This is a genomic window from Terrabacter sp. 2YAF2 (genome assembly GCF_052114705.1).
Classification (GTDB): Bacteria; Actinomycetota; Actinomycetes; order Actinomycetales; family Dermatophilaceae; genus Terrabacter.
Map to the genome: position 1 here is coordinate 395,245 of NZ_JBFRFG010000005.1, position 56,599 is coordinate 451,843.

The 56,599-nt window shown below is 70.6% G+C and carries 54 protein-coding genes and 1 pseudogene (2 of these 55 running past the window's edge); 17 read left to right on the forward strand and 38 right to left on the reverse strand.

Going from position 1 to position 56,599, the window contains the following annotated elements:
• The 6 genes in view from AB4030_RS08475 to AB4030_RS08500 are tightly spaced (at most 29 nt apart) and all read right to left on the reverse strand, a layout consistent with a single transcriptional unit that may run on beyond the window.
• Positions 1–72, reverse strand: the start of a protein-coding gene (locus AB4030_RS08475) for an alpha/beta fold hydrolase (protein WP_442278772.1). 780 nt of this gene lie to the left of the window's left edge; the window shows 72 of its 852 coding nt (coding positions 1–72); its start codon is at positions 70–72; its stop codon lies off the left edge, out of view.
• A gap of 26 nt (positions 73–98) precedes the next feature.
• A complete protein-coding gene (locus AB4030_RS08480) occupies positions 99–1,274 on the reverse strand; it encodes a M24 family metallopeptidase (protein ID WP_442278773.1) in 1,176 nt (391 codons plus the stop codon).
• A gap of 1 nt (position 1,275) precedes the next feature.
• The gene (locus AB4030_RS08485) at positions 1,276–2,175 is read right to left on the reverse strand and encodes an ABC transporter permease (RefSeq protein WP_442278774.1); all 900 of its coding nucleotides are present in this window, start codon (positions 2,173–2,175) and stop codon (positions 1,276–1,278) included.
• Entirely contained in the window at positions 2,172–3,137 is a 966-nt protein-coding gene (locus tag AB4030_RS08490; protein ID WP_442278775.1) for an ABC transporter permease, read from the reverse strand. The genes AB4030_RS08485 and AB4030_RS08490 overlap by 4 nt, the downstream gene beginning before the upstream one ends.
• 29 nt (positions 3,138–3,166) lie before the next feature.
• Complete coding sequence (locus tag AB4030_RS08495) at positions 3,167–4,759, reverse strand: ABC transporter substrate-binding protein (RefSeq protein WP_442278776.1); 1,593 nt, start codon at positions 4,757–4,759, stop codon at positions 3,167–3,169.
• A 17-nt stretch (positions 4,760–4,776) separates the two neighbouring features.
• Complete coding sequence (locus AB4030_RS08500; RefSeq protein ID WP_442278777.1) at positions 4,777–5,988, reverse strand: dipeptidase; 1,212 nt, start codon at positions 5,986–5,988, stop codon at positions 4,777–4,779.
• Positions 5,989–6,159: 171 nt separating this feature from the next.
• Here AB4030_RS08500 and AB4030_RS08505 point away from each other — a divergent pair, with 171 nt between their 5' ends.
• Together AB4030_RS08505 and AB4030_RS08510 are read left to right on the forward strand one after the other, a co-directional pair.
• Positions 6,160–7,191: an ABC transporter ATP-binding protein gene (locus tag AB4030_RS08505; RefSeq protein ID WP_442278778.1), complete on the forward strand. Its 1,032-nt coding sequence runs from the start codon at positions 6,160–6,162 to the stop codon at positions 7,189–7,191.
• Entirely contained in the window at positions 7,178–8,194 is a 1,017-nt protein-coding gene (locus AB4030_RS08510) for an ABC transporter ATP-binding protein (RefSeq protein WP_442278779.1), read from the forward strand. The genes AB4030_RS08505 and AB4030_RS08510 overlap by 14 nt, the downstream gene beginning before the upstream one ends.
• 569 nt (positions 8,195–8,763) lie before the next feature.
• Here the strand turns inward: AB4030_RS08510 and AB4030_RS08515 are convergent.
• Positions 8,764–10,374: a hypothetical protein gene (locus tag AB4030_RS08515; protein ID WP_442278780.1), complete on the reverse strand. Its 1,611-nt coding sequence runs from the start codon at positions 10,372–10,374 to the stop codon at positions 8,764–8,766.
• A 58-nt stretch (positions 10,375–10,432) separates the two neighbouring features.
• Positions 10,433–10,684, reverse strand: a complete 252-nt coding sequence (locus AB4030_RS08520) for a hypothetical protein (protein ID WP_442278781.1) — start codon at positions 10,682–10,684, stop codon at positions 10,433–10,435.
• Positions 10,685–11,106: 422 nt separating this feature from the next.
• On the opposite strand from AB4030_RS08520, the gene AB4030_RS08525 reads away from it, so the two are divergent.
• Entirely contained in the window at positions 11,107–11,469 is a 363-nt protein-coding gene (locus AB4030_RS08525; protein ID WP_442278782.1) for a bleomycin resistance protein, read from the forward strand.
• Positions 11,470–11,694: 225 nt separating this feature from the next.
• Here the strand turns inward: AB4030_RS08525 and AB4030_RS08530 are convergent, their stop codons facing one another.
• From AB4030_RS08530 to AB4030_RS08570, 9 genes are all read right to left on the reverse strand, one after another.
• Entirely contained in the window at positions 11,695–13,062 is a 1,368-nt protein-coding gene (locus tag AB4030_RS08530; RefSeq protein ID WP_442278783.1) for a ferredoxin reductase family protein, read from the reverse strand.
• Between the two features lie 200 nt (positions 13,063–13,262).
• Complete coding sequence (locus AB4030_RS08535; RefSeq protein ID WP_442278784.1) at positions 13,263–14,465, reverse strand: AGE family epimerase/isomerase; 1,203 nt, start codon at positions 14,463–14,465, stop codon at positions 13,263–13,265.
• A complete protein-coding gene (locus AB4030_RS08540; RefSeq protein ID WP_442278785.1) occupies positions 14,462–16,480 on the reverse strand; it encodes a hypothetical protein in 2,019 nt (672 codons plus the stop codon). Before AB4030_RS08540 ends, AB4030_RS08535 begins: the two co-directional genes overlap by 4 nt.
• A 22-nt stretch (positions 16,481–16,502) precedes the next feature.
• Positions 16,503–17,474, reverse strand: a complete 972-nt coding sequence (locus tag AB4030_RS08545; RefSeq protein ID WP_442278786.1) for a glycoside hydrolase family 130 protein — start codon at positions 17,472–17,474, stop codon at positions 16,503–16,505.
• Complete coding sequence (locus AB4030_RS08550) at positions 17,474–18,724, reverse strand: Gfo/Idh/MocA family protein (protein ID WP_442278787.1); 1,251 nt, start codon at positions 18,722–18,724, stop codon at positions 17,474–17,476. The genes AB4030_RS08545 and AB4030_RS08550 overlap by 1 nt, the downstream gene beginning before the upstream one ends.
• A gap of 7 nt (positions 18,725–18,731) precedes the next feature.
• On the reverse strand, positions 18,732–19,625 hold the full coding sequence (locus tag AB4030_RS08555; protein WP_442278788.1) for a carbohydrate ABC transporter permease: 894 nt from the start codon (positions 19,623–19,625) through the stop codon (positions 18,732–18,734).
• Positions 19,622–20,536, reverse strand: coding sequence for a carbohydrate ABC transporter permease (locus tag AB4030_RS08560; RefSeq protein ID WP_442278789.1), 915 nt, complete (start codon positions 20,534–20,536; stop codon positions 19,622–19,624). The genes AB4030_RS08555 and AB4030_RS08560 overlap by 4 nt, the downstream gene beginning before the upstream one ends.
• Before the next feature lie 132 nt (positions 20,537–20,668).
• The gene (locus tag AB4030_RS08565) at positions 20,669–21,964 is read right to left on the reverse strand and encodes an ABC transporter substrate-binding protein (RefSeq protein ID WP_442278790.1); all 1,296 of its coding nucleotides are present in this window, start codon (positions 21,962–21,964) and stop codon (positions 20,669–20,671) included.
• A gap of 168 nt (positions 21,965–22,132) precedes the next feature.
• On the reverse strand, positions 22,133–23,155 hold the full coding sequence (locus tag AB4030_RS08570) for a LacI family DNA-binding transcriptional regulator (RefSeq protein ID WP_442278791.1): 1,023 nt from the start codon (positions 23,153–23,155) through the stop codon (positions 22,133–22,135).
• Between the two features lie 176 nt (positions 23,156–23,331).
• On the opposite strand from AB4030_RS08570, the gene AB4030_RS08575 reads away from it, so the two are divergent.
• From AB4030_RS08575 to AB4030_RS08585, 3 genes are all read left to right on the forward strand, one after another.
• A complete protein-coding gene (locus AB4030_RS08575; RefSeq protein WP_442278792.1) occupies positions 23,332–25,356 on the forward strand; it encodes a phosphocholine-specific phospholipase C in 2,025 nt (674 codons plus the stop codon).
• 145 nt (positions 25,357–25,501) lie between these two features.
• Positions 25,502–27,097, forward strand: a complete 1,596-nt coding sequence (locus AB4030_RS08580; RefSeq protein ID WP_442278793.1) for an alkaline phosphatase PhoX — start codon at positions 25,502–25,504, stop codon at positions 27,095–27,097.
• 190 nt (positions 27,098–27,287) lie between these two features.
• Positions 27,288–27,947 carry a VOC family protein gene (locus AB4030_RS08585; protein WP_442278794.1) on the forward strand — a complete coding sequence of 220 codons (660 nt, stop codon included), beginning with the start codon at positions 27,288–27,290 and terminating at the stop codon, positions 27,945–27,947.
• Between the two features lie 19 nt (positions 27,948–27,966).
• On the opposite strand, the gene AB4030_RS08590 is transcribed toward AB4030_RS08585, so the two are convergent.
• From AB4030_RS08590 to AB4030_RS08600, 3 genes are read right to left on the reverse strand one after another with little or no spacing between them, the layout of a single operon-like run.
• Complete coding sequence (locus tag AB4030_RS08590) at positions 27,967–28,803, reverse strand: alpha/beta fold hydrolase (protein WP_442278795.1); 837 nt, start codon at positions 28,801–28,803, stop codon at positions 27,967–27,969.
• Between the two features lie 51 nt (positions 28,804–28,854).
• On the reverse strand, positions 28,855–29,646 hold the full coding sequence (locus AB4030_RS08595) for an alpha/beta fold hydrolase (protein WP_442278796.1): 792 nt from the start codon (positions 29,644–29,646) through the stop codon (positions 28,855–28,857).
• Positions 29,643–30,701, reverse strand: coding sequence for a LacI family DNA-binding transcriptional regulator (locus AB4030_RS08600; RefSeq protein ID WP_442278797.1), 1,059 nt, complete (start codon positions 30,699–30,701; stop codon positions 29,643–29,645). Before AB4030_RS08600 ends, AB4030_RS08595 begins: the two co-directional genes overlap by 4 nt.
• Before the next feature lie 117 nt (positions 30,702–30,818).
• Between AB4030_RS08600 and AB4030_RS08605 the strand changes: the two genes are divergently transcribed.
• Together AB4030_RS08605 and AB4030_RS08610 are read left to right on the forward strand one after the other, a co-directional pair.
• Entirely contained in the window at positions 30,819–31,847 is a 1,029-nt protein-coding gene (locus tag AB4030_RS08605) for a Gfo/Idh/MocA family oxidoreductase (protein ID WP_442278798.1), read from the forward strand.
• Positions 31,847–32,641 (forward strand): TIM barrel protein, encoded by a 795-nt coding sequence (locus tag AB4030_RS08610; RefSeq protein ID WP_442278799.1) that lies wholly within the window; start codon positions 31,847–31,849, stop codon positions 32,639–32,641. Before AB4030_RS08605 ends, AB4030_RS08610 begins: the two co-directional genes overlap by 1 nt.
• Before the next feature lie 36 nt (positions 32,642–32,677).
• Here AB4030_RS08610 and AB4030_RS08615 read toward each other — a convergent pair whose 3' ends face one another.
• The 3 genes from AB4030_RS08615 to AB4030_RS08625 all read right to left on the reverse strand — a co-directional run bounded on the left by AB4030_RS08615 (position 32,678) and on the right by AB4030_RS08625 (position 34,857).
• Positions 32,678–33,529, reverse strand: a complete 852-nt coding sequence (locus AB4030_RS08615; protein ID WP_442278800.1) for an SCO6745 family protein — start codon at positions 33,527–33,529, stop codon at positions 32,678–32,680.
• Positions 33,530–33,560: 31 nt separating this feature from the next.
• Positions 33,561–34,295, reverse strand: a complete 735-nt coding sequence (locus tag AB4030_RS08620) for a sulfite exporter TauE/SafE family protein (RefSeq protein ID WP_442278801.1) — start codon at positions 34,293–34,295, stop codon at positions 33,561–33,563.
• Positions 34,296–34,359: 64 nt separating this feature from the next.
• Entirely contained in the window at positions 34,360–34,857 is a 498-nt protein-coding gene (locus AB4030_RS08625; RefSeq protein WP_442278802.1) for a MarR family winged helix-turn-helix transcriptional regulator, read from the reverse strand.
• Between the two features lie 39 nt (positions 34,858–34,896).
• Here AB4030_RS08625 and AB4030_RS08630 point away from each other — a divergent pair, with 39 nt between their 5' ends.
• From AB4030_RS08630 to AB4030_RS08655, 6 genes and pseudogenes are all read left to right on the forward strand, one after another.
• A complete protein-coding gene (locus tag AB4030_RS08630) occupies positions 34,897–35,958 on the forward strand; it encodes a DMT family transporter (protein ID WP_442278803.1) in 1,062 nt (353 codons plus the stop codon).
• Positions 35,874–37,157, forward strand: a pseudogene (locus tag AB4030_RS08635) (dihydrolipoyl dehydrogenase family protein); the annotation flags it as partial. The gene AB4030_RS08630 and the pseudogene AB4030_RS08635, both read left to right, overlap by 85 nt.
• Before the next feature lie 181 nt (positions 37,158–37,338).
• The gene (locus AB4030_RS08640) at positions 37,339–38,196 is read left to right on the forward strand and encodes an HAD family hydrolase (RefSeq protein WP_442278804.1); all 858 of its coding nucleotides are present in this window, start codon (positions 37,339–37,341) and stop codon (positions 38,194–38,196) included.
• An 82-nt stretch (positions 38,197–38,278) separates the two neighbouring features.
• Complete coding sequence (locus AB4030_RS08645) at positions 38,279–38,719, forward strand: YciI family protein (RefSeq protein WP_442278805.1); 441 nt, start codon at positions 38,279–38,281, stop codon at positions 38,717–38,719.
• Between the two features lie 67 nt (positions 38,720–38,786).
• The gene (locus AB4030_RS08650; RefSeq protein ID WP_442278830.1) at positions 38,787–40,064 is read left to right on the forward strand and encodes an RNA polymerase sigma factor; all 1,278 of its coding nucleotides are present in this window, start codon (positions 38,787–38,789) and stop codon (positions 40,062–40,064) included.
• A 208-nt stretch (positions 40,065–40,272) separates the two neighbouring features.
• Positions 40,273–40,896 (forward strand): hypothetical protein, encoded by a 624-nt coding sequence (locus AB4030_RS08655; protein ID WP_442278806.1) that lies wholly within the window; start codon positions 40,273–40,275, stop codon positions 40,894–40,896.
• A 90-nt stretch (positions 40,897–40,986) separates the two neighbouring features.
• Here AB4030_RS08655 and AB4030_RS08660 read toward each other — a convergent pair whose 3' ends face one another.
• From AB4030_RS08660 to AB4030_RS08685, 6 genes are all read right to left on the reverse strand, one after another.
• A complete protein-coding gene (locus AB4030_RS08660; protein WP_442278807.1) occupies positions 40,987–42,039 on the reverse strand; it encodes a TerC family protein in 1,053 nt (350 codons plus the stop codon).
• A 169-nt stretch (positions 42,040–42,208) separates the two neighbouring features.
• A complete protein-coding gene (locus tag AB4030_RS08665; RefSeq protein WP_442278808.1) occupies positions 42,209–42,901 on the reverse strand; it encodes an NADPH-dependent F420 reductase in 693 nt (230 codons plus the stop codon).
• Between the two features lie 28 nt (positions 42,902–42,929).
• Positions 42,930–44,321, reverse strand: a complete 1,392-nt coding sequence (locus AB4030_RS08670; RefSeq protein WP_442278809.1) for a HAMP domain-containing sensor histidine kinase — start codon at positions 44,319–44,321, stop codon at positions 42,930–42,932.
• On the reverse strand, positions 44,318–45,088 hold the full coding sequence (locus tag AB4030_RS08675) for a response regulator transcription factor (RefSeq protein ID WP_442278810.1): 771 nt from the start codon (positions 45,086–45,088) through the stop codon (positions 44,318–44,320). The genes AB4030_RS08670 and AB4030_RS08675 overlap by 4 nt, the downstream gene beginning before the upstream one ends.
• Before the next feature lie 101 nt (positions 45,089–45,189).
• A complete protein-coding gene (locus tag AB4030_RS08680) occupies positions 45,190–45,750 on the reverse strand; it encodes a cysteine hydrolase family protein (protein ID WP_442278811.1) in 561 nt (186 codons plus the stop codon).
• A 66-nt stretch (positions 45,751–45,816) separates the two neighbouring features.
• On the reverse strand, positions 45,817–46,230 hold the full coding sequence (locus AB4030_RS08685; protein WP_442278812.1) for a VOC family protein: 414 nt from the start codon (positions 46,228–46,230) through the stop codon (positions 45,817–45,819).
• Positions 46,231–46,336: 106 nt separating this feature from the next.
• Between AB4030_RS08685 and AB4030_RS08690 the strand changes: the two genes are divergently transcribed.
• Together AB4030_RS08690 and AB4030_RS08695 are read left to right on the forward strand one after the other, a co-directional pair.
• Positions 46,337–47,194: a TrmH family RNA methyltransferase gene (locus AB4030_RS08690; protein ID WP_442278831.1), complete on the forward strand. Its 858-nt coding sequence runs from the start codon at positions 46,337–46,339 to the stop codon at positions 47,192–47,194.
• A gap of 140 nt (positions 47,195–47,334) precedes the next feature.
• Positions 47,335–47,970, forward strand: coding sequence for a VOC family protein (locus AB4030_RS08695; protein WP_442278813.1), 636 nt, complete (start codon positions 47,335–47,337; stop codon positions 47,968–47,970).
• A gap of 109 nt (positions 47,971–48,079) precedes the next feature.
• On the opposite strand, the gene AB4030_RS08700 is transcribed toward AB4030_RS08695, so the two are convergent.
• From AB4030_RS08700 to AB4030_RS08740, 9 genes are all read right to left on the reverse strand, one after another.
• Entirely contained in the window at positions 48,080–49,069 is a 990-nt protein-coding gene (locus AB4030_RS08700; protein ID WP_442278814.1) for a hypothetical protein, read from the reverse strand.
• 72 nt (positions 49,070–49,141) lie between these two features.
• Positions 49,142–51,460 carry a heavy metal translocating P-type ATPase gene (locus AB4030_RS08705; RefSeq protein ID WP_442278815.1) on the reverse strand — a complete coding sequence of 773 codons (2,319 nt, stop codon included), beginning with the start codon at positions 51,458–51,460 and terminating at the stop codon, positions 49,142–49,144.
• On the reverse strand, positions 51,457–51,765 hold the full coding sequence (locus AB4030_RS08710; RefSeq protein WP_442278816.1) for a heavy-metal-associated domain-containing protein: 309 nt from the start codon (positions 51,763–51,765) through the stop codon (positions 51,457–51,459). The genes AB4030_RS08705 and AB4030_RS08710 overlap by 4 nt, the downstream gene beginning before the upstream one ends.
• A 2-nt stretch (positions 51,766–51,767) precedes the next feature.
• Complete coding sequence (locus AB4030_RS08715; protein ID WP_442278817.1) at positions 51,768–52,049, reverse strand: metal-sensitive transcriptional regulator; 282 nt, start codon at positions 52,047–52,049, stop codon at positions 51,768–51,770.
• Positions 52,050–52,100: 51 nt separating this feature from the next.
• Positions 52,101–52,526 (reverse strand): MmcQ/YjbR family DNA-binding protein, encoded by a 426-nt coding sequence (locus tag AB4030_RS08720; protein WP_442278818.1) that lies wholly within the window; start codon positions 52,524–52,526, stop codon positions 52,101–52,103.
• Between the two features lie 142 nt (positions 52,527–52,668).
• The gene (gene purB, locus AB4030_RS08725) at positions 52,669–54,081 is read right to left on the reverse strand and encodes an adenylosuccinate lyase (protein WP_442278819.1); all 1,413 of its coding nucleotides are present in this window, start codon (positions 54,079–54,081) and stop codon (positions 52,669–52,671) included.
• Positions 54,082–54,177: 96 nt separating this feature from the next.
• The gene (locus AB4030_RS08730; RefSeq protein WP_442278820.1) at positions 54,178–54,972 is read right to left on the reverse strand and encodes a VOC family protein; all 795 of its coding nucleotides are present in this window, start codon (positions 54,970–54,972) and stop codon (positions 54,178–54,180) included.
• A gap of 37 nt (positions 54,973–55,009) precedes the next feature.
• A complete protein-coding gene (locus AB4030_RS08735) occupies positions 55,010–55,801 on the reverse strand; it encodes a VOC family protein (RefSeq protein WP_442278821.1) in 792 nt (263 codons plus the stop codon).
• A 4-nt stretch (positions 55,802–55,805) separates the two neighbouring features.
• The gene (locus AB4030_RS08740; RefSeq protein ID WP_442278822.1) at positions 55,806–56,351 is read right to left on the reverse strand and encodes a low molecular weight protein-tyrosine-phosphatase; all 546 of its coding nucleotides are present in this window, start codon (positions 56,349–56,351) and stop codon (positions 55,806–55,808) included.
• A gap of 129 nt (positions 56,352–56,480) precedes the next feature.
• Here AB4030_RS08740 and AB4030_RS08745 point away from each other — a divergent pair, with 129 nt between their 5' ends.
• Positions 56,481–56,599 carry the beginning of a YybH family protein gene (locus AB4030_RS08745; protein WP_442278823.1) on the forward strand. 301 nt of this gene lie beyond the right edge of the window, so 119 of the gene's 420 nt are visible here — the first part of the coding sequence; the start codon lies at positions 56,481–56,483; its stop codon lies beyond the right edge, outside the window.

Here is a 56,599-nt window from a genome sequence, read left to right on the forward strand (position 1 = left end):
GATGAGCAGTGGCGCGTCGTCGCGGCCCATCACCTCGACATTGAGCCGGTTGCCGTTGATGTCGAGAAACACATGACCTCCCTGGGTGGGTGACCGCCTCAGGCGGCCACGACGATGTCGTCGAGCGAACGGGGGAACGCCGTGAGCGGTTCGGCGCCCTCGGCGGTGATCTGCATGGAGTCGGAGATCCGGTATCCGGCGTGCCCAGGGATGTAGATGCCAGGCTCGTTGGACACGACGAAGCCCGCCTGCAGCACGGTGCGGTCCCCGTCCTCGAGCCATGGCGACTCGTGCATCCCGACCCCGATGCCGTGCCCCATCCGGTGCTGCAGGTGCTGGCTGAGACCGCTGTCGCGGATGACCTGGAGGCAGGCGTCGTTGGCCTCGGCGCACGTGCGTCCCGGTCGCAGGGCCGCCGCGCCCGCGGCCTGGGCGGCCCGGACGGCCTCGTAGTACCGCTGCTGGTCGGCCGACGGCTCGCCCAGGATGAAGGTGCGCTCGCCTTCGATGTAGCGGCCGCCGACCGCGCAGCCGAGCGACAGCATGAAGGTCTCTCCCGGTCGCAGCCGATGGGTTGAGGGCAGGCCGTGCGGCCGGGCGCTGTTGGGCCCGGAGTAGACGAGGCCACCGGCGCGGAAGCCGATGACGACCACGTCCTCGTGCTCGGCGTCCATGATGCCGGACCCTACCGACCCGACGAACGCCGCGAGCTCCGCCTCGGTGGGCAGCGAGCCCCCGCTGACCAGGGCCGTGGACACGAGCTCGACGCCACGGCGCAGCATGACGTCGGTGATCCGTCCGGCCTCTCGATGCAGGGCGAGCTCCTCGGGCTCCTTGACCCACCGCGCCCACGTGACGGCATACGACGGCGTGACTTGCGCAGCCGGGAAGCAGGACTCGATGAGCGCCAGCCGCTCAATCGAGGTGGAGGGCGTGATCCCGAGCCGGACAGGCGCCGCGGCGGTGCGGGCGAGGTGACTGATCGGCTCGACCGTGCCCGGGAACTCGGGATAGTCCACGACGGTCGCCTGGACCCGTTGCCACTCGGCGTGGTCGCGCTCGAGGCGGGGGACGAGCAGCAGCACGTCGCCGTCCAGGGGCAGGTAGGCGATGACGGGGCGCTCGCACGGGTGGTGGAAGAAGCCGGTGAGGTAGGCGACGTCCTCCGGGTCGTCGGTGAGCAGGGCGTCGAGCCCGTCGGCTGCGAGCGAACGGCGGACGCGCTCCTGGATGCGGACGAGGACGTCTGCGGGGAGGCGCTGGCGGAAGGTCATCTCAAGCCTCCCGGCCGCGCAGGTTGCGCGCGTCGTTGTAGGCGATGGCGATGAGCGTGGCCGCGACGACGAGCAGCAGGATGGCGACGGACGGGAAGAACGTCGTCCACCATGCCGAGGTCATCGACCCCGACTGCTGCGACTCGTAGAGGATGCGCCCCCACGACCAGCTGCTCGGGTCGCCGAGCCCGAGGAAGGACAGGCCGGCCTCGGACAGCACGGCCCGGGACGCGGTCAGCACGACCGTGACGGTGATGACCGGCGCGACGGCGGGCAGCAGGTGACGCCGCACGATCCAACCGTGCCGCCCGCCGAGGACGCGGGCGGCGTCCATGTAGGGGAGGTTGACGACGGAAAGGGCCTGGGAGCGAACCACCCGGGCCACCTCGGGCCAGGAGAAAAAGGAGATGATGAGGATGATCGTGCCGAGCGAGGGGCCGGCCAGCGCGGCGACGAGGATCATGAGCGGGAGTACCGGCAGCGACAGTGAGAGGTCGACGATCATGCGCAGCACGGTGTCCACCCGCGGCACGTAGGCCCCGATCAGGCCGACCGCGACCCCGATTGCGATGGCGAGGAATGACGCGCAGAACCCGACGGTGAGCGACACCCGCGTGCCCCACACCACTTCAGCGAAGAGGTCCCGTCCTAGGTTGTCCGTACCGAACCAGTGGTCGCCAGAGGGAGGTGCCAAGACGTCGCTGCTGAACCCGTCCGGGTACGACGCGATGAGCGGGGCACAGACCGCGACGAGCACCAGGAACGCCATAATGGCGGCGGCAGCCAGACCCATGGGGTTGTGGCGGAAGGCCCGCCATGTCGCCGCCGCAGCCCGCTCGTCCTCACCGACCGGCTCGTTGACGGTGTCCGAGTCTAGGCCCGGGATGATGACAGTGGTCATGAGGTACGCACCCGTGGGTCGAGGAGGCTGTAGGCCAGGTCGGTGAGGAGGTTGGCCAGGACCACCGTCGCAGCTAGGAGGACGAAGGCCCCCTGCAGGACAGGGAAGTCCAGCCGGATGACCGACTCGTAGATGGCCCGGCCAACGCCGGGATAGGCGAAGATCGTCTCGGTCAGGACCGCCCCGCCCACCATGAAGCCGAGCTGCAAACCGAGCAGCGTCGTAGTGGGCAGCAGGGCGTTCCGCAAACCGTGCTTCCAGACGACCTGCCGTTCTGGAGTGCCCTTGGCCCGGGCCAGCTCGCAGTAGTCTTCGCCCAGCGCGTCGATGAGGGTCGAGCGCAGGGTCAGGACGTAGGAGCCCAACGAGACCAGGACGAGACTCAGACACGGCAGCGCCAGGTGCTGCAGGACGCTGACGTACCAGGCGGCCCCGTATGCGTTCTCGTCGTAGGCGCCCCCGATGGGGAGCCACTCCAGCTTGAGACCGAAGACGAAGAGCAGGAAGATGCCGACGCTCGGGACGAAGAGCGACTGTCCCGTGACGCCGAGCACCTGCACTGCCCGGTCGGTGAATCGTCCCGCGTGGGTGGCGGCCAGGACGCCGAGGGGCACCCCGACCGCCACCGTGAGGACCAGGGCAGAACCGGTCAGCAGCAGCGTCCACGGCAGCCGGGCCATCAGGACGTCACCCACGGGCTCGGACTGGCTGAACGACGTGCCCAGGTTGCCGTGCAGCAGCTCTCCGAGGTACTTGAGGTACTGCAGCGGAAGTGGCTCGGTCAGCCCGTACTTCTCCAGCAGCTCCTGCCGCATCTGCGCGTCCATGTTCGTGCTGGCGATCGCCGAGGCAGGGTCGCCCGGCAGCAGACGCAACAGCAGGAACGTGATGGTGATGGCGAACAACACCGTGACGACGCCGTGGAAGATCCGGCGGGCCACGAACCAGGCCAGTGGTGGCATCCTGATCCTCTCCGATCTCGGGTTCGGTCCTACTTGCGCGTGACCTTCGCCAGTGACTGCGGGTCGATGATCGACAGCAGCTCGCTCGGCTTGGTCTCGAACCCGGTCCACTGGGCGCTGTGCGCGACCTTGAGGTTCTGCACGTACATGATGTTGTCGATCATGTTGTCGTGGACGTAGCGGGCTGCCTGCTGCACGAGGGTCTTCTGCTGCGCGACGTCAACGGTGCCCTGGGCCTGCTCGATGATCGAGGTGAGCTTCGGGTCGTTGACCTGCGAGTAGTTGATCGCGCCCTCGGGCAGGTACTGGAGGGCCATGTTGGAGATGGGCTCGTCCATGATGGCGAAGGATCCGGCGTAGATGTCGTAGTCACCCTCGACGGTCTTGGCGAGATACGTGTTGCGGTCCAGGCCGCGGAGGTCGATCGTGATGCCGGCCTTGGCTGCGCTCTCCTTGACCATGGTCGCCCAGGCTGAGACGACGGGGTCCTGGAGGGAATAGATCATCGACAGCTTGAGGTTGGTGACCCCGGCCTCGGCGAGCAGCGACTTCGACTTCTCGGGGTCGAACGCATACTCCTTGAGTGCAGGGTCGGCCCACTCCTTGAGTGAGTCGGTGATCGGGCTGCTGTTGGCGGTGACCGCCTGCCCCTGGACCGCGACCTGACGGATCGCCTCGTAGTCCACGGCGTGGGCCAGGGCCTGTCGGACGCGGACGTCGTTCATGGGCGTCCGCTTCATGTTGTAGGTCATGTGCGTAAACCCGAGGCCGGGGACGGCGGCGACGTCGAGGCCCTCGGTGTTCGACATTCCTTTGACCTGCGCCGGCGGGAGCGCGTTGGCGATGACGTCGACGTCTCCCTTCTGCAGGGCGAGGATCTCGGTGTTGACGTCGGGGTAGACCTTGAACACCACCTTCGAGAGGGTGGGCTTGCCGCCAGGCGCCATCGGGTAGGAGGCCACCCGCTCGAGCGTGTAGCTCTGGCCCTTGGCCACGCTCGAGAGACGGTACGGCCCGGCGCTGACCCAGTCGGAGTTGTTGGCAAAGTCGTCGACCTTGGCCCGCTTGCTAAAGACGTGCTCCGGCACGACTGTCATCCAGAAGCCGATCTCGGGTATCACGACACTGTCGGGCTGGGACATCTGGATTTCGACCCGGGTGTCGGACACCGCGGTGGCCTTCACGAGGTTGGTCATGAAGCCGGAGACGACGTTGCCCTTGGGCTTCTGGGTCTTGATCGTGTTGATCGAGTAGGCGACGTCAGCGGCGGTGAGTTTCTTACCGTCGCTCCAGGTGAAGTCGTCGCGCAGCTCGTAGAAGCCGGTCTTGCCGTCGGCGCTGTACCCCCACTTCGTCGCGAGGTAGGGCTGCTTGGAGCCGTCCGCGTTGATGGTGAGCAGTCGTGGATACATCAGGTCGGTGACCCAGCTGTCCGTGCGCGAGTTGCCGAGCATCGGGTTGAGGTTCACCACGTCGGTGGTTGTGGCGATGTTTAGGACGTCCGCCCCGGAGCCACCATCCGAGCCGCCCGAGGCGCTGCTCCCGGTGGGTGCGCTGGGGGCGCAGGCGGCTAGTGCCACGGTCGTGGCGCCGACGGCCAGCGCGACCATTCCACGCTTCACAAGGTGTGCACGACGCATCAGAACCAGACCTCCTCGAGGACGCGGATGATGTTGCCGCTGATGACCGCGGCGATCTCGTCATCGGAGTATCCGTGGGACACAAGCCATCCGATGATGTTGTAGAAGCATTCGGCCGGGTTCTCCAGGCCGTCGACGTAGGGCTGCTTCTCGTACTCGACGTGGCCGTGCGCCTGGCCGATGGACAGATTCTTGCTGAACGTGTCGTGCAGGCCGACGTGGTCGCCGAAGAGCGTGTCCGGGCCGAAGGCCACGTGCTCGATGCCGACGACGTCCACGAGGTGGGTGAAGTGGTCCATCACCGACTCGAGCGAGTGCTTGGGATGCTCTGGCGACAGCGTCGTGTGCGGCGCGGCCTCGAGGCCGATCACGCCGCCCCGCTCTGCCATCGCCTTGATGACGGCGTCCGGCTTCATCCGGTTGGTGGGCCAGACCTCGCGCGAGCCGCAGTGGGTCATGAAGACGGGTTTCTTCGAGTGCTTGATGACGTCGAGGGAGGTCTGGTCGCCGGAGTGCGAGAGGTCGATCGCGAAGCCCAGCTTGTTCATCCGAGTCACAGCGCGCTCGCCGAAGTAAGTCAGGCCGCCGTCGCCACGCTCCTTGAGGCCGCTGCCGAGGTAGTTGGCCTCGGAGTAGGCGATGCCGATCTGGCGGACGCCGAATCCATAGAGAATGTCGAGCCGGTCCACCTCGTTCTCGATCATGGTGGCGGCCTCGAGGGCGAAGACCAGCGCCATGGTGCCGTCCGCGTGGGCGTTGCGGATGTCGTCGAGCGACTCGCCCTTGACGAGGTAGTCCTGGTGGGCCAGGTCCGACATGCGCATTCCGAGGTCGTGCAGAACGTCGTTCCACTTCCAGCCGCCGTCGCTGCTGATGCAGCACGTGCCGTCCATGACGTTGTCGAAGACCGCGGTCATGCCGGAGCGGGCGAGGCCCTCGTAGCCGGTCAGCTCGCGGCCGCTGCGGATGTACTCGCGGAGGTCGCCCTCAAGGTTCTCGGGGAACACCGACGGGTGGTCGTGCAGGGAGATGACGACGTTGTCGGTGAGCAGGCGCTCGGTGCGGGCGCGCTGCTCGTCGCTGAGGTCGAGTCCGGCATACGCGGGGACGCGGCCGATCTCCTTGGCCATGGGGATGTCGGGGTAGTCAACACCCGCTTCGAGATAGCTGTAGGAGCGGTACTGCTTGTACTGCTCGGACGGTTCGAGCACGGTGGGCCTCCTGGGCGCTTTGTCGGTGGGGCGTCCCTGCGTTGCTGCTCCGGACCCTCGGAAGTGTCACTACTTTGCGGCACCAAAGTCAATGCTTTCGACGAAATTCGGCAGCCTCTAGCCACCGGTGAAATTTTCCGGCACACTCGACGCATCCCGTCTGGAGGTCCCATGTCTGTCGCACCCGCTGTCTCGGCCCGCGCCCGGGACGCCTCGTCCACGGCCGCCCTGCGCCTTCGTGGGCTCGATGTCAACTTCCGCACCCGCCAGGGACTGGTCCCTGCGGTGCGTGACGTCAGCCTCGACGTGCGACGCGGCGAGTTTCTCGCCCTGCTCGGGGAGTCGGGCTCAGGCAAGTCGGTGACGGCCCGCGCCATCATGGGCCTGACCTCCGGCGGCGGGGCGGACGTCACGGCCGACGAGCTCGTGGTCGCGGGCACCGACGTGCTCCGCTGCTCGCCGGAGGAGCTGCGCCGCCTGCGCGGTAGCACGGTCAGCCTCGTGTTCCAGGACGCCCTCTCCGCGCTAAACCCCGTCCTGACGATCGGTGAGCAGATCGGCGACATGTACCGCCAGCACCGCGGCGCCTCGCGCAAGGAGGCCCGCAAGCAGGCCGGCGAAATGCTGTCGCTCGTCGGCATCCCAGGCGCCAGCTCTCGGATCGACGACTACCCCCACCAGTTCTCCGGCGGGATGCGCCAGCGCCTGCTCATCGCGATGGCCATCGCCCTCCAACCGGAGCTGCTCATCGCCGACGAGCCCACGACCGCCCTCGACGTCACGGTCCAGGCGCAGATCCTCGAGCTGCTCGACCGACTCCGCACCGAACTCGACATGGGCGTCCTGCTCATCACGCACGACCTCGGGGTCGTCTGCCAAGTGGCCGACAGCGTCGCGGTCATGTATGCCGGCCGCATCGTCGAGCATGCCAGCGCGGACGCGCTCTTCGACCGCCCGGCACATCCCTACACCGAGGCCCTGCTCAACTCGGTGCCCCAGGCCAGACGAATCGGCAGCAGCCTGCCGGTCATCCCAGGCAGTCCGCCCCGGCCGGCGGCTAAGCCGTCCGGCTGTCCGTTCCACCCGCGGTGCACCTGGGCGGTCGACACCTGCCGCTCCATACGACCACCGCTCGAGGCCATCGCCCCGGCGCGAGAGTCGGCCTGCTTCCGATCCCTGGAGGTGCTCGATGCCAACGCCTGAGCCGGTCCTGCGCGCGACGGGGGTCAGCAAGACGTTCACGACAGGGTCCGCCGGGCGCGGCCGCCACCAGGTCAAGGCCGTCCGGGACATCAGCCTCGTCGTCCACCGCGGCGAGTCGCTCGGCATCGTCGGTGAGTCCGGGTGCGGCAAGACCACCTTGGCGCGGATGCTCGTCGGGCTGGAGCAGCCGGACAGCGGGACCATCGAGATCGCCGGGCAGGACGTCACCCACGCAACCGGCAGCCGGCGCCGCGCCCTCACACGTGACATCCAGATGGTCTTCCAAGACCCTTACACCTCCCTAAACCCACGGATGAGCGTCCTCGACCTCGTTGCCGAGCCGCTTCGCGTGCACCGCACCCATCCGAGCGGTGATGAGAGACGCGAGCGGGTCGCGGAGCTGCTGCAGATGGTCAACCTGTCGCCCGACATGATGAGCCGCTACCCCCACCAGTTCTCCGGCGGGCAGCGCCAGCGCATCGGCATCGCCCGAGCCATCGCGCTCGAGCCGAAGGTGCTGGTCTGCGACGAACCCGTCTCCGCGCTGGACGTCTCGGTGCAGGCCCAGGTGGTGAACCTCCTGCGGGATCTGCAAGGCAGACTCGGCATCGCGGTGGTCTTCATCGCGCACGACCTCGGCGTCGTCCGACACATCAGCGACCGCACAGCCGTCATGTATCTCGGCAGCAACGTCGAGACCGCCAGCACCGCGGACCTCTTCGCCACCCCTGCGCACCCGTACAGCCAGGCTCTGCTCTCGGCCTCGCCCACGATCGACCGCGAGCGGTCGGCCCGTCGGGCGAAACGAATCGTCCTGCAAGGCGATCCGCCGTCGCCTATCGACCCTCCATCCGGATGCAGCTTCCACACTCGCTGCAGGTTCGCCACGTCGGTCTGCAAGGTCGATGCGCCGCCCAGCGTCACCGTCTCGCCGGCTCACGAGGCGGTGTGCCACCACACGAGCGAGACGTTGGCGCTCAGCGCTTCGGTGACGGGCGGCTGAGCCGACTGTCGCGTGACGACTAAATGGACGACGCCTGCGGCGCGATGAACCGGACCACCCGTCGGAGTATGCCGGGATTGCCTGAGACGTCGATGCCCGCGCGTTGAGTCAGGTCGGGGCAGGAGACCACGCTGGAGTGGCCTGGCAGGCAGCAGAGAAAGCAGTCTCGGGCGAGTAGTGCGAACGCGGCGCATAGACGCGCCTTCAGCAACACCCGCATGCCACCAGTTCCAGGCATTGCAGTGGGCAGTCGGGCAGGATCGCGCGCCGACGAATTCCTCAGTCCACCGGTCCTCGCCCGCGTGCAGCCGTCGATCGTGAAGCACTCTGGTTCGTCTCTGAATCCGAGCCGGAGCCGGGCCCGAGCGACGGAACGGCCTGGGCGGCCGGGTTCATCGGGGTGGGCACCAATGATCTTCAGACGATCAAAGTCCTCATCGAAGCCAGTGTCCCATCGGGGTCGCCGTTGTCCGTTGGCGAGCCATCCGCGTGGCGAGCATGTCGCAAATGCCACATGAGGAACACGTCCGTGAGCGGACTGTAGCGTCGCCTGCTGTTGCTGTCCGAGGCTATGGCTTCGCCACGACCGGGGGCTCTTCCCACCATACGTTGAGCCAGCCATAGATCGGGAATGGTTGGGTGTCGTCCTCGGACAAGCCTGCGCCCGCGGGTAGCTCGTCGATCTGGACGGGCTGGGCGATGTTCTCGTTGTCGAGGGGGCTGGTGGCGCTGGGCGCGTCATAGATGTCGGTGAGGATGCCTCGGTTTAGGACGACGGCCGAGGCGATGTCTAAGGTGAGGATATCCGCTATCTGCAAGGCGTCGATCACGTAGGAATACGTGTCTCCGAGTTCACTCCACTGAATCGTGCGGTCGTGCTTCGGTGGGAGCGTCGCGGGATTCAGGTCCCCAAGCACGATAGCTATTCCTACGGTGTCGTTTCCGGCATTGAAGACCTGGACTGCGACTCGAGCTCGGTGCGTGAAGTGGAAGTTCACCTTTAGTAGCGCCGGTTGGGCGAGGGGTCCGGGGTGGTGCGTCCGGGGTGGGGTTTGGACGAGTAGTTTGATGAAGGGGCGACCGTCATAGGGGGTGGTGAAGATGGTCGGGTGCGCCTCAACACGCCAGGAGAAGGGGACGCCGAAGAATGTGGTCTCGACCTTCGCTACCTCGGCTAGCAGGTGGTCGATGAAGTTGCCCTCTGGCCATTTCTGGCTCACGGTGTAGGGCCGCGAGATGATCTGAACCGAGGTCATCTGGGAGACGGCTTTGACTCCGGCCGGGGCGGGCCCCGGTGTCGCGACCGCCATGAGCAGTGGCGCGTGTATCTCGGTATGGAAGTCGTCGTGACCGCAATCAACGATCCATCTCCCAAACGCCGCAATTCGGGAACCCGTCTTCACGATGTTCCGGAAGGACTCCGGCAAGAGGCGCTGGTCGGTCTCGACTCCCAGGACGCCGGTGGGCACCTCGAGACCGATGGCGTGTGCTTGGCTATTGGCGTTGTGAAAGTCGGCGTCGATATTGCCGGTGCTAGGGTTGACGCCAGTGTTTGATGCTGAAAGCAGGCTTTGGAATTGAGGGTCGGGCGCGATGTAGAACTCGAAGTCGTTGTCGAAGGGGTGCACGAACCAGACGTCCGCGCCGGAGATCTGGGGGTTGACAACCCAGCCTGTTAGGCCAACGACGGGGTTGTTCAGCGAACCCTCCTTCTCGAAAGTTTGGTCATATACCGACACCCATTCCCAAGGAGGTGGCGACGTGATGCCTATGGTCGATCCTCCGCTGATCTTTTGGGCCCAGTCGGGATCGTTCTCCGCGGGAGGGTACTGAACATTCTCGAACGTGGTCTCCATGATCGAAGCCGGTGGGCCGCCCGTCGGGGCGGGCGCTGGAGGTGGCGGTGTCGCGGGAGCAAGCACGCGACTTGGTGTCGTCGCCAAAACTGAGGCGATCTGGTCAGCCGGGACGCCAGAGAAGAGCAGATGCTTCTGTGCGGGCGATGCTTGCGTCAGGGCCGCCTTCAGCTCGTCTGGTGACGCTTCGTTCAGATACTGCAGCACGATCTCGTGATCGGACGTCGAATCCGCCTTGGCTCTCAACGCCTCCAAGAACGCGGTGTCGTTGGCGTCAATCGCCCGATTCTTCCCTGGTATCTGAGGGTCGGGAACGCCCTTCATTAAAGTCAATGTCCTTCTCCTTGCGCTTGCAGGCGTCGTGAGGAGCGGTCCCGTGCGTTCAGGCCGCGGACCTCGCGAGCCTGCTTGGGCGGTGCCATTCCACCCGTGCCACGGCCGACACTGCGAGGCACAGGATCAGAAGCCCTGCCACGATCATCCACTCGACCGAGCCGCCGTGCTGGTCGGGATCGAAACCGGTGGTTGCCTCGATCCAATCTCGCCAGAAGACTGTGAGAAGACTTAGGAAGCCGAACAGGCCAGCGAGGCAAGCCTCAAGCCAAAAGCGTGTCCGAATCGTCTGAGACTTCATGCCAACTCCACCCGTCGCTGAGTCCGGATTGGCTCTGATGATCAGATCAGTCTGTACCTATCGCCTTAGGGCGTCAACGGGCCGGTTGACCTGTGGTCCTCGGAATCTCGACGGGATCTCCCCTCGGTTGAGGGACGCAGGGTGGGCTCACCTTCAGCTGCCACGCAGTGCTCCGAGAGACCCCTACCAACGGAAACGCCTGCGCTTGGAGGGGCGCTGGCGCGAGCCCAAGCCGACGTTCTCGACGCCGCCCCCTCTAGAGCAGCTGACGGTCGATCACGCAAGTGCATCGGGGCCGGTCGTCAATGCGGCGACACGCTTCGGCGCAGCGGTCGACTGGCGGCGGAATGGGCTACGCCAAATCGTTCGATAGCCGGGGGCGCCGCGACCGATCTCAGACTCTGGTGCGCCTACTGTGCGGTATGACCGACCGGGCGACACCGAACCTGCCAGCGCGTGATTTCGTGAGTACGAGCGCGTTCTACGCGCAGCTGGGGTTCATCGAGGACTACCGCGACGACGGCTGGATGATCTTGCGACGCGGCGGGGTGTACCTAGAGTTCTTTCCCTTTCCGGATCTGGACCCCTCCACGAGCTCGTTCAGCTGCTGCCTGAGGCTCGACGATGTCGATGACTTCTATGCGGTATGCCGTGCCGCTGGGCTGCCCGAGACGACGCACGGATGGCCTCGGATTCATCCACCTCGCCGCGAGTCCTCCGGGCTGCGAATTGGTGCTCTGGTCGATCCGGACGGCAGTCTGCTGCGACTCGTGCAGAACGGCTGAGCGACCTCGAGGGTGCCCTTGGACTCGCGACGGGTTGGTGGGAGAGTTCACTTCTGCACATTTCAGGAGGTGGCCCGCACGCGGCGGGATGGGCGCACCGCGTGGCCGCGGAGCGTCCCAACTGTGAAGGGCAACGTCGGCTCAAGCGCGGTTCCGTTGTGTCAGCGCCGGCGGCATGCGGCGTGACCGATGGCGCCCCCATCGCTCCGAGAAGGCGCGGCCGCCTCAGCGCAGGTTGTAGTACTCGCGGTGGACGTTGGCCGGCTTGACGCCGGCACGGACGAGCTCGCGTTGGAGCGTGCTCACCATCTGCTCGGGCCCGCAGAGGAAGGCGGAGAGCTCGCGAGGTTCCGTCCCCGCGGTCTCGAGGATGTGCTCAGCCGTCAGCCGGGGCGATGCCGCGGTGTCGATGAGGTGGAGGCGGAGCTCGTCGTGATGATCGGCGAGGTGGGCGACCTCGTCGGCGAGGGGAGCGGGCCCGCGGGCCGTGTAGAAGAAGTCGACCCGGTGCGGCAGCCCGTCGGGCGCGGCGGAGCGGAGCCAGCTCAGCATGGGTGAGACGCCGATGCCCCCGGCGACCCAGACCTGGCGCTCGGTGCCGCGGGTGTAGTCGAAGTGTCCTTGCGGGCTGCTGATGACGGCCGGCATACCGGGTTCGACGAGCTCGCCGATGCTCGAGGTGAAGTCGCCGAGGGCGCGCACGGTGATGCGGACCTCCTTCTCCTGCGACCCGCTCGCGATGGTGAAGGGGTGGCGGTGCCAGCCGTCACGGGCCTCGAGGTTGACCAGTGCGAACTGTCCCGGGCGGAAGGCGAAGCGCTCCCCGAGGGGGCGCAGCCAGATCTCGAAGGACGCGTCGTCGATGGGCTCGACCGATGACACCTCGTAGTCGTGGGTGTGGGCGAAGTGCCGGGCCAGCAGCTCGCGATACAGGTAGAAGGCGATCCCGACACCGCCGGCCACGAGATAGGACCAGCGCAGCAGCTGCGAGCCGAAGACCGTGGAGTCCATGACCCCGTGCACGAAGCCGAAGGCGAGGAAGATGCCGGTGAGCCGGTGAAACCCCCGCCACAGGCCGTAGCCGCCGACCCACCGCCCGACGAGCTGGACCGCTGGCGTCTCCATGAGGCGCTCCACCGGTTGGCGCAGCCGGCGAGGGGTGAGGGAGCGCCAGCGCGGAGCGATGGCCCACACGGTCAGCGTTGCGAGGCCCACGATGCCGATCGTGCCGAGCGTCGGGCCGAGGTGGGTGGGGTGGCGGTTCCCGGTCGTGGCGATGTGGACGCCGATGAGGATCGTGCCGGCGATGGCGACGCGACGGTGCCACACGGCGGCTTTGTCGATCCCGTCGAAGAACTGCTCCACCCAGCGCAGGGTGCTGATGAGGACGAGTCCCATGGACATGAGCAGGACGCCCTCGGCCCCGATCAGCTGGCCGACGAACGGCCCCCCGTCCCCGCGTGGCCGGGCGAGCAGCCAGAGCACCGCGAATGCCGTGACGAGTGCGGCGATCGAGGCGGGACCGACGACGCGCGTGACCGTGTGTGAGCCGCGGTAGGGCCTGCGGTGAAAGACCTGGGTCTCGACGGCCATGCTCAGTCATCGCTCTCGATCGGGTGCACGGCGCCGTGCAGCGGGTCAGCCCGACGTCCTGCGCCCCGCCGGTCGGCCATCGGGGCCACACCGGCGGCGCCGTGGACAGGCCGTCGGCCATGACGTACCCATCCGTCGCTGCCCGTCTGTGCTGCCGCATGGTCCTCCTCATTCGCCGGCGAGCTCCAACCAGCGCGGCCTCAACCCCGGTCCGCTGCAGCCGCTGTCATGAACGGCCACGGCGGGAGAAGCGGTCCGATGTACGCCCCGGCTGCGTGGTAGACGTCGGGTCGCCCTGGCCACACCGTGCCACCCTCGCGCATGTCGTCGTCTAGCTCGTTGATCCACCCTCCGGACGAGTCGAGGAAGTACGTGGCCGCGTGGTCCCAGAGCCGGCGGTACCACTGCTCCCACACCTCGTTGCCGGTGGCTCGCCGGAGCATCGCGGTGGTCTGGATCCCTTCGCACACGGGCCAGTGCAGCCTGAGGTTCGACACCGGGCGCGCATCCCAGTCGACGGCGTAGACCAGCCCTTCCCGACCGTCGACGCCCCACGCCCCCAACGCTCTTCGGCTCAGTGCCTCGGCGCTCTCCAGGAGCCAGCCGTCGCCGGACACGCGTGGGGAGGCGTGCAGGCTGCACAGGAACCGAGCCCATTCGAGGGAGTGTCCGTACGTCGCACCGTACGGTCGGAACGGGTGGTGGGGGCTCTCGATGTTGTAGTCCGGCAGCTCGTTCCAGTCCGCGTCGAAGTGCTCCGGGATCAGCCAGTCCCGGGCTCGGGCGTCGCGGTTGATGATCCGCTCGCAGATGCGCAGGGCCCGCGCGTGCCAGAGATCATCGTCGATGGCGTCGCCGAGCGCGAGGAACGCCTCGGTGGCGTGCATGTTCGCGTTGGCGCCTCGGTACGGCTCGGGGTCGCGCCAGTCCGGTGACCAGGACTCGCTGAGCGCCCCCTCCTCCTCGTTCCAGAAGCGCCGCTCGACGACGTCGACGACCTCGTCGAGCAGGGCGCGGGCGCCAGGTGCGCCGGCGACCGCCGCGGAGGCGCCGGCGAGGATGACGTGGACGTGCTCGTACGCGAGCTTCCTCCCGTCCCTCTCGAGGTTGCCGAACCACCCGCCGTCGACCTCGTCGCGGAACGGACCGGTGAGCGAGTCGAGCCCGTGCGTGAGCAGCCGCTCGGACCCGGGAATGCCGAGCACGGACCCGATCGCGGCGACGTGCGTCATACGGGCAGTGAGCAGCAGTGTCGGCTCGCGGCCCGGCATGGCGTGGCCCTCGCCATCGAGGTAGGCGAAGCCGCCTTGCGGCAGGACGCTCGGGAGGGCGAACTCGATGAGCCGGGCGAACCGCTGCTCGGCCCACCGCTGGTGGGTCGGCAGCTGTGTCCAGGGAGTCATCGGGTGATGGCGAAGCCGCCGCCGGTCACGCGCACCATCGGGGAGTGCGCTGCGCCGCCGCGCTTCCCGTCGGCGCTCCACGTCCAGCCGCGGCCAGGTGCCACGGCAGGAGTCGTGGAGGGCCTAGTGTCCGCGTTGACGTAGAGGACGGCCGCGCGCCCCTCGCTCCTCGCATAGCGGACCGTCGAGACCGCGGGCTGGACGAGGAGGCAGTCGAGCTGCAGGTCGCCGTCGGACTCGACGACGACGGCCACGGTCCCCGGGGGGAGCGGGCGGCTCAGCGGGAATGGCCGCAGCAGTCCTTCGGCCTCGACGACGCCGGTCTCGCGCAGTCCGCCGTTGTCCAGGCTGCCGAGCAGGGTGCGACGTCCGTGCTTCGAGACCGCGACGTAGCGACTGGTCCCGAGCTGGCCCTTCCGGCGGTTGACGACGGGATGGACGAACGCGCCGTCGTCGCCGACGACGTCGAGCCGCACGGAGCCGCCGCGAGGCACCGAGACGTACGCCCCGCCCGACCAGTTCGCTGACCCCGTCCAGGTCGACGGCGGTGTGACCACGGCCGCGCCGCCCTCGAGCACACCCGACTCGGCCTCGACGTGGTGCAGGCCCACCCAGCGGTAGCTGGTGACCGACGCCGCGAGCGAGGCTGCCTGCGGGTGCCCGTCGAGCGCGATCATGGCGAGCAGCCCGTGGATCGTCGACTCGGCACCGGAGTTGCGGTTGACCCGTCCGTCGAACTCCACCCCGTCGAAGGTGGCTCCCGTGGCGCGGTCGTAGGTCGGCGCTCCGCTGGGGTTCGCGCCGAAGAACCATCCCCCGGCCAGCCCGGCCAGCTGCAGGAAGCCGTCGGACCCCGTCAGGTCCGCCGCGGCCAGGAGCGCGGCGACGCGGCCCTCCGCGCCGTAGGCGATCTGGGCTTCGCCCGGCAGGGGCGCCCACGCGTTGTAGGGACCGCCGGAGGCGAGCAGTGTCGGGGTGAACGACCCGGCATCAGAGAGCCCGGTCGAACGCAGCGACGAGCTCCCCAGCACCGCTGCCGTCCGGCAGAGCGCCTGACCGGTCTCGCCGCCCCAGGCGTGCCACAGGCTCTGCGAACCGGTCCACGGGAGGATGGCACCGAACGGCCACACCCCGACCTGTCCGCTGCGCATCGCCGCAACGCCCTCGGCGTAGCGCGCCAGCGCGGTCCGTGCCCGCGTGTCGGTACCAGCCACGCGGACGTATGCCGCGAGCCCGAGACACGCTTCGGCCGTCGCGTCCGCGCCGCCCGTGATCAACCACCCGGGCACCCGGACGTCGTCCGCCACGAGCCAGGTGCCGTAGCGCCCCAGCGACGCCCGCTCCAGCGCCCCGATGGCCAGCTGGAGTCGGTCGCGCAGGAAGCCGGCGAAGCCCGGGTCGACGGCGGCGAACGCGGAATACCCCTCGCCGAGCGCCCAGACGGTGCGCGCGAGCCAGTAGGACTCGTCACTGTCGGAGGGGTCGGGCAGCTCGCGAGGCTCGGCGCTCGGGGTGAGCGTCCCGTCGGCCTGCATCCACAGCACGACGTTGCCGGCATACGGGCCCGTCGCGTCCTGGAGGAAGGTCAGCGTCCGGAGCAGCTCGACCGCGTGGTCACGGCTCGAGGCGTCCCCGGTGGACACCCAGTGCCGGATGAAGACGACAGCGGCTCGGGCGATGTCGTCGGCGTTGTAGGCCCCCTGGGACCAGTGCCCGGTGGCCGGGTCGAGGGACCCACCTCCGACCCGTCGCCAGCCACCGGCGGACTGGGCGTCTGCGTAGGTCCAGGGCGCCTGGGCGCTGGGCCGTGCCGCGATCTCGTAGGTCGTGTGCGTCGAGCTCGCCTGCAGGGGAACGGAGTCCAGGAGCCATTGCAGGTGTGCGAGGTTCGTCAGCGGGCGAGTCGGTGCCGAGCCCTGCGCCCGCGGGACTCCCGCGGCGTGTGCGCCGGTCGCGCTCATGACGAGCCCGGCCGCCGCGGTGGATCCGGCGATGAAGCTGCGACGAGTGATCATGACTGCTCCTTCTCACTGGTGATCATGACGGCGCCGACAGGTCGGAGTGCCGCGCCCCGGGCACGAAGGTCGCCACCCCGAGGGTGGAGTCGGACTGGCCGTAGTAGGCCAGCCAGCGGTCCCTGAGCCACACGAGACCCTCGACGAAGGTCACGTTCGACACGAGGCCGTGGCGTTCCTCGCGGGTCACGGGCTCGAGCCACGGACGGGTCAGCTCGGCCAGGATCTCGTTCGGTCGGTCGGGGTGGATCAGCAGCTGTCCAGCGGTGTAGCAGACGGAGCCGTCGGCGTTCTTCACGGCGGCGTTGTGCAGCAGGAGGATCAGGCCGTCGTCGGTGATGAGCGGCTGAGGACCGACCTCGACGAGGAAGTCGCTGAACGTTCCCGGGCGCGGTGCCATCACCGGCGGCTCGGTGTCCGCGACGGTCGGCGTCCACGTGAGCAGGTCGTCCGACGTCGCCGTCCAGATGGATCCCTCGCCGAAGTACATGAGCCAGCGGCCGTTCACCATGACCGGCACGATGCCGCCTGCCTTCGACCAGGGGCCCGTCTCTCCCCGACCCTGCGGCTGGAAGGTGTCGAAGTCCGGGAAGAGAGGACCGTGCTTGGTCCAGGTGTGCAGGTCGGTCGAGGTGGCCAGGCACAGCAGCGCCCGCTTCCGGTCCCACCCGCTGTAGGTGAGGTAGAACGTCCCGTCGATCATCGTCACCCGGGCGTCCTCGCAGCCGAACTCGTCGTAGTCCTCGCTGGGGGAGAGCACCGGCTCAGGCTCGCGCTCGAACCGGTAGCCGTCGTCGCTCCAGGCCAGGCCGACGTGCGAGACGATGTCGTCCGCATGGGCCCGGTAGAGCAGGGCGACCCGATCGTCCACGACGACCGCGGCCGGGTTGTAGACGCTCCCGGACTCCCACCCGGCGCCCTGCGGCGTCAGGATCGGGTTGTGCTCGTGCGGGGTGAACGGGCCGAGGGGAAAGTGGACGGGGCCGTGGGACATCAGGAGGCTTCCTTCGCGGGTGAGTGGTCAGCGGGGGGAACAGCGACGGTGCGCCCGAGCGACGCCGCTCGGGTCGCGCAGTCGGCCAGGACCACGGCCGCCTCGGCCGTGCGCGGGCCCGACAGGGGTTGGCGGCCTGGCTCGGTGCGGCAGTCGTGCAGGTCACGCAGGGCGGCCGCGACGCACGCGGCATACACCGTCTGTTTGGCGGCCTCGCCGCCGAGGGAGAGGGTGACGGTCACGCGACGCGAGGCGCCGAACCGCGTCCCGCGACCCACCGCGTCGCCGTCGCCGGTGACGTCGCGTGCCTGCACGTCGACGTGCCACCCGGTGCGCCCGGGGTCGAGGCCGACGAACGCAGGGCTGGCCACGAGCGCACGCACGGCGCTCTCGCCCGCGAGGTCCGTGTGCAGGTCGAGCACGCCCTCGACGGGTATCCACCCCGCGATCCGCGCCTCCGCGCTGCCGAAGTCGATCCGCATCAGCTGGCGCTCGCAGCGATGGGCGTGCGTGAACGAGTGCGTATGCGTCGCGAGGCAGTCCCCGTGCATCACCGTCGCCGTGACGAGGTCGGGTGCCGGCCAGCCGGCCCGCGAGGTGGTCATGGCGCTCACCGAGGTCGCGGGGTCGGACACGAACATCGTCGCGGCGTCGAAGAAGTGCACCCCGTGCTCGACGAAGATCCCACCAGAGGCCGACTCGTCCCAGAACCAGTGGTCGCGCGGAAGGCTCTCGTCTGCGGCGTCGTTCTCGAAGAGGAAGCGAATCGGCTTGAGGCCACAGTGGTTCTGCACGGTCTGGATGGCCCGGAGCAGCGGGTTGTAGCGCATGACGTGGTCGATGACCATGACGCGGCCGAGGGACTCCGCCAGCGCGCGGGTCTGCGCCGCATCGCCGGGGGTCGCGGCCAGGGGCTTCTCACAGAAGACGTCCTTGCCGGCCCGCAGTGCCGCCTGCGCGAGCTCGGCGTGCGTGCGGGGCGGGGTGGCGATGACCACAGCATCGACGTCGGTGGCTGCGAGGGCCTCCTCGACGGTGGCGACCCGACATCCCGCGTCGGCGGCGAGCTGAGCGGCGTGGACGGCATCAGTGTCCGCCACGACGACAGGCCGGACCTCCGGCACGGCCGAGGCCGAGTCGAGGATGAACCGCCCGAACCGGCCCGCTCCGATCAGGGCGAGTCGCGTAGGACGGGGCACCTGCTCGCGACGCTGAAGGGCCGACGGAGCCGGGATCGCTGGGTGGCTCATCGCACAGTCACCCCTTCACCGCACCGCCGACGACGCTGGCGACGAGGTAGCGCTGCAGGAAGAGGTAGGCCGCGACGAGCGGGGCAGCCACGATCATCGTGGCGGCCGACAGGAGGCTCCACTGGCTGACATACGTGCCCTTGAACGCGAACAGCCCCAGCGTCACCGGCGACTTGGACGCATCAGGCAGCAGGATCGTGGCGAGGATGATGTCGTTCCAGACGCCGATGGCCTGGAGGATGAAGACCGTGGCAAGGACGGGCTTGATGAGGGTGGGCAGGAACCCGAAGACGTAGCGGACGTACCCGACCCCGTCCAAGGCGGCGGCTTCGTCGATCTCCCTGGGCACCGACTTGAGGTAGCCGGTCACGAGCAGCGGGCCCACGCCCACCCCCGACGCCATGATGAGGATGTAGCCGAGACGGGTGTCGTAGAGGTTGAGGCGCAGCGCGAGCTGGAAGACGGTGATCAGGGTGTTGGGTAGGAAGAGCATCGCGGCGAACGTTGCGTTCCACAGCCGGGTGTGTTTGACATAACCACGAGCCACCGGGAACCCGACGAGCAACGACACCACCATGCCGACGCCTGCAGCGACGAAGGTGTAGAGGACGCTGTTGAGCAGGTACGCGGCGAAGTTGCCCTTGTCGGCCGCGGTCGCGAAGTTCGAGAACTGCGGTGCGGTGACCAGGCCGGTGGGGTCGGCGATGAAGTCCGCCTCGGACTTCAACGCGGTGTTGACGAGAAAGAGCAACGGGTAGAGGTACAGGACGACGACGAGGACCATGAGCGCGTAGAGGACGAACTTGCCCCGCTTCGGCGCCGTGCCGCCGCGGATCGGCTCGTTCTCCGGGACCGCCAGGACGCCGCCGCCGACTGCGGTCGGTGCATTGATGGCGCTCACAGCGCCGTCTCCTTCCGTCGCAGGTACACCAGGGTTGCCAACGAGACGATCATGACGATGACGAACTGGACCATCGAGATGGCGGCCGCATAGCCCTGTGACAGGGCCGTGCCGCCCTGGGCCCCACCGAAGCCCTGGGTGAAGATCGCCAGCGACAGCACCTGCGTCGCCGGGTTGATGGGGCCGGTCAGCACGTAGATGAGCTGGTAGCTCTGGAGGGCGCCGATGAGTGACAGCAGCGTGTTGGCGGTGATCGAGGGCGCCAGCAGGGGAGTGGTCACGTAGCGCAGCCGCTGCCAGCTCGACGCGCCGTCGATCGAGGCGACCTCGTACAGCTCCGGCGGGATCGCCTGCAGACCCGCCAGATAGATGACGACCGCCACCCCGAGCCCCGACCAGACCGAGATCCCGATGACGAGCGGCATGGCCAGGGCCGGGTCGCCGAAGAACGCCGAGGACGCGCCGAACCAGCCCCACACGCTCGCCGCCGGCCCACCCGAGGGGTTGAAGATCAGGCTGAAGACCAGTCCGATGATCGTCACGCCGAGGATCGTCGGCAGGAAGACGACCGCTCGGGCGAAGTTCCTGCCACGCAACCGCTGGTTGAGCAGCACGGCGATGAACAAGGCGAGGACGTTCTGCAACAGGGTCACGGAGACCGCGAAGACGAGCGTGTTCCTCAGCGCATTGAGGTTGTAGCCGAGCTGCGCCGAGGAGAAGAACGTCGCGTAGTTCTCCAGGCCGACGAAGCTCACCGGCAGGAAGGGCAACGAGCGGATGTCGGTGAACGAGACCGCGAGGATGCCGACCGCCGGCACGAGGGAGAACACGACGATGAGGCTCATGCCCAGCGCGAAGAGCAGCTGGGCTGTCGATCGTCGTCCGAAGATGATGGTGCGTGACTGGCTCACCGAACTACCTCCTGGTCCGAGTCCGTACTGGTGGTCTGACGCTGCGGGGCATCCACGGCGAACCCGATCGGTGCCTTCGCGCCGGGTTCGGGTCGCGGACGGTCCCGGCGTCCGTCCGCGACCACCGGCGGCCTACTTGAGCCCCGCCTGCCAGTCCTTCTCCGCCGCCGCAGCGGCACCAGCCGCGTCCATGGTGCCCATCGGCTTCACACCGGCCCAGTTGAACGGCACGGATGCAGCGGGGCCGGCCTTGGTGTTGGCGATCCAGATCGTGTCCCACGCGGGCTGGAACGTGCTGGTGTAGTCCGCGATCCCGTCGTAGAAGGCGTTGCCCTTGACGCCGGTGACGGCGGGGGCGAAGCCGGCCTGGTCGTTGAACAGCTGGTAGTTCGTGGCGAGGGTGTCCAGCCAGGCGATGGCGGCCGACGGATTCTTGGCGTTGGCCGGGATGGCGAGCGAAAGCTCGACCTTGCCGCCGAGGAACTTGTTGTCCTGCGCGTTGTCGCTCGACGGCAGCGGGAAGTAGCCGAAGTCGAGCTTGGAGCCGCCGGCCGTCTGGATCGAGGTCGTGTTCCACGTGCCGTCACCCATCATGGCGAACTTGCCGTTGACGAAGTCCGAGGTCATGGTCTGGTAGGTGATGCCGGCGAAGTTGGGTTCGGCGTAGCCGTAGAGGGTCTGCAGCCGCTGCAGCACCTCCAGCTGCTTGCCGTCGTCGAGCTTCACCGAGCCGCCGTAGAGACCCTTGGCCAGGTCGTTCTTGGCCGCGGCGTCGGGGTAGAGACCTTCCACCACCCCCAGGGTCGTCACGCCCGCTGAGTCCTTGCCCGCAATTCCCAGGGGCACGATGCCCTTGCCCTTGAGCTTCTCGCAGGCTGCCACGAGCTCCTGCCAGGTGGTCGGGATCTTGACCCCGTTGTCGGCGAAGATCTTCTTGTTGTAGAACATGCCGGTGTAGTAGCTGAGGCCCGTGGGCACCGTGTAGTTCTTGCCCTTGTACTTCGTCCCGTCGAGCACCGACTGGTTGAACGCCTTGAGGAAGGGCTGACCCGTCAGGTCGAGGAAGCCGCCGGCGTCCGCGAGACGGGCGTCGTCTCCGGCGTTCGTGGCCGAAACATAGCTCGGCACCTCACGCGGAAAGGCGACGACGACGTCCACGCTGCCGGCGGTCAGCCGGGATGAGCGGGTCTGGTTGTAGTTCTCGTTGGGCACGGCCGAGAAGTTCACCTTGACGTTCGGGTATTTCGTGTTGAACGCCTTCGTCACTGCTTTGAATCCGGCGTCGGACCCGGTTGCGCTGGATACGAGGATGTTCAGGTCACCGCTGACGGCGCCGCCGACCGACGGGGCCGCCCCTCCCGAGGTGCCGCCGCCACCGCCGCACGCGCCCAGCGCGAGGCCGGCGGCGACCACTGCAGCGATCGTCATGTGGCGCATCCCACGGAACTTCATTGTTGCCATGATGCCTCCGGATCAACCGAAACGTTTTGGTTGGCGGAAACGTAGCACTCGGGAACAGCCAGATGGGGGTTTGCAACACTGCACTTCGGTAACGTGCACGGGACGTTGCTGTGGGTGATCCGGGTCCGGGGTCGGTCAGGTTCGCGGCGCGTCCACGAGCGAGTCGCGCAGCAGGAGCCTGGTCGCAGGCACCGTGACGTCCGACGGAGTCTCGCCGTGGATGACGGCCAGCAACATCGAGGCGGCGGCCTCGCCGAGCGACCGGGGGGCCGTGGCCACCGACGTCAACGCCGGCCGCACGTAGGCGCCGAGCTGGATGCCGTCGAAGCCGGTCACCGACATCTCCAACGGCACGTCGATGCCCAGCGCGCTCACCCGCGCGATGAAGCCGATCGCCATGAGGTCGTTGCCGCACACGACAGCCGTCGGGGTCTCGCCACCGGCCGCCAGCAAGGAGTCCGCGGCCCGGCTGCCGCTCTCGATCGTGAAGTCGCCGTAGACGAGCGGGCCGGGCTCCAACCCGGCCTTCGCCAGCGCCGACCGCCAGACGTCGACGCGCTGACGAGTGTGGATGAGCCCTCGGCGGCCCGCCACGTGCGCGACCCGCCGGTGGCCGAGCGCGATGACTTCCTCCATGAGCTCGACCAGTCCCGGCCGGTGGTCCTGGCGCACCGAAGGCAGGGCACATCTCGGGGCGGAGTTGACCGCCACGGCTGGCAGCCCCAGGTCGGTCACCAGTCGCACCCGCGCGTCGTCCTGCGACATGTCGGTGAGGAACACCCCGTCGACGCGGTGGTCGAGAGCCAGCTGCCGGTAGCGCTGGACGGCGGACCCCCGGCTGGACGCGACCTGGAGGACGAGAGCGAACCCCTGCCGCTCCAGAACGGACTCCACGCCTGCGATGAACCCGGCGAAGAAGGGGTCGGACTCGATCACCTCCGACGAGCGCTCCAACATCAGCCCGACGGCATACGCCTTCCGCCCCGACAGGCTCCGGCCACGGAGAGAGGGCACCCATCCCAGCTGCTGGGCGACGTCGACGATCCGCCCTCGGGTGTCCTCCGACACCCCGGGGCGCCCGTTCAGGGCCGCCGAGACCGATGAGATGGACACGCCCGCCTGGGCAGCAACGTCGAGGATCGTGACCCTGGACTTCACTGCGCCTCCGCCCGATGACAGGTCACGCGCCGAAAGTACCGCACCTGCTCGCGGCCGGGGCGCCGGACCAAGCCCTGACCACGACTTCGCGCTCCGGTCACCTGCAGTCCCTGCCACGTTCGCCCGGCGGGAGGAGGTTGGGGCCGCTCCCACTCGCCTTCAGCCCAGGAGAACCCATGGTCAACCTCGACCGGCGCCGTTTCCTCCAGATCGCCGGCGGTGCAGCGGCCGCAACGATGCTCGACCAGAGCATCGCCCGCGCCGCCGCCATCCCCGCCAACCGGGCCACCGGCACCCTCAAGGACGTCGAGCACATCGTCGTCCTCATGCAGGAGAACCGCTCCTTCGAGCACTACCTCGGCAGCCTCCGCGGCGTCCGCGGCTTCGGCGACCCGCACCCCGTGCAGCTGCCCAGCGGGCGGAACGTCTGGCACCAGTCGGACGGCGCGCGCGAGATCCTGCCGTTCCACCCGACCGCCGACGACCTCGGCGCGGCCTTCCTCGAGGGCCTGCCCCACAGCTGGACCGACGGGCAGGCTGCGGTCAACAAGGGTCACTACAACGGGTGGGTGCCGGCCAAGGGGACGACGACGATGGCATACCTCCAGCGTGAGGACGCCGCGTTCCACTACGCGCTCGCCGACGCGTTCACGGTGTGCGACGCGTACTACTGCTCGTTCATCGGCAACACCGACCCCAACCGCTACTACCTGTGGAGCGGCTGGACCGGCAACGACGGCAAGGGCGGCGGCCCCGTGCTCTACAACGACGAGCTCGGCTACGACTGGCGCACCTACCCCGAGCGGCTCGAGCGGGCCGGCGTCTCGTGGAAGGTCTACCAGGACGAGGGGACCGGTCTCGACGCGGCCGGCTCGTGGGGCTGGACGTCCGACCCGTACATCGGCAACTACGGCGACAACTCCCTCCTCTACTTCAACAGCTACCGAAATGCTGCCCCGGGATCACCGCTGCACGACAAGGCGCGCACCGGGACGAGGGCACGCCACGGCCAGGACTACTTCGAGCTGCTGCGCAAGGACGTCGAGGCCGGCACGCTGCCGTCGGTCAGCTACATCGCGGCCCCGGAGGCCTTCAGCGAGCACTCGAACTGGCCGACGAACTACGGCGCCTGGTACATCTCCAAGGTCCTGGACACCCTCACGTCGAACCCCGAGATGTGGGCCAAGACGATCCTGCTCATCACCTACGACGAGAACGACGGCTTCTTCGACCACCTCGTGCCGCCTCACCCCAATTCGCCTGTCATTCCGGGCGCTTCGACGGTCCCGACCGACCACGAGTTCTACGACGGCGAGCACGGACCCGGCCCCTACGGCATGGGCCCTCGCGTGCCGATGTTCGTCGTCTCGCCGTGGAGCACCGGCGGCTGGGTGTCGTCGGAGACGTTCGACCACACGTCGGTCATCCGGCTGATGGAGGCACGCTTCGGCGTCAAGGAGCCCAACATCACCCCGTGGCGTCGCGCCGTCGCCGGCGACCTCACGTCGGCGTTCGACTTCTCCAAGACGGTGCAGGCTGTCCCGTCGCTGCCCAGCACGACGGCGTGGAAGCCCTTCGACGACAAACGCCATCCCTCCTACCAGCCGACGCCGCCGGCGCAGGGCACGATGCCGAGCCAGGAGCCGGGCACCCGCCCCGCCCGCCCGACCGGCTACGACCTCGAAGTCCGCGAGCGCCAGACCGCCGGGGCGATCACCGTGGACCTCGACAACCACGGCCGGCGCGGAGTCCACGTGCAGGCCAGGCCCATCGAGCCCGCCGGCCAGCCGCACAGCTACACGGTCGGCGCCGGCGACGAGCTGCGCGCCACGTGGCCCGTCACGGGGGACTACGACATCCAACTGCACGGGCCCAACGGCTTCTTCCGCCGTTTCGCGGGAGACGCGGGCGCTCGGGGCACCCAGGGCGTACGCGTGGAGCTGCGTCGCGAGGGACGCAGCCAGCGCGTCACCGTCCTCGTGGACGCCCCCCGCGGCGTCGAGGTGACGGTGGACGACGCCTACGGCGGGCGAAAGCGCGTCGGTCGCCGACCCGTCACCATCGACACGGCGAGCACGGGCGGCTGGTACGACCTCACCGTCGTCGCCGCGGGGACGACCTTCCTGCGTGCCTTCGCGGGTCACCTCGAGAACGGCCGTCCGTCGGTGAGCGAGCCGGCACTGGGGCGTCCTCGTACCTGATGCAGGACGCGATCCACGACTTCACCGAGAAGTCCCGGAGAACTCTCCGGCAGTTCACCGAAGTCGCAGGGTGCTCCCGAAATGCTCTGAGGCGTCTGACAACTCACCCTCGGACACCTGAGTCCGTATGCACGAGAGGTTCTCCGTGAACACTCCCACCATCATCAAGGCCGGGCTCGTCGGCACGCTCGCCGCGGCCGCCGCCTTCGCCCTCGGCGGCTCCTCCGCCGATGCGCACGGCGGCCTGCCGGTCGTCAACGTCCCCCACGCCAACCCGAAGTTCGGCGTCCAGAACAACGTCCTGACGCCGTCGGCCACCCAGACGTCGGTCGCCTGGGGCACCCTGCCCCTGACGAACCCCGACACCGCCAACGGGGTCACGCACTACGGCTACAACACGCTCGACGGCGCGCCGCTCACCCAGACGGCGAACGAGGCCCACAAGACCGAGCCCGACAAGAACGTCTACCTCGTCCTCGGCGGCAAGCACTACCTCTACCAGGGCCACGAGATCGGTCCGCGCGGCTACGTCACGCGCATCAACCTCGACGAGACGGACCCGCTCAAGCGGGTCACGCTCGTCTCCGACACCGACACGGCCGGCAACGCCTACCCGACGATCGACGGCATCACGTGGGACCCGTTCACCCGGCAGCTGCTCCTCACGGCGGAGTCGGGCTCACCCAAGGGGGGCGTCTTCGGCGTGGGCCTCGACGCGAAGGGCGACCCGGTCGACGGCGCCAAGGCGACGCGCCTGCCCGCCCTCGGGTCGGGTGGCTTCGAGGGCATCCAGAACGACGCCGACGGCAACGTCTGGCTCGTCGAGGACATCGGCGGCGCGGCCGCCGGCGGCGGCAAGGTGCCCAACAGCTTCGTCTACCGCTTCGTCCCCACCGACAAGAGCGACCTCACCAAGGGCGGTGAGCTCCAGGCCCTGCAGATCCAGCGCCGCGACGGATCCGCGGCCACGAGCTCCCAGCTCCAGTCGAACCCGTCGGACCCCTTCATCGGCGAGCTCCACACGTACGGCTCGTCCTTCGGGACGAAGTGGGTGACCATCCACACCGGCACGACCGAGGCGTTCGACGCCACGGCCGCCGCCAAGGCTGCGAACGCGACGCCGCTCAAGCGCCCCGAGAACGGCGTCTTCCGTCCCGGCACCGGCTTCAAGGAGTTCTACTTCACCGAGACCGGCGACACGAGCACGTCGAGCACGCTCCCCGGTGCGTACGGCGGCGTCTTCCGCGTCTCGCAGTCCAGCCCGAGTGCCGACACGGGTCGCATCTCGATCGCTGCGGTCGGCGACAAGGAGCACACCGGCTTCGACAACATCGCCTTCGCGACGGCCGACGACCTCCTCGTCGTCGAGGACGCCGGCGACAGCCTCCACACCCAGCGCAACGCGCTGGACTCCGGTTACGTCTTCGACCTCCGTCACGGTCGTGAGGATGAGGGGTCGTATGCCGCGGGCCGCGGTCGCGCTCCCCGGCCCGTGCGGTTCCTCGCCGAGGGTCGTGACGCGTCGGCGACGTTCGACGCGATGGGTGGACCGGCATACAACGACGGCGACAACGAGATCACCGGCATCCACGTGTCCGACGGCGACCCGACGGTGGCCGGTCTCCTCGGCGCCAAGCTGCCCCGGCCCACGACGTCGCCGGCCTGGCGTACCTTCTGGACCCAGCAGCACGGCGACAACACGACGTGGGAGATCAGCTGGAACGGCGACCGTCAGGACTGACGCTCGTGGCAGGGCCGCAGACCCCGCGAGCGCTGTGCGTTGAGTCATCACATGACGCAGTGGCCCCGCCGCTGTGCGTTGAGTCAGTGGATGACCCAATGCACAGCGGCGCCCGTCCTCAACCCATGGGTCGCCGGCGTCCGGAGTTATAGCTGCCCCGATCGTCGGCGGAGCGGACTACGGTCGGGCCATGGCCGACAAGCTCACGCGCCAGACGGCGTCCGACGCCCTGCCCCTGTGGCGGTTCCTGCTCCAGCGCATGCACCTTTCGGTGCGCGCCACCGATGCGGCGACCGCCTTCGCCTTCGTCGCGCGCGTTGGCGAGGTGACGGCCGCGCTCGGTCGCGGGCCCGACATCGACGTCCGCGGCGAGGTCGTGCACCTTGCCGTGTCCACCGAGCCGGCCGTGGGCGTCACCGAGGACGACATCGCCGTGGGGCGGTCCGTGGACGCCGTCGTCGCCGAGATGGGGCTCGAGTCCGAGCCGAGCACGCTGACCGTGGTCGAGATCGCCATCGACGCCCTCGACATCGACTCCGTCCGGCCCTTCTGGGACGCCGTCCTCGGCTGGGACGTCATCGCCCGCAACGACGTCCAGGACCCTCTCCGGATGGGTCCGGCGGTCTGGTTCCAGCAGATGGACGAGCCCAGGCCCCAGCGCAACCGGATCCACCTCGACGTCACCGTCGCGCACGACGAGGCTGCCGGGCGCATCGAGCGTGCCCTGGCTGCCGGCGGGCACCTCGTGTCCGACGCCGAGGCGCCGGCCTTCTGGATCCTCGCCGACCCCGAAGGCAACGAGGCGTGCGTCTGCACGTGGCAGGGTCGCGACCCCGTGCCCGGCGACTGAGGCGTCGTCGGCTGGTCGGCTAGTAGGCGAGGGCCTCGACGACCAGCCGCGCGAAGAGTGCCGGGTCGTCGACCCAGGGGAAGTGGCCGGCGGCGGGCTGCACGACGCAGCGCCCGTCCGGGAAGAACGCTGCGAGCTGCTCGCCGAGCTCGGGTCCCGGCATGAGGTCGAGTTCTCCGACGATGACCCGCACCGGGGCGGACACGGCGCCCAGGGCTCGACGCGTCTGCTCCGGGTCGGGTCGCTCAGCCCAGAAGGCGCGCGTGCCCTCGCGGTTGCGCTGCTCGTCGTCCGAGGCGGCATGCTGCCTCGCCGTGTCGGTCCACGCGCCGTAGAGGAACGGAGACATCGCCTGTCGTGTCGCCGGGGTGCCGTCGTCGGCGTCCAGGGCCTCCTTCGCGTCCGCGAACCACGGCTCCGCCTGACGCAGTGCCACTCGGGCATCCCACTCGTCGTCGCTCACGTCGAGCCCCGTGGCGGCGGTGCCCGGGGTGACGAGCACGAGGCGGCGGATCCGTGCCGGGTGCCGGGCGGCGTAGACCAGGCTGACCGAGCCGCCGGCCGAGTGGCCGAGGAGGTCGATGGCCTCGAGCCCCAGGTGGATGCGGAGGGCTTCGAGGTCGTCGACGAGCCGCACGGCTGCGTATGCCGTCGGGTCGGCCGGTGCTGGCGACGCCCCGGTGCCGCGTGGGTCGGGGATGACGAGCGACCGGTCGGCAGCCCGTGCGAGGCCGCCGAGGTCACCGAGGTAGGCCGCGTCGCGGGCCGGTCCTCCCGGCCAGACCACGAGGGGATCGCCCGATCCCTCGACGCGATAAGCGAGCTCGGTCCCGTCGTACGACGTGTAGGTCGGCATGGGTCCAACGTGCCAGAGGCATGCCTGTCGGCGCGCCGGGGTTTTCGGTGTTCACCAGCCTCGAGTGGCGTCCTCGGCGGCGAGGAGGACGAGGTCGGCGACTTCGTCGGGATGGGTGAAGAGGTTGTTGTGCGATCCGCCGAGCCGCGACGTCCGCACGGTCGGCGCTGTGTTTGCCGACAGGGCGAGCCGGTCGAGCCAGTGCGTCGGCACGAAGGCGTCGTGCACGCCGGCGGTCACCGTCACGGTTGCCGGGAGGTGGGCGATCCGCTCCTCCGGCGCATCGCGCAGACCGGAGTGGAGCATCGCCACGATCCCGGTGCGGCCCCGGTAGACCTCCATCGGGTCGAGCTGGTCGAGGCGGTCGTGGCGGTAGGCGAACGGGGTGGCCAGAGCCAGCCGATGCACCCGACGCTGCTCGGGGGCGAAGGTCGTCCCGGCGAGCACGAGGGAGAAGTCTCGGCGGCGCGCGCTCAGGGCCAGGGCCGCGGTCAGGGCCGCCTGCCCACCCGTCGAGTGACCGAGCACGACCACCGGGCGTCCGACCGCTTGGGTCTCGACCCAGCGCGCCGCGGTCATTCCCATGGCATGGATCGTCGGACGGGTCGCCCGGGGCAGGTTCGAGCCGAACCCCGGCAGGTCTAGCACGGTGGCGTCCAGCCCGCGCGCCACGAGCGCCCGCGCCGTCGGCACCGTGTAGAACGGCAGGCCCAGGCCGGGGAGGATGACGACGAGCGGCGTTGCGCGAGAGCGGTCCCCGCCGAGGGCCAGCGACCGCACGACCCGGCCCGGCAGGCTCGTGAACTGGAGACGGACGTCCGACCCGACGTCGCGCCCCGTCACGAGGCTCCCGCCGAGCTGGCGGATCGTGCCGGCTCCGCCGACCCCACCGGCGGAGCCGTGCTCCCGCGCACGACGAGCTCGGGCTCGATGACGGTGCGCCCGGGGGCGACGGTGGTCGGGACCGCTCCGTCGAGGCGGTCCGCGAGGGAGCGCACGGCCTCTGCCCCGAGGCGGTCTGCATCCTGGCGCACCGTCGTCAGCGCCACATGCGGGTAGGCGGCCTCGGTGATGTCGTCGAAACCGACGATCGACACGTCCTCGGGCACGCGGACCCCGGCCTGCCGGACGACATCGGTGAAGCCGATCGCGCACCGGTCGTTGAAGGCGGCGACGGCGGTGGGCCGCTCGCTGCGGCCACCGAGGGCGAGGAACGCCCGCGCGGCCTCGGCACCCTCGAGCTCGGTGAGGCCCGCCGGCAGGACGACCTCTGCGAGCGCCGGCGCGCGACGCATCGCCGTGCGGTAGCCGCGGCGCCGCTCGGCACCACCCGCCGTGCGGCCGCCGTCGAGCAGGGCGATGCGGGTGTGGCCCAGGCTCCGCAGGTGCTCGACGGCGAGGCGCAGGCCGGCGGCGTCGTCCGTGCGCACGACGCCCACCTCTTCGCCCGGGACCGGGCGCAGGACGCTCACCACCGGCACCCGCGTCGCGAGCCGCGCGAGCTGGGTGGCGGACTGGGTGCTGCCGAGCAAGACGATGCCCTCGCACCGCTCGGCGAGCAGCGTCTCGACGGCGGCCTCCTCCGACCGTGAGGGCGTGACACCGCTCAGCACGAGCTCGTAGGCCATCGCGTCCGCGTGCACGTAGAGGCTCTCCAGCAGGTCGCCGTGGAAGGCGTGACCGACCTGGAAGGTGACGCCGAGCGTCCGGGTCCGGCTGCTGCCGAGTCGGCTCGCCCGGGTGTCGGGGCGGTAGTCGAGCTCGCGCGCCGCGGTCAGGACGCGCTCGCGGGTGGCCTCGGAGGCGCCCGGGACGCCGCGGAAGACGATCGACACGAGGGCGCGGGAGACACCGGCACGTGCGGCGACGTGCTCCATCGTGACCTTCTCGCGTCCCACGCCGCGACTCTAGAGCGCTCCACAAGATTCGGCCAACCCCTTGACGCCCGTGGCGACGAGCGGCTTCACTGGATCCGACACTAGAGCGCTCTAGTCCAGATTTGCGAAGGAGCAGTCATGACGCGCACCGACCCCGTCCGGTTCGGGCTCATCGGAGCCGGACGCATCGGCACCCACCACGCCACCACCCTGGCGCGACGCCTCGGTGAGGCCGAGCTCGTCGCCGTCGCCGACGTCCAGGCCGCCGCTGCCCAACGCCTCGGCGACCAGCTCGGCGTCCAGTGGCTCACCGACCCGCAGGCCCTCATCGACGACCCACGCATCGAGGCCGTGGCGATCACCTGCGCGAGCACGGCCCATGCCGACCTCGTCGTCGCGGCGGCCCAGGCGGGCAAGGCCGTCTTCGTCGAGAAACCGATGGCGATGACCCTCGCCGACGCGGACCGCGCCATCGCCGCGAGCCGGGCTGCCGGCATACCCCTGCAGGTGGGCTTCAACCGGCGCTTCGCGCGCGACTTCGCGACGGCCCACGAGGCGGTGGCCACAGGGGGCATCGGCACGCCCCAGCTGCTGCGCTCGCTGACCCGCGACCCGGGACTGGCCAACCCGGCCGGCGTGCCGCCGTGGACGATCTTCACCCAGACGCTGATCCACGACTTCGACACCCTCAACTGGTTCAACGCCGGTGCGACGGCCGTCGAGGTCTCCGTCATGGCCGACGCCCTCGTTGCGCCCGACTTCAAGGACGCCGGCCTGCTCGACACCGCCGTCGTCACCATCCGCTACGACAATGGAGCGATCGCCGTCGCCGAGGCGAGCTTCTCGGCCGCCTACGGCTACGACGTGCGGGGCGAAGTCTTCGGCTCGGCCGGCATGGTCACCGCCGGCAGCCCCGCCCACCTCAGCACCGCGCACTGGAGCGCCGCTGGCGTCTCCAGCCCGACCGCCTGCGCCGACACCGACCTGTTCACCGACGCGTATGCCGGCGAGCTCGCGGCCTTCTGCGCCGCCGTTCGCGGCGGCACCCCGACGAAGGTCGGGGGCGAGGACGCCCGCGCCGCGCTCCGGATCGCGCTCGCCTGCATCGAAGCCGTCGAGACCGGCGGCACCGTGGCCGTGCGCGACACGGACCGGGCTGGTGTCTGATGGCGACTGGCCCCTTCACGCTCGCTGTCAGTGCCGAGATGGTCTTCGTCGACCTGCCCTTCGCCGAACGCGTGCGCCGGATCCACGAGCTCGGTTTCCAGGTCGAGATCTGGGACTGGACGCGCCACGACATCGACGAGCTGGAGGCCCTGCGCGACGAGGGCGTCGTCTACTCGTCGATGACCGGCTACGTGCGGGGGCGCCTCTCCGACGCCGAGGGCGCCGACGAGCTGCTCTCGACCGCGGCCGAGTCGGTGCCCGTGGCGAAGCGGCTCGGCATCCCGCGCCTCAACCTGCACGGAACCGGCCTCGACGACCGGGGCCTGCCCGTCCGGCCCGAGCCGGTCGCGACCGGACCCATGTGGCTGACTGCGCAGCGCACGCTGGGCCGCATCGCCGAGCTGGGCGAGCGCGAGGGTGTCGTGTTCGTCCTCGAGAACCTCAACACGGCCGTCGACCACCCCGGCGTGCCCTTCGCGACCGCCGCCGACTGCCTCGCCCTCGTCGCGGCGGTGGACAGCCCCCACCTGAGGCTGATGCTGGACCTCTACCACGCCCAGATCGGCGAGGGGAACCTCATCGAGCTGTGCCGACGGGCCCTCCCGCACATCGGCGAGATCCAGGTCGCCGACGTGCCCGGGCGCTGTGAGCCGGGCACCGGCGAGATCGCCTATCCCGCGCTCGCCCGGGCGCTCGTGGAGATGGGGTATGCCGGCCCGGTCGGTCTCGAGGGATGGGCGTCGGTCGACGACGAGCTCGCCCTCACCCGCTTCCGCGACGCCTTCACCCCCTGACACTCCGTCGACCTGAGCGCGGGAGGGTGCGGGACGTCAGCCGCGGGTGCCGATCCAGTCGGGGAGGATGCCGCTCGCGAGCGCGGCGGACCGCAGCGGGGCGGCGAGCTCGGCGATGCGGCGGGTGTCGTCGAGCCCGAGGTGGGCCCATCCCTCCAGCGCCATCCGGTCCGTCTCGCGCTCGAGGTCCATGCGGAAGGCGAGGCCGTCCTCGGTGAGGGTGTCGCCGTCGAGGAGGCCGCGCTCGGTCAGCCGCTGGACCCCGGCAGCCCACTCCTCGTCAGACCAGCCGCGGCTCGACCGCATGAAGCCGGTGGTGCCCGAGAAGAGGCCGCCGATGACGATCGACTCCACCGGGTCGAGCCCGGCGCGGAGCAGTGCTGCGACGTGCCCGTCCCCGCGGTGCTCGCGGATGAGCGTCGCGGCGTGCCACAGCGCCAGGCGGGGCTCGTCGGGCCACGCGAGCCCGGCGTGGGCGGCATACAACGGGCGGCCCGGCGCGGTCAGCCCTGCACACACGGTCCGCGTGAGGTCGAGCAGCTCGCTGACGTCGGCGTCACCGACGACCCGCTCGATCACGACCGACATCGCGTCGCGGCGGGCCTGCTGCACCCGCTCCGGGCTGGCGACCGCCCACGACGCCGGCAGCGCCTTCCGGAGCAGCCACGGAGCAAAGACGTAGAAGGTCGCGGTCGGCACCTCCGGACCGACGGCGCCGAAGGCGGCCGAGCGGGCCGCGAAGTAGCTGAGCCGAGGGTGCAGCCCGAGGGCCACGAAGGCGTCGCGCACGTCGTCGGCGAAGTAGCCGAGCACGTGGAACGTCTCGAGGCGTCCCCAGGCCTGCCGTGAGGCGCGGATCAGCTCGACGTCGTCTGCGCGGGTGCTCATGCGCAGCACCCTAGGCGCACTCGCCCCGCGCTCAGCGGACGACGAGGGCCAGCGCCGAGACGACAGTCGCGGCGAGCACCGCCTGGTCGAAGCGGGTCTGGCTGAGGCGGCGTGCGGTGTGCAGCCCGATCCAGGACCCGACGAGCACGAGCGGAGCGAGCAGCGCGGTGCGCCAGAACGTATCGACGCTGAAGAGGCCGAGCCCGATGCTGAACGGCACCTTGCACAGGTTGACGCCGAAGAAGAAGATCGCACTCGTGCCGAGGAAGCGGCGCTTCTCGACGCCTTGCGCGACGAGGTAGAGCGTCATGACGGGCCCGGCGGCGTTGGCCGTCATCGTCGCGAAGCCGGCGGCCGCACCCGTGCCGATCGCGGCCGCCTTCGACGCGCCCACCCGCGCTGTGTCGGGGGAGCGCCAGGTCAGGACGAGCTGCAGCGCCGCGAGGACGAGCAGCAGGCCGCCGATGGCCCGCCGCAGCGTCGTGTCGTCGACCCAGGCCAGGAAGAGGGCGCCGAGTGCGAGGCCGGGCAGCACGGCGGGGATGAGGCGCTTGAGCAGTCCGAGATCGGCGTCGCGGCGGTAGTGCCACACCGCGACGACGTCACCGACGAGCAGCAGCAGGAGGATCGCGGCCGTCGACTCCTTGGTCGGCAGGACGAGCGCGAAGATCGCGACGGCGATGCTCCCGACGCCCCCGATGGCGGTCTTGGCGAAGCCGACGAGCAGGGCGGCGACGCCGAGCAGCACCAGCGTCGTGACGGTCATGGAAGCGCAGCGTAGGCCGATGCGGCTGCTGACGTCCGGCTGTCCAGCGGCGACAGCCGCCGCCTCAGACCCCCAGGGACGCCCCGAGCTTGCCGAGCAGGCGGGCGAGCGTGGCGCGCTCGCCGGAGGTGAGCGGCTCGAGCAGCCGCGCCTCGTTGGCGAAGTGCTCGGGGGCCGCTTGGTCGATGAGCTCGCGTCCCTTGTCGGTCAGGGCGACGATGCGGCTGCGGCGGTCACCGCTGGAGACGCGCCGCTCCACGAGGCCGGCTCCCTCGAGCCGGTCGAGCCGCTTGCTCACCGCGCCGGACGTCACCATGGTCTGGGCCATGAGCTCCGTCGGCGTCAGCTCGTAGGGCTCGCCGGTGCGTCGCAGCGTCGCGAGCACGTCGAAGTCACCCTCGCCGAGGCCGTGCGCGTTGTAGACCTTCACGAGCTCAGTCGTCAGGGCCAGTGCCACCCGGTGCAGCCGGCCGATGACGAGGACCGGACTCACGTCGAGCTCGGGGCGCGCCTCCGCCCACTGGTCGACGACGTGCTGGGCGTGGTCCTCGGGTTGGGGCATGTCTGGAATATATCTTCTCCGGAAGGTAGTTTACCTTCCATGGAAGACAATCGAGCGGACTGGGCGAACGTCGCGCTGACGGCGCTCCCCGCCGCCATCTGGGGATCGACGTATGCCGTGACGCAGCAGTGGCTGCCACCCGGCCGTCCGCTCTTCGCCGCCACCGTGCGGGCCCTGCCCGTCGGGCTGCTCATGCTCCTGTGGCTGCGGCGCCTGCCGAAGGGCGACTGGTGGTGGCGCTCGCTCGTCCTGGGGTCGCTCAACATCGGCATCTTCTACGCGCTGCTCTTCTTCGCCGCCTACCGCCTCCCCAGCGGCCTCGGCGCCCCCCTCGTCGCCACCGCCCCGATGGTGACCATGGGCGTCGCGCGTCTGCTCCTCCGCCAGCGTCCGGCGCGGATCTCGTTGGCGGCCGGGCTCGTCGGCCTCGTCGGGGTGGCCCTCCTGGTGCTCCAGAACGGACTCGACAAGCCGCTCGACCCGGTCGGGCTCGTAGCCGGTCTCCTTGCCGTCGTGCTCTCGTCGGTCGGTTTCGTCCTGACGCGGAAATGGTCGCCCAACGACGACGTCGTCACCGTGACGTCTTGGCAGCTCGTCGCCGGCGGTCTCGTCCTGCTGCCGATCGGGCTCGTCGTCGAGGGGGCTCCACCCGCACTCGATCTCCCGGCCGTCGGCGCCCTCGTCTACCTCGGCCTGCTCGGCAGCGGCGTCGCCTACGTCCTGTGGTTCCGCGGCCTGGCCGTGCTCGGACCGACGTCGGCCTCGATCATCGGCCTCGTGAACCCCGTCGTCGGCGTCCTGCTCGGCGTCGTCCTCCTCGGGGAGCACTTCGGACCCGTCCACCTCGTCGCGATGCTCCTCGTCGTCGGCAGCGTCCTCGTCGCGCAGGGACATGCTCTTCCCAGCGAGGGCCGGACGGGTAAGGCTGTGGCATGGCTACCGACAGCGACCACACCTTCGACGTCATCGTCATCGGCCTCGGTCCGGGCGGTGAGCACGTTGCCGGCAGTCTCGCCGAGCGCGGCCTGCGTGTCCTCGGCGTCGACCGCAGGCTCGTCGGCGGTGAGTGCCCGTACTGGGGCTGCATCCCGTCGAAGATGATGATCCGTGCGGCGGACGCCCTCGCCGAGGCCCGCCGTGTCGACGGGCTCGCCGGCTCGGTCGGTCAGGTCACGCCCGACTGGTCGGTCGTCGCCAACCGCATCCGTGAGGAGGCCACCGACAACTGGGACGACCAGGTCGCCGTCGACCGCCTCACCGGCAAAGGGGCGACGTTGGTGCGCGGCACCGGCCGCATCGCGGGACCCGGCCGAGTCGACGTCGACGGCACCGCGTACACCGCGACCACGGGCATCGTCGTCAACACCGGCACGACGGCCGCAGTGCCGCCGATCGAGGGCCTGCGCGACACGCCCTACTGGACCAACCACGAGGTCATCGAGACCACGGAGCTGCCCGCCTCGCTCATCGTGCTCGGCGGTGGCGCCATCGGCTGTGAGCTGAGCCAGGTCATGGCCCGCTTCGGCGTCGACGTGACGATCGTCGAGGCCGCCGACCGCATCCTCGCGCTCGAGGAGCCGGAGGCGTCTGCCGCGCTGCAGCAGGCACTCGAGGCCGACGGCATCACGGTGCGTCAGGGCGTCGGCGCCGAGAAGGTCACCCACGACGGGTCGGCGTTCACCGTGACCCTGGCGGGCGGCGCCACCGTGACGGCGGAGAAGCTGCTCGTCGCGACCGGCCGCCGCGCCGACCCCGCCGCCGTCGGGCTCGACACGGTCGGCGTCGCCAAGGACTCGCGCACCGCGCCGGTCGACGACCGCTGCCGGGTCACCGACGGGGTGTGGGCCATCGGCGACATCACCGGCAAGGGGGCCTTCACGCACGTCTCGATGTACCAGGCCGGTGTCGTCATCCGTGACGTCCTCGGCGACGACGGTCCGCCGGCGGAGTATGCAGCCCTCCCGCGCGTCACCTTCACCGATCCCGAGGTCGGTGCCGTCGGGATGACCGAGGCGCAGGCCCGCGAGAAGCTCGCGAACGTCCAGGTCGGCGTCACGCCGCTCGGCGAGACGACCCGCGGCTGGATCGCCAAGGCCGACGGGCTCATCAAGGTCGTCGCCGACGCCGACCGTGGCGTCCTCGTGGGTGCCACGACGATGGGTCCCGCCGGGGGAGAGGTGCTCGGGGCGCTGGCCGTCGCGGTGCACGCCGAGGTCCCGATCGAGCGGCTGCGCTCGATGATCTACGCCTACCCGACCCTGCACCGCGGCATCGAGGACGCGCTCGGCCGCCTCGCCTGAGGCTCCGGCGCGCCGACCGACGGTCGTCGTCGGCACGGGGCCGCACCTACGTCACTGCTCCGTCTGGCGGAGCAGTGACGGAGTAGCTCGAGGGTGACCGCCGGATGACGATCCGGTAGCGCCTGGGCGATGGGCGATCGGCCCTGCGTGGCCGTTCCGCGTCGGGCGATACGGTGAGCGCATGGCACAGCGACTGCTCGCCCTCGACCTCGACGGCACGACCCTCAACCACATGGGCGAGCTCTCGGACCGTGTCCGTGACGCCGTGCAGGCCCTGCCTGACGACGTCGCCGTCGTCATCGCCACGGGCCGGTCGATCATCGCGACGACGCCCATCCTCGAGGCTCTCGGCCTGCGCGAGGGCTACGCCATCTGCTCCAACGGCGCCCTGACGCTTCAACTGGATCCCTCTGCGGCAGAGGGCTACTCGATCATCGACATGGTCACCTTCGACCCGCGGGCAGTGCTCGAGAAGATGCGGGTCGCCCTTCCAGACGCGCTCATCGCCGTCGAGGAGCCGGGCGTCGGTTTCAAGGTGAGCAAGCACTTCCCCGACGGCGAGCTGATGGGTCACTCTCGCGAGGTCGCGTGGGAGGAGCTCATCGCCCACCCCGTCACCCGCGTCACCCTCCGTCAGCCCGAGGCCACGGCCGAGGAGTTCATGGAGGTCGTCGAGCGCGCGGGTCTGCACGGGGTGTCGTATGCCGTCGGCTGGTCGGCGTGGCTCGACATCAACCCCGAGGGCGTGTCCAAGGCGAGTGCCCTCGAGCTGGTCCGGCGCCAGCTGCGCGTCGAGCCGATCCACACCGTCGCCTGCGGCGACCAGCGCAACGACCTCGAGATGCTGCACTGGGCTGCCTGGGGCGTGGCCATGGACAACGCTCCCGACCAGGTCAAGGCCGTCGCAGACGAGGTCGCCGGTCACGTCGACGACGACGGGCTCGCGCCGATCCTCGAGGCCGTGGCCCAGGCCGCCCGCGACGGCGTCCCCTTCCGCGACGGCGTCGAGTCGGCTGCGACGGTCCGCCTCGAGCTCTAGTGTTCGGCGGTAGACCCGGGGGTCGTGTCGAGAACCGGCCGTCCCGTTCGACGTGGGAGTGAGGCGGGCCCCAGGGCCCTGCATGGACACCCAGCGAACCACCGAGGAGACCGCCATGCGCTTCATGATCATCGTCCCGGCCACCCCCGAGACCGAGCAGGGCCGGACCGGCACCCAGCAGCAGTTCGCCGACATGCAGGCCTACAACGAGCAGATGCTCAAGGCCGGGGTCTTCGTCGACGGGCAGGGCCTGCACCCCAGCGCCAAGGGCGCGCGCGTCACGTGGGAGGACGGTGACTGGGTCGTCACCGACGGGCCCTTCGCCGAGGCCGGGGAGCTCATCGCCGGCTTCACGATCATCGACGTCAGCTCCCGCGAGGAGGCCATCGAGTGGCTGAGGAAGTGGCCGACGTCGTGCGCGCCCGGGCCCGGTCTGGCCCTCGAGCTGCGGCAGGTCTTCGCGCCCGAGGACTTCACCGCAACACACCCGGAAACGGTCAGCACAGGCCGGTTGCAGCTGTAGGACGTTGACTGTTTCCGGGTGTGTTTCGGGGGAGGGGGCGTGCGAGAGTGGCGGGGTGTCACCGACCATGGGCCCGCGCACCGACGACGTCGCACGCACGCTCGAGGCGGTCTGGCGCATGGAGGCCGCCAAGGTGACGGCCGTCGTCGCCCGGCTGGTCGGCGACGTCGGCCTCGCCGAGGACCTCGCGCAGGACGCGTTCGTGCAGGCCCTCCAGCAGTGGACCCGTGACGGCATACCCCACAAGCCGGGTGCGTGGCTCACCGCGACGGCGCGGCGGCGGGCCATCGACCGCATCCGCCGCGACGTCAACCTCGCGAGCAAGCTGCAGCAGGTCGGACACCTGGAGGAGCTGAGAGTGGCCGAGCTGGCCGAGGGCGACTTCGACGCGGCCCTGGAGGACATCGACGACGACGTCCTCGGCCTGATCTTCGCCGCCTGCCATCCGGCTCTCACCGCCCAGGCGCGGATCTCGTTGACCCTGAGGATGATCGGCGGGCTCACGACTCGCGAGATCGCACGAGCCTTCCTCACCACCGAGGCGACCGTCGCGCAGCGGATCTCGCGGGCGAAGCAGACCCTGAGCCAGGACGGCGTCACCGTCGAGATCCCGTCGGGTGCCGAGCTGGCCCCGCGACTCGCATCGGTGCTCGAGGTCGTCTACCTCATCTTCAACGAGGGGTATGCCGCCACGTCGGGTCGGGACTGGGTGCGCGGTGACCTCATGGAGGAGGCCATCCGGCTCGGCCGCGTCCTGTCGGCGCTCGCGCCCCGCGAGCCCGAGGTGCACGGGCTGCTGGCGCTCATGGAGATCCAGGCGTCGCGCACCCGCGCCCGCATCGGCCGCGACGGCGAGGCCGTCCTGCTCCTCGACCAGGACCGGACGCAGTGGGACTGGGCCCTGATCCGGCACGCCCTGGCGGCACTCGACCGCGCCGTGTCGCTCCTCGACCCGGCTCAGGATGCGGCAGGGCCGTACGTCCTGCAAGCGGCCATCGCGGCCTGCCATGCGCGCGCCCGCACCGCCGACGCGACCGACTGGGGGCGCATCGTCGCGCTCTACGGGCAGCTCGGCGTGATCCGCCCGTCGCCCGTCATCGACCTCAACCGGGCCGTCGCGCTGTCCTATGCCGAGGGCCCGGGCGCCGCGCTCGAGGTCGTCGACGGGCTCGTCGCCTCCGGCGGCCTCGCCGACTACCACCTGCTCCCGAGCGTCCGCGGAGACCTCCTGGCGCGCCTCGGGCGCGACGGCGAGGCCCGTGCGGAGTTCGTCCGGGCTGCCGAGATGACCCAGAACGACGCCGAGAGGTCGCTGCTCCTGCGACGCGCGGCCGGACCGGTCTGACGACCCCGAGGCCGGGGGGAGCGGCCGCGACGTCCCTTCGCCCACGGCGGCGCGCACGGTTCTCACGGCCGCCTACCCGGCCGTGGGACCGATCTTCGCCTGACGGCACGCGCCCCCGACCGCCCCGCCGGGTGCCACCGGGCAGCCCGAACACGATCCGAACACGACCCGGACCGATGCTTCACCTGCGTGCGGGAGTGTGGTTCCCATGAACACCGACACGCGCCGGACGACCGGCCTGCTGCGCTCCTCCACCGCCCTCGGGGCTGCCGTCCTCGTCCTCGGCAGCCTTGCCCTCGGCGCCTGCTCGAAGACCGATGCGAACGGCACCGCCGCCAGCGCGATCGGCGCCGGCCAGGTGCAGCACGACGCCACCGCGGCCGCCACCGATGCCGACACCGTCGACCTCGTCAACGCGGCCCTCGAGACGCCGGCCGTCGACGGCACGACGGGCGCCGACGCCCGCCAGGGCGACCGCAAGGCACTGCGGGCGCGGCTGCTGCGGGGCCTGCACGGCGTGTGGGTCACGAACAGCAAGAGCGGCTTCGTCACCCACCAGGCGATCCGCGGCGACGTCACCGCGGTCTCGGGCAGCTCGATCACCGTCAAGGCGAAGGACGGCTTCTCCCTGACGTTCACCGTCGCTGCCGACACCAAGGTCCGCGCCCGTACGAAGGGCAAGGGCACGGACTCGACGATCGGCGCCGTCAAGGTCGGCTCCAAGGCGGTCGTGACCGGCCTCGGCGCGACGAACCCGAAGGCTCGCGTCGTCGTGTTCGCGGCCACGACGCCCCAGCCCGGCAGCACGCCCTCCCCGAGCGCGACGAGCTGAGGCGCGGCGCCCCGCCGCAGACGGTTCCCCCGGCCGAGTGCCCACGTCCCGACGTCGGGACGTGGGCACTCGACGGAGTGGTCGGGGTGGTCAGGCCTGCGGCACGGACGACGGCTCGTCGTCGGACTCGCCCGCGTCCTCGTCCTCCGCCCGCCGGTTGGAGAGCAGGCTCGTCGCGGTGACGACGGCGAGGATGCCGAGGATGACGCCCAGGGAGAGCAGCGTCGGGATCTCGGGGACGCCCGGCCACACACCGTGCGCCCAGTGCAGGACGAGCTTGACGCCGATGAAGGCGAGGATGAGCGACAGCCCGTGCCCGAGGTGCACGAGCTTGGCCAGGGCGCCCTCGAGGACGAAGTAGAGAGCGCGCAGGCCGAGCAGGGCGAACGCGTTCGTGGCGAAGACGAGGTACGGGTCGCCGGTGATCCCGTAGACGGCCGGCACCGAGTCGATCGCGAAGACGACGTCGGTGCCGAGGATGGCGATGGCGACGAGGGCGAGCGGCGTCCAAGCGCGCCTCGCGCCCTCGCGGACGGTCAGGCTCGTGCCGGCATACGCGTCGGTGACGGGGTGGAAGCGGTGGATCAGCTTGACGCTGCGCAGCTGGTCGACGTCGATGCCGTGGTCGGAGTGCGAGAGCGCGTCGCGACCGACCTTGACCGCGGTGGCGAGCAGGATCGCGCCGAAGAGCAGGAAGGTCCACGCGAAGCTGGCGATCATCTGCGCGCCGAGCGCGATGAAGACGCCGCGGAGCACGAGCGCGCCGCCGACCCCGATGAGCAGCACCCGCTGGCGCAGCTCACGCGGGACGGCGAAGGCCGAGAGCAGGATGATGAAGACGAAGAGGTTGTCGACCGAGAGCGACTTCTCGACGAGGTAGCCGGTGTAGTACTCCACCCCCTGCTGGGAGCCGTACTGCGACCAGAGCCAGCCACCGAAGGCCACGGGGATGGCGATGTATACAGCCGACCAGCCGATCGCCTCGCGCATGCTGGGGTCGTGCGGGCGGCGCGTGATGAGGAAGTCGATGACGAAGAGGGCGGCGACGCCGGCGATCGTCGCGAGCCACAGCGTCGGCGAGCCGATCGACTCGAGTGAGCCTGCAGGCGGCGCCGGGGTGGCGGCGGACAGGGCAGTGAGCATGAGTCTCCTCAGAACGATGTCTGAGGTCTCCTTCACCGACTGCCGTCGGCCGCGGACCGGGGCGGTCGCGTGACCGCCGTACTGACCGGAGCGTGCGAGGAAGTACTCCCCTCGCGGAGGAGTCTACGGGTGGCGGGGACACCGCCCAAACGGCTGTCGAGGGTCGGGGTCAGACCTCGCGCACGGCCCGCATGGCCAGTCCCGCCACTTCGTCGCTCCCGGCCCGACGGGCGCCGGCCGCCCAGTCGCTCTCGTCGGCGGCGTACTGCATGCCGTATGCCGGCTGGCCGGGCTGGGTGCGCCAGCCCTCGGCGAGCGGCCCGAGGTCGAGGGTGTCGTAGCCCAGGGCGTCGAGCGCCTGACGCACGGTGTCCTTGGCCGAGGCGTCGTCACCGGCGATGGCGAGGGCGCTGCGCTCGTCGGAGCCGGTCGGGTCCGCCGGTCGGGCGAGGTCGCGCAGGTGCTGGAAGAAGATGTTGTTGAAGCCCTTGACGACGTGCGACTGCGGCAGGTGCGCCTGGAGCAGCTCGGAGCTCGTCGTCGAGCCGTCGTCGAGCGCCTCGATCTGTCCGTCGCGCTGGGGGTAGTAGTTCATCGTGTCGATGACGACCTTGCCGGCGAGCGCGTCGACCGGGATGTCGCGGTAGGCCTTGAGCGGGATCGTCACGACGACGATGTCGCCGGCGCTCGCCGCTTCCTGCGCTGTCGCCGCGCGTGCGTGCGGGCCGAGCTCGCCGACGAGGTCCGCGAGGGTCTCGGGTCCCCTGCTGTTGCTGAGCACGACGTCGTGACCGGCCGCGATCGCGAGCCGGGCGACGGTGCTGCCGATGTTGCCGCTGCCGATGAATCCCCAGGTGGTCATGCGGTGGTCAACCGCGGAGCGGGGTGCCTCATTCCACGCCGTCCCGGTGGGGGAGGCGCAGCGTGAAGCGTGCGCCTCCCTCGCTCGCGTGCCCGGCCTCGACGGTGCCGCCGAGCACCTGGGCGAGCCGGTCGACGATGGCGAGGCCGAGGCCGGTGCCGACGGGTCGGAGGCCTCGGTAGCGCTCGTGCAGCACCGACGGCTCGAAGGCGACGGCGAGGTCCTCGTCGGTCAGGCCCGGCCCTCCGTCGCGCACCTCGACCACGTCGACGTCTCCTCGGGGCCCGGCCTCGCGCCGCACCTCGACGAGCACCGGTCGTCCGGACGGCGTGACGCGGAGGGCGTTCTCGAGGAGGCCGTCGACGAGCTGACGCACCCGCGCCGGGTCGGTGACGGTCCAGGCCTGGGCCACGGTGGGGACGAAGGCGAAGGGCACCCCGACGGCGGAGCACCGCCTCGACCAGACGGACTCGACCTCCCGTCCGAGTGCGACGAGGTCGGTGTGCTCCGGGGCCACGCTGGGCCGGTCCGCGCCGAGCCGGGCGAGGTCGAGCAGGTCGCCGACGAGCCGCTCGAGCCGCTTGGCCTCGGTCAGGACGACACCTCCCACCCGAGCCGTCTCCTCCGCCGGCACGACACCGCTCGCCAGGGACTCGGCGTAGCCGCTGATGCCGGTGAGGGGCGTGCGGAGGTCGTGCGACACCGACAGGAGGAAGTCCCGCTGGCGCCCCTCCGACCGAGAGAGCGATCCGGCCAGGGAGTTGAGGGCACTCGCGACCTCGGCCACCTCGGCAGGGCCCTCGACCGGGACGCGCACGTCGCGTCGCCCGGCCGCGAGAGCGTGCGCCGCATCGGCCGTGCGGTGCAGCGGCCGGGCCAGGCGTCGGGCCACGATGACGCTGACGACGACGGCCACGAGCGCGGCGATGAGCAGGGCCAGCAGCACCCGCCGCACGAGCCGGTCCGAGTCGGCGGTGGCGTCCGACCGGCGCTGGACGAGGACGATGCCGCCCGCGTCGGTGGGGCGCCCCTCGATGAGGACGGGCGTGCCGTCGACGACGTCGCTGTCCGAGATGGAGTCGCCGGCGAGCAGGGCCGAGCGACGGGACGGGGTCAGGGCGTCGCGGGCGAGGGGGCTCGGCGACGCGACGGCGCCGGCCCGGCCGACGCTCGCGGACTCGATGCCCAGCGTCCCCAGGGTGCGCACGGCCCGGTTCTGCGACACCCGGGCGGCCGCTCCCGAGTCGGCCCGCTCGGCGGCGGCGTCGGCGATCGCCGCGAGCGTGCCTCGCGCCGAGTCGTCGACCGACGTCCGGGTCAGGCTCACGGCGAGCAGCCCGGCGAGCAGCGCCGTCAGCACCGCGACGCCGACGGCGAGCAGGACGATCCGTCGCGAGAGCGTGCCACGCCCGCCAGTCACGGTCGGGACCGGGCGTCGCCCACGGGCGGGCGCTCGGCGGCATACCCGACCGAGCGGACGGTGCGGATCGGGCTCGCGTCGCCGAGCTTCGCCCGGACCTGTGCCACGTGGACGTCGACGGTGCGCCCGCCGGCCGTCGCGGCATACCCCCACACCTCGCTGAGCAGCTGCTCGCGTGTGAAGACGACCCCTGGCCGGCGCAGGAGGTGGCTCAGCAGGTCGAACTCCGTTGCCGTCAGGGCGATGTCCCGGCCGGCGACTCGGACCTCGTGGCTCGTCAGGTCGACGGTGAGGTCACCGGCGCGGAGCACCTCGGGGGCCGCGGCGTCCCCGCGAGTGCGCCGCAGCACGCCCCCGAGCCGTGCCACGAGCTCTCGCGGGGAGAAGGGCTTCGTGACGTAGTCGTCCGCGCCGAGCTCGAGGCCGACGATGCGGTCCACCTCGTCGTCGCGGGCCGTCACGAAGAGCACGGGCGTCCAGTCGCCACCGCCTCGCAGGCGTCGGCACACCTCGATGCCGTCGAGCACCGGCAGCCCGATGTCGAGCACGATGGCGCTCGGCCGGAGGTCGCGCGCCGCGTCGAGGGCGCTCGCGCCGTCACCGACGACCTCGACGCCGTAGCCGGCGGCGCGCAGGTTGAGCCGCAGCACGTCCGCGATCGCCGGCTCGTCCTCGACGACGAGCACGAGTCCGCGGCCGGAGTCCGGACGCGGGTCCGGACGGGGGTCCGGACGTGGGTCGGGGTTGGTGCCGGGCTCGGAGGACACGTTCGCAGCGTAGTGAGCAGGGGCGGCGTCCGCGTCACGCTCGTGTTCGAGTCGTGTCAGGGAACGGGCCGGGACACCCGCGCTCGCGTCGGGTGCGTGGCTCAGCGTGCCCCGAAGTCGATGTCGGCCGCCGGCACGACGTCGCCTGTGCGGCCCGGCGCCTCGGCCCAGGACCACGAGACGTTGGTGTGCACGATGACCTGCTCTGGAGAGACCGGCACACCCCACTGGCGCAGGTCCTCGGTCGTGTGGGCGTCCTCGACGAGCGTCGTGTCGTAGCCGCGGACGAGGGCGCCGTGCAGTGTCGACCGGATGCACGCGTCGGTCTGGGCGCCGGTGACGACGACCCGGCCGACCTGTCGCTCGGCCAGCACCGCCTCGAGGTCGGTGCCCTCGAAGGAGTCGCCGTAGCGTTTGTGGACGAGCGGCTCGGACTCGTCGCGGGTCAGCTCCGGGACGTACTGCCAGCCGTCGCTGCCGGCCGGCATGTTGTCGTCGGAGTGCTGCACCCAGATGACGGGCACGTGCTCGGCGCGCGCCTTGCCGACGAGGTCGCTGATGCGGGCGATGACGCCGTCGCGGTCCCACGCGCCGGAGACGACGTCGTTCTGCACGTCGACGACGAGCAGGGCCGTGTTGGGCCGTCCTTCGAAGGTGGTCATCGCGTCTCCTGCCTCGAGCTCTGCGTCGCCACCGACGCTACGCCGACCCGCCGACGGTCGGGGGCCTCACGGGGCGACGAGAAGGCAGAAGGGATGACCGGCCGGGTCGCCGAGCACGACGAGTGGCTCCCCGTCGTCGGCGGTGCGGTCGAGGAGCACGGTCGCGCCGAGCGCGAGGGCCCGGTCGCGGTGTCGTTCGAGCTCGGCCAGGGTCGGGACCGCGTAGTCCACGTGGAGCTGCATCGGCACCTCGTGGCTCGGCCACGTCGAGCGGGCCAGCTCGTCGACCTGCTGGACGGCGAGCCGTCGCACGTCGTCCGCGTCGAGCAGGACGATCCAGTCGGCGTCGTCGGGCCCGGTGGCCGGTCGCTCGTCACCCGGCCGGCAGTGCAGACCGAGCAGCTCGCAGTAGAAGTCGGCCAGACCGCGGGCGTCGGTCGTGTCGAGCGCGGTGTGCATCAGGCGGGGGAAGTCGGTCACGGAGCCTCCTCGGTCAGGGACGCCCTCACTCTACGAACGGGGGCGTTCGTGCGGCGCCCTCGCGGCACCGGCGAACGGATGGGATGCTGGGCCCGCCATGACGAAGATGACGGACCCGGTGCACCCCACCCGCGAGCTGACGATCAGCTCCGCGTCCAACCCTCGCCTCAAGAGCCTGCTCGGCCTGCGCCGACGGCGGACCCGGGAGGAGACGGGCCAGACCCTCGTCGAGGGCTACGAGGAGATCGGCCTCGCCCTCTCGGCCGGCGTGCGTCCCGGCACCGTCTACGTGTGCGAGGAGCTGTTCAGCCCCGCCGGCCGGGCGGGGTCGCAGGACATCGGCCACCAGGTCGACCTGCTCGCCCGGCTGCGGCACGACCGCGTCGAGGTCGTCCACCTCAGCCGGAACGCCTTCGAGAAGGTCAGCTACCGCGAGGGACCTGACGGCCTCATCGCCGTCGTCGGCCGCGTCGGCGTCGACCTCGCCGACCTGCACGTCGACGGTCCCGACCACCTCACCCTGCTCAGCCAGGGAGTCGAGAAGCCCGGGAACCTCGGCGCCATGCTCCGTACCGCCGACGCAGCCGGGGTCGACGCCGTGGTCGCGGCCGATCCCGTCACCGACTGGGGCAACCCCAACGTCGTGCGCGCCAGCAAGGGCACCGTCTTCGCGGTGCCCGCTGCGAGCGCGACGACCGCCGAGGCGCTCGACTGGATGGCCGCCCACGAGATCCGTCTCGTCGTCACCACCCCCGAGACCGACCTGCTGCACACCGACGTCGACTACACCGGTCGTGTCGCGATCGCCGTCGGCAGCGAGAAGCACGGCGCCGACCGGACCCTGCTCGAGGCCGCCACGCACCGCGTCCGGATCCCCATGCGCGGCAAGGCGAACAGTCTCAACGTCGCCGCGTCGGCCGCGATCGTGCTCTACGAGGCGGTTCGTCAACGCGACGCGCGCTGACCCGTCATGTTCTCGGGGAGCCCGCGGGACGGCATACGACATGACCGTCAGGTTTCGTCCGTGTGACGCGTGTGACGACCCTGCAAGAGAGGGGGAGGGCTGGTCAAAAGCATCCCTTGGCGTGTGTCACGATGTTCTGTATGCGAGTTGACCACGTCTCTTATGCAGCGGAGGCTGGTGGCCTCAAGGCCACGGCCGCCCGACTGTCCGACCTCATCGGCGTCGCGCCGGTCGACGGAGGGGTGCATCCCCGCTTCGGCACGCGCAACGTGATCTTCCCCCTGGCCAAGGACCACTACCTCGAGGTCGTCGAGGTGCTCGACCACCCGGCGTCCGACAAGGCGCCCTTCGGTCAGGCCGTGCGCGCGGCCTCCGAGGCCGGCGGGGGCTGGCTCGGCTGGGTCGTCGCCGTCGACGACATCGCCAAGGTCGAGCAGCGACTCGGTCGCGAGGCCGTCCTCGGCAACCGGCACCGCCCCGACGGGACCGAGCTCAAGTGGCGACAGCTCGGCATCAAGGGCCTCATGGCCGACCCGCAGGTCCCCTACTTCATCGAGTGGGACGACATGACGGTGCACCCCTCGGCGGGCGCCGACACGTCGGTCTCGATCGACAACCTCCAGATCGCCGGTGACCCGAAGCGCGTGCGCGAGTGGCTCGGCCCGGAGGACACCTTCGACAAGGGCGGCATCGACTTCACGTTCGTCGCCCCCCACGGCACCCCCGGCCTGCTGTCGGTCACCTTCGACACCCCCGGCGGCAAGGTCACCATCTGACGCATTCATCAACTCGCACGCGACACGGCGGTCACCCCTGTGGGGTGGCCGCCGTTCTCGTCGTTCCGAGGGCGTATGCCGTCCGGCCGCGCCCGCGACCGGACGGGGGTCAGTCGAGTGGCCGACCCGACGATGCCCCGACGGTTCGGCGCAGCAGGACCGTGCCGGCGACGCCGACGCCGACGGCGACGAGCACGGCGGTGAGCGGCGGCGAGGGCGGGAGACCCGCTCCCGTCAGCGTCGACGACAGCGACCGCTCGAACACCTGGAGCCCGTCGACGAGCAGCTCCTTCACGTCGGCGCCGCGCACGGGCGTGCCGCGCAGGGCCTCGAGGACGTAGCGGGCGGCTGTCAGGGCGGCCGCGGTGAGGGCGAGCAGGGCGAGGGCGCACACCCACGCGACGACCCGGACCACGCGCCGGCTGCGGACCGTGGCGGCGAGGAGTGCTCCGACCACGACGCCTGAGAGGGCCGCGAGGACCGTCGGCAGCCACGTCGGTGGTGCCGGCTCGCGCACGGTGCCGAGCGCGAGCTGACCGAGCCAGTCGGCGCCGACCACGGCGACGGGCGCGGCGGCGACCACCCGGAGCGCCGGGCCGCCGAGCGAGATCACGAGCCCGAGCACGAGACCCGTGACGACGCCGATGACCGTGAGGGCGACGAAGGCGAGGCGGACCTGGCCGGCGGTGGTGCCGGAGCCGCCGAGCTCGGGGTCGGGCGCCAGCGTCTGGGCGACCGACCAGCCGGTGGCGACGACGGCGCCGAGCGTCGCGAGCGCCGCGAGCCCGAGGCGCCGCCTGCGCCGACGGGCGTTCCACACCGGCGCGCAGCCGGCGAAGACGCCGGCCATGACGGCGACGACGAGCAGCGGCATGAGCAGCTGGTGGTGGAAGGGCAGCAGGGCGCTGCGCAGGTCGTTGCGCGGGTTCCACGGGGTGCCGAACGTCCCCTGGCTGGACCGGCGGACGAGCCACGGCAACAGCCCGACGAACCACCCGAGGACGGCGAGCAGCGGCACCGGCCACAGGCTCGAGCGGACCCGCCGCCTGTGGTGCTCGTCTGGCGGCGCCGCCCGCGGCGCTTCCGTCGTCGACGTCATCGTCGAACCTCCCCTGTCGTGAGCTGCCGGGTCGTCCCGCACCCGGGTCATCCTGCCATCGGCGTCAGCCGGTCACCGTGTCCACCGCTTGAGGCGCAGGGAGTTGCTGACGACGAGCACCGACGACAGCGCCATGGTCGCGCCGGCGATCATCGGGTTGAGCAGGCCGAACGCCGCGAGCGGGATGGCCGCCGTGTTGTAGCCGAACGCCCAGGCGAGGTTCTGCTTGATGATGCGCAGCGTCTCGCGGGAGAGGCCGATGGCGTCGCCGACGGCGTCGAGGTCGGGGCGCACGAGGACGATGTCGGCGGAGTCCATCGCGACATCGGTGCCCGAGCCCATGGCCAGACCGAGGTCGGCCTGGGCGAGGGCGGCCGCGTCGTTGACGCCGTCGCCGACCATGGCCACGACGCGGCCCGACTGCTGCAGCTCGGTGACGACCTCGTGCTTCTGGGCCGGCAGCACGTCGGCGCGCACGTTGGAGGCGTCGATGCCGACCTGCTCGGCGACGCTGCGCGCGTTGGAGGCGCTGTCACCGGTGAGCAGGTACGGGGTGAGGCCGAGCTCCCGCAGACGGGCGATGGCGGCCTTCGACGAGTCGCGGACCGTGTCCTCGACGGTGAGCGCCGCCTGGGCCACGCCGTCCCAGCCGACGAAGACCGTGGTGCCGGCGTTGCTCCGGGCGTGCTCGAGCAGCTCGGGGGCCACGCCCTCGAAGAGGACGGCCTTGCCGACGGTGACCTCGGTGTCCTTGATCCGTGCGGTCGCGCCCTCGCCGGGGTTGGCCTGGAAGTCGCGGATGCGCGGCAGCTCGAGGCGTGCCAGGCGGGCACCGTCGACGACGGCGCGGGCCACGGGGTGCTCGCTGCCCTGCTCGACGGCCGCGGCAGCGGTGAGGGCCGCCGTCTTCGACAGGGTCCCGCGCACGGCGATGCTGCGCAGGCGCAGCTCCCCGGTGGTGATGGTGCCCGTCTTGTCGAGCACCACGGTGTCGACGCGGCGGGTGTCCTCGAGCACCTGCGGCCCCTTGATGAGGGTGCCGAGCTGCGCGCCCCGGCCGGTGCCGACGAGCAGGGCCGTCGGCGTCGCGAGACCGAGCGCGCACGGGCAGGCGATGATGAGGACCGTCACTCCGACGGCGAGCGAGGTCGCGAGGTCGTGACCGGTGGCGAGCCAGGCGACGAACGTGACGACGGCGACGGCGAGCACGACCGGCACGAAGACGGCCGAGACGCGGTCGGCGAGGCGCTGGACGTCGGCCTTGCCGGTCTGTGCGGTCTCGACGAGCCGCTGGATGCCGGCGAGCATCGTGTCCGCCCCGACCTTGCGGGCCTCGACGACGATGCGGCCGGTCGTGTTGATCGACCCGCCGGTGACGGGGTCGCCGGGGGAGACGTCGACCGGGGTGGACTCGCCGGTGACGAGGCTCGCGTCGACCGCGCTCGAGCCGTCGCGCACGACTCCGTCGGTCGCGACCTTCTCGCCCGGACGCACGATGAACTGGTCGCCGACGACGAGCTCGCCGACGGGGATCCGGGTCTCGCTCGTGATCCGCGACCGGGGGTCGATGCGCAGGACCGACACGTCCTTGGCGCCGAGGTCGAGCAGCGAACGCAGGGCGTCCTTGCCGGAGTCCTTCGCGCGGGCCTCGAGGAACCGGCCGACGAGCAGGAACGTCGTGACGACCGAGGCGACCTCGAAGTAGAGGTGCATGCCGCCCTGCAGCAGCTCGACGACGGAGTAGCCCCACGCGGCGAGCACCCCGAGCGACACGAGGGTGTCCATCGTCGAGGCGAGGTGGCGTGCGTTGACGGCGGCGGCGCGGTGGAAGGGCCAGGCGCACCAGAAGACGACGGGGGTGGCGAGCGCGAGCTCGAGCCAGGGGCTGGCGGCGAACGTCGGCAGCACCATGGCGAGGAGCAGCACCGGGATCGTCAGCGCGATGGCGACGATGAGGCGCGGCTTGAGCACGTCCTGGGCGGGCGTGTGTCCGAGGTGGTCGCCCTGGTCGTCGGAGGTGTGGGCCCGGTCGTCGGCGCCGGTGTCCTGACGCGCGTACCTCGCCTGCAGCTTGCGGAGCAGCTCGCCGGCGCCGGGGGTCGGACCGGCGGCCGACCCGGTCTCGGCGCGCGGAGTGTCGTCGAGGACGCTGGCGCCGTATCCGGTCTTCTGCACCTCGGCGACGATGGCATCGACCGTCACCGGCGCGCTGAAGCGGACCCGCGCCTTCTCGGTGGCGAGGTTGACCGTCGCGGACTGGACGCCGGCGACCTTGGCGAGCTTGCGCTCGATGCGGGCCGAGCAGGAGGCGCACGTCATGCCGGTGATCGCGAGCCGCACCTCCTCGGGTGGGTGCTCGGCGGTCGTGGAGGGGGACAGGGTGTCGCTCATCGGAGGCTGTAGCCCGCCTCGGTGACGGCGGCGTCGACGGCAGCACGGTCGAGGGGCGCCTCGCTCGTGATGGTGACGGGCGAGTCCTCGCCGGGGTGAAGGTCGACGGCGGCGTCGGTGACGCCGGGCAGGGCTGTCAGCTCCTCGGTGACGGCGGCCGAGCAGTGGCCGCATGTCATCCCGGCGACGGTGATCTCGGTGTGGACGGTCTGGCTCATCGGTGCCTCCTCGGGCGTCGTGCCGGTCCAGGTGGGGGTCGGTGGGATGGTCGGGCGCGTGTTCGGAGCGGTGTCGGACTGGTTCACGGTCAGCTCCGCACGAGCCGGGCGATGGCCTCGGACGCCTCGCGGACCTTGGTCTGCGCGGCCTCGTCGGACTCGCGCGCCGCGTCCACGACGCAGTGCGCCACGTGGTCCTCGAGCAGCCCGAGACTGACGGCCTGCAGGGCCTTGGTGATGGCGCTGACCTGGGTCAGGATGTCGATGCAGTACGTGTCCGCGTCGACCATCTTCTGCACGCCCCGCACCTGTCCCTCGATGCGGCGCAGGCGCTTGAGGTAGTCGTCCTTGCTCCCGGTGTAACCGGCCATGGCACCTCCTTCTCGTCGAGAACCACGGTACCCCCTTGGGGTATTTCCCGCTCACTGGGGGGAGGGCGCGCCGTCTGCCTCGAGGAAGGTCCGGGCGAGCCGCTTCGGCGCCTTCGCCAGCCAGGCGTCCGTGACGACCTCGCGCAGCTCGGCGACGGTGAGGCGGCCGAGGTCGCGCTCGAGGAGCAGCACGGCGTTGTAGCCGTTCCAGTGCGGCGTCGTGAACCACGGGGACTCCGGGTCGGAGACCATCGACTCCTTGTCCTCGGCCGTGCACGAGAAGGCGAGGACGTCGTCGTACAGCTCGCCCGTGGCGGGGTCGACCGCGTCCTTGCGTGGCCCGCGGGAGAAGGCGAAGGTCTTGCCGTGCACCTGGAACGAGGATCGCCCGCCCGTCGGCGGGTCGCGCGTCACCTCCGGCAGGGAGAGGGCTGCCTCGTCGAGGTCGCGGAGCCTGGCGCGGCGGGATCGGGCCATGCTGACGCACAGTAGCCCGCCCTCCCCGCCGATCGAAAGAGCAACCCTCCCCGCCGATCGAAAGAGCGATCCGTCCGCGTCTCGCCGGGCGTGTCGTGGGTGCCCGGCGGACGGATCGCTCTCTCGATCAGGGGGTATGCCGTCAGGGGAGGTAGTCGTCGACGAGCCGGCTCGCGAGGGCCGTGTAGGTCTGCGGGGTCAGGGCGACGAAGCGGGCCTCGACGTCGGCCGGCAGCCCCAGCCCCCCGACGAACTCGCGCAGGTCGTCGCCGTCGATCCGGCGGCCGCGGGTCAGCTCCTTGAGCCGCTCGTAGGGCTCCTCCATGCCCGGAACGCCCTGCGCGCCCAGGGCCCGCATCGCCGACTGGATCGGCTCGCCGAGCACCTCCCAGTTCGACTCGAGGTCGGCCGCCATGCGCTCCGGCACGGCGTCGAGGCCGGCGAGACCGCGGGCGACGTTGTCGAGGGCGAGCAGCGAGTGGCCGAAGGCCGTGCCGATGTTGCGCTGCATCGACGAGTCCGTGAGGTCGCGCTGGAGGCGGCTCTGGACGAGCGTGCCGCCCAGGACGTCGAGCAGCGCGTTGCTCACCTCGAGGTTGGCCTCGGCGTTCTCGAAGCGGATCGGGTTGACCTTGTGCGGCATCGTCGACGACCCCACCGTGCCCTGGCCACGCACCTGGGCGAAGTAGCCCATCGAGATGTAGGTCCACACGTCGGTGCAGAGGTTGTGCAGGATGCGGTTGAACCGCGCGACGTCGGCGTAGAGCTCGGCCTGCCAGTCGTGGCTCTCGATCTGCGTCGTCAGCGGGTTCCACGTGAGGCCGAGCCCCTCGACGAAGGCGCGCGACACGGCGGGCCAGTCGACGTCGGGCAGGGCGAGCGCGTGGGCACCGAAGGTGCCGGTGGCGCCGTTGAACTTGCCGAGGTACTCCTGACCCTCGATGCGCCGCAGCTGGCGGCCGAGGCGGTGCGCGAGGACGGCGAGCTCCTTGCCCATCGTCGTCGGCGTCGCCGGCTGGCCGTGCGTGTGGGCGAGGAGCGGCACGTCCTTGAGGTCGCGCGCCATCTCCGCCACCTGGGCGACGAGCGCCCGCGCCCGCGGCAGCCACACCTGCTCGACGGCGCCCTTGACCATGAGCGCGTAGGAGAGGTTGTTGATGTCCTCGCTCGTGCAGCCGAAGTGGATGAGCTCGGCGAGGCCCTTGTCCTCCTCGGCAGGGGCGATAACGGTGAGCCGCTTCTTGAGGAAGTACTCGACGGCCTTGACGTCGTGGACGGTGACCCGCTCGATGTCACCGAGCTCGGCGACCTCGTCGGTGCCGAAGTCGTCGACGACCGCCCGCAGCGCGGCGATCTCGTCGTCGGTGAGGCTGCGGACGCCCGGCACGACCCCGTGGCTCGTCTGGTGGATCAGCCACTCGATCTCGACGTGCACGCGCTGCCGGTTGAGGGCCGCCTCCGAGAGGTGGTCGACGAGCGGCGCGACGGCGCCGCGGTAGCGGCCGTCGAGCGCCCCGAGCGCGATGGGCGGGGTTGCGTCAGCAAGCGAAACCATGCCGACATCCTCCCAGAGCGAGGGGAGTGGTTCGTATGCCGTCCGCCGCCGTCGGGCGGCCGCGCGCGGTCCCGCGCACACGGCATACGCCCTCGGTCAGTCGGTCGTCGACGGCTCGGGCAGCTGCATGACCGAGAACGTCTCGCCCTCGGGGCCGGCGACGAGCGCCATCCGGCCGTAGCGGGTGTCGACGGGCGGCTGCACGACGGAGCCGCCGAGGGTCGTGACGCGCTCGGCGGACGCGTCGCAGTCGGCCACGGCGAAGTGCGCCATCCAGTGCGACGGCACGGCCGCCGGGGCCTGCGCCGGGATGGCGCCGATGCCGGCGACGGCGCGCAGACCGTCGAGGCTGGCGACGGAGTACCGGACGCCGCCCTCGCCGATCTCCTGGAGCCGGTAGCCGACGACGTCGGAGTAGAAGCGGGTGCTCGCGTCGTAGTCGCGGCTCATCGACTCGGCCCAGCACAGTGCACCGGGCTCGTCGACGAGGTCGGCGCCGCTGAGCTCCTTGGCCTGCCACAGCCCGTAGGCCGCGCCTGCGGGGTCGGCGCCGACGGCGATGCGCCCCACCCGGAGCACGTTCGTGGGCTCGAGGAAGAAGACGCCACCCGCCGCCCTGGCGCGTCGGACGGCGTCGTCGACGTCGTCGGTCGCGAGGTAGACGGTCCATGCGCTGACCTGGCCCGGGTCGTCCGGGTTCTTGGCCAGGGCACCTGCGACGACGTGGCCGTCCTTGCGGGCCATGACGTAGCCGCCGGCCTGGGGAGGCAGGGCCTCGAAGGTCCACTCGAAGAGACCGCCGTAGAAGTCACGCGCGCGGTCGAGGTCGTCGACCATGACGTCGGCCCAGCAGGGGGTGCCGGGCGCGAACGGCCCTTCGTGGACGGGCACGGGTGGCTCCTGGTGTGTTGGTGTGTTGGTGTCGTGGTCAGGCGAGGTCGGGGACGAGGAGCGAGAAGACTTCTCCCTCAGGGCCGCTCAGCACCGCACCGACACCGTAGGGCCCGTCGAACGGGCCCTGGAGCAGCGTGGCCCCCAGCTCGAGTGCCCGGTCCAGCCCGGGGACGACGTCGTGCGTCGCGAAGGAGGCGACCCAGTGCGGCGGGATCTCCCGCGGCCACTCGTCGTCGATCTCCGCGAGCCCGAAGGCCGGGTTGCCGTCGCCCGTGTGGGCCGTCGCCCAGCGCGGGCCTCCGGGCTCCGTCTCGTCAGTGAACTCGTGGCCGAAGACGGCGAGCTGGAAGGTCTGGACACGGTCGAAGTCCCGCGTCAGCAGCTCGTTCCACGTCAGCGAGCCCGGCTCGTCGAGGACACCGCTGCCGGGCAGGTCGCCCGGCTCCCACACGCCGAAGTACGACCCGCCGGGGTCCACGGCGATGAGGGTGCGCGACAGGGCCCCGATGGCGACGGGACGCCCGAGGGTGCGACCGCCGTACGTGTTGATGGCGCGCTCGGCGACCTCGATGTCACCGACGCGCAGGTAGGTGGTCCACTGGCTCCGGACGGGGGCGCCGTCGGGCTTGCTGCTGATGCCGGCGACGGGATGCCCGTCGAGCAGGGCCATCGTGTAGCCGCCGGTCGCGGGGTCCCCGGCGAGCCACTGCCAGCCGAAGAGCTCGCCGTAGAAGGTCTTCGCGCGCCGGACGTCGCTGACGAGCAGGTCGACCCAGCACGGGGAGCCGTAGGGGTAGTCGGGCACGGTCAGGTTCACGTCTCGCATCGGGTCAGGGGTGGTCGGTGTCCACGCGCTGCTGCAGGCCGTCGGCCTGTCGGCCGTCCAGCTGGTCCTTGACGTGGAGGAGGATGCCACGGCACGCGGCCTCGACCTCGGCGAAGCACCGGGCGAAGTGCTCCGCTCCGCCGTACCACGGGTCGCCCGTCTCGAGGGTGCCGGCGGCCACGGCGTCGGGATCGAACTCGCGCACGAGCCGGATCTTGCCGCGCTGGTGCGGCGCGCGGGCCAGCCGGTTCAGGGTGCGCACGTGTCCCTCGTCGGAGGCGAGGATGAGGTCGAACTCGTCGAACTCGTCGGGGTCGAACTCCCGGGCCCGGTGCCGCGACCCGTCGTAGCCGTGGCGGGCGAGGACCTCGACGGTGCGCGGGTCGGCGTGCTCGCCGACGTGCCAGTCACCGGTGCCGCTCGAGCTGACCCGGACGTCGTCGGACAGACCGGCGTCATCGACCATGCGCTGGAGGATCACGTGCCCCATGGGGGACCTGCAGATGTTGCCGCTGCACACGAAGGTGACGTGGAGTGGGCGAGGCGACATGGTGCCCATTCAACACCGCCGACCGCGCGCCGAGGCTGGTAGCCCGGGCTCTGCTTGAGAGTGGTGTCGCGAGTGCCCACGGAAGGTACATATGGCGGCGGTGTCAGTGGCCGGTGGCACGGTGTGCCCATGACGACGACCGCGCACCCGACCGCCGTGGGGGCTGACGCCCCGGAGGCCCTCGAGTCCCGTTTCGCCGCCTGCGTCGCCGCGGGCGACCTCGACGCGGTCGTGGGGTTGTATGCCGC

Coding starts and splice junctions, on each gene's coding strand:
- AB4030_RS08705 (WP_442278815.1), bottom strand. CDS start 51,460: ATGAGCGACACCCTGTCCCCCTCCACGACCGCCGAGCACCCACCCGAG.
- AB4030_RS08640 (WP_442278804.1), top strand. CDS start 37,339: ATGGCACAGCGACTGCTCGCCCTCGACCTCGACGGCACGACCCTCAAC.
- AB4030_RS08490 (WP_442278775.1), bottom strand. CDS start 3,137: ATGCCACCACTGGCCTGGTTCGTGGCCCGCCGGATCTTCCACGGCGTC.
- AB4030_RS08690 (WP_442278831.1), top strand. CDS start 46,337: ATGACGGACCCGGTGCACCCCACCCGCGAGCTGACGATCAGCTCCGCG.
- AB4030_RS08485 (WP_442278774.1), bottom strand. CDS start 2,175: ATGACCACTGTCATCATCCCGGGCCTAGACTCGGACACCGTCAACGAG.
- AB4030_RS08525 (WP_442278782.1), top strand. CDS start 11,107: ATGACCGACCGGGCGACACCGAACCTGCCAGCGCGTGATTTCGTGAGT.
- AB4030_RS08565 (WP_442278790.1), bottom strand. CDS start 21,964: ATGACGATCGCTGCAGTGGTCGCCGCCGGCCTCGCGCTGGGCGCGTGC.
- AB4030_RS08695 (WP_442278813.1), top strand. CDS start 47,335: ATGCGAGTTGACCACGTCTCTTATGCAGCGGAGGCTGGTGGCCTCAAG.
- AB4030_RS08615 (WP_442278800.1), bottom strand. CDS start 33,529: ATGAGCACCCGCGCAGACGACGTCGAGCTGATCCGCGCCTCACGGCAG.
- AB4030_RS08515 (WP_442278780.1), bottom strand. CDS start 10,374: ATGAAGGGCGTTCCCGACCCTCAGATACCAGGGAAGAATCGGGCGATT.
- AB4030_RS08660 (WP_442278807.1), bottom strand. CDS start 42,039: ATGCTCACTGCCCTGTCCGCCGCCACCCCGGCGCCGCCTGCAGGCTCA.
- AB4030_RS08520 (WP_442278781.1), bottom strand. CDS start 10,684: ATGAAGTCTCAGACGATTCGGACACGCTTTTGGCTTGAGGCTTGCCTC.
- AB4030_RS08505 (WP_442278778.1), top strand. CDS start 6,160: ATGTCTGTCGCACCCGCTGTCTCGGCCCGCGCCCGGGACGCCTCGTCC.
- AB4030_RS08665 (WP_442278808.1), bottom strand. CDS start 42,901: ATGACCACCTGGGGATTCATCGGCAGCGGCAACATCGGCAGCACCGTC.
- AB4030_RS08510 (WP_442278779.1), top strand. CDS start 7,178: ATGCCAACGCCTGAGCCGGTCCTGCGCGCGACGGGGGTCAGCAAGACG.
- AB4030_RS08590 (WP_442278795.1), bottom strand. CDS start 28,803: ATGCCGACCTACACGTCGTACGACGGGACCGAGCTCGCTTATCGCGTC.
- AB4030_RS08530 (WP_442278783.1), bottom strand. CDS start 13,062: ATGGCCGTCGAGACCCAGGTCTTTCACCGCAGGCCCTACCGCGGCTCA.
- AB4030_RS08680 (WP_442278811.1), bottom strand. CDS start 45,750: ATGACCACCTTCGAAGGACGGCCCAACACGGCCCTGCTCGTCGTCGAC.
- AB4030_RS08630 (WP_442278803.1), top strand. CDS start 34,897: ATGGAAGACAATCGAGCGGACTGGGCGAACGTCGCGCTGACGGCGCTC.
- purB (WP_442278819.1), bottom strand. CDS start 54,081: ATGGTTTCGCTTGCTGACGCAACCCCGCCCATCGCGCTCGGGGCGCTC.
- AB4030_RS08740 (WP_442278822.1), bottom strand. CDS start 56,351: ATGTCGCCTCGCCCACTCCACGTCACCTTCGTGTGCAGCGGCAACATC.
- AB4030_RS08655 (WP_442278806.1), top strand. CDS start 40,273: ATGAACACCGACACGCGCCGGACGACCGGCCTGCTGCGCTCCTCCACC.
- AB4030_RS08480 (WP_442278773.1), bottom strand. CDS start 1,274: ATGACCTTCCGCCAGCGCCTCCCCGCAGACGTCCTCGTCCGCATCCAG.
- AB4030_RS08550 (WP_442278787.1), bottom strand. CDS start 18,724: ATGAGCCACCCAGCGATCCCGGCTCCGTCGGCCCTTCAGCGTCGCGAG.
- AB4030_RS08735 (WP_442278821.1), bottom strand. CDS start 55,801: ATGCGAGACGTGAACCTGACCGTGCCCGACTACCCCTACGGCTCCCCG.
- AB4030_RS08540 (WP_442278785.1), bottom strand. CDS start 16,480: ATGATCACTCGTCGCAGCTTCATCGCCGGATCCACCGCGGCGGCCGGG.
- AB4030_RS08720 (WP_442278818.1), bottom strand. CDS start 52,526: ATGGCCCGATCCCGCCGCGCCAGGCTCCGCGACCTCGACGAGGCAGCC.
- AB4030_RS08700 (WP_442278814.1), bottom strand. CDS start 49,069: ATGACGTCGACGACGGAAGCGCCGCGGGCGGCGCCGCCAGACGAGCAC.
- AB4030_RS08545 (WP_442278786.1), bottom strand. CDS start 17,474: ATGTCCCACGGCCCCGTCCACTTTCCCCTCGGCCCGTTCACCCCGCAC.
- AB4030_RS08620 (WP_442278801.1), bottom strand. CDS start 34,295: ATGACCGTCACGACGCTGGTGCTGCTCGGCGTCGCCGCCCTGCTCGTC.
- AB4030_RS08535 (WP_442278784.1), bottom strand. CDS start 14,465: ATGACTCCCTGGACACAGCTGCCGACCCACCAGCGGTGGGCCGAGCAG.
- AB4030_RS08625 (WP_442278802.1), bottom strand. CDS start 34,857: ATGCCCCAACCCGAGGACCACGCCCAGCACGTCGTCGACCAGTGGGCG.
- AB4030_RS08585 (WP_442278794.1), top strand. CDS start 27,288: ATGGCCGACAAGCTCACGCGCCAGACGGCGTCCGACGCCCTGCCCCTG.
- AB4030_RS08715 (WP_442278817.1), bottom strand. CDS start 52,049: ATGGCCGGTTACACCGGGAGCAAGGACGACTACCTCAAGCGCCTGCGC.
- AB4030_RS08645 (WP_442278805.1), top strand. CDS start 38,279: ATGGACACCCAGCGAACCACCGAGGAGACCGCCATGCGCTTCATGATC.
- AB4030_RS08610 (WP_442278799.1), top strand. CDS start 31,847: ATGGCGACTGGCCCCTTCACGCTCGCTGTCAGTGCCGAGATGGTCTTC.
- AB4030_RS08650 (WP_442278830.1), top strand. CDS start 38,787: ATGGGCCCGCGCACCGACGACGTCGCACGCACGCTCGAGGCGGTCTGG.
- AB4030_RS08575 (WP_442278792.1), top strand. CDS start 23,332: ATGGTCAACCTCGACCGGCGCCGTTTCCTCCAGATCGCCGGCGGTGCA.
- AB4030_RS08605 (WP_442278798.1), top strand. CDS start 30,819: ATGACGCGCACCGACCCCGTCCGGTTCGGGCTCATCGGAGCCGGACGC.